The organism is Mucilaginibacter sp. (assembly GCF_036568825.1).
Lineage (GTDB): Bacteria > Bacteroidota > Bacteroidia > Sphingobacteriales > Sphingobacteriaceae > Mucilaginibacter.
In genome coordinates, this window is the sequence record NZ_DATCRU010000005.1 from 1 (window position 1) to 57,671 (window position 57,671).

At 41.8% G+C, this 57,671-nt stretch carries 45 protein-coding genes (1 of these 45 running past the window's edge); 26 read left to right on the top strand and 19 right to left on the bottom strand.

Annotated elements, in window-relative coordinates; translation table 11 throughout:
• Positions 1-153: 153 nt before the first annotated feature.
• Complete coding sequence (locus VIM89_RS00975) at positions 154-915, bottom strand: NUDIX hydrolase (protein ID WP_488154247.1); 762 nt, start codon at positions 913-915, stop codon at positions 154-156.
• A 214-nt stretch (positions 916-1,129) separates the two neighbouring features.
• Here VIM89_RS00975 and bglX point away from each other — a divergent pair, with 214 nt between their 5' ends.
• The 8 genes from bglX to VIM89_RS01015 all read left to right on the top strand — a co-directional run bounded on the left by bglX (position 1,130) and on the right by VIM89_RS01015 (position 19,297).
• Entirely contained in the window at positions 1,130-3,439 is a 2,310-nt protein-coding gene (gene bglX, locus VIM89_RS00980) for a beta-glucosidase BglX (RefSeq protein ID WP_488154248.1), read from the top strand.
• Between the two features lie 865 nt (positions 3,440-4,304).
• Positions 4,305-7,616, top strand: a complete 3,312-nt coding sequence (locus VIM89_RS00985; RefSeq protein ID WP_488154249.1) for a SusC/RagA family TonB-linked outer membrane protein — start codon at positions 4,305-4,307, stop codon at positions 7,614-7,616.
• Positions 7,617-7,643: 27 nt separating this feature from the next.
• Positions 7,644-9,530, top strand: a complete 1,887-nt coding sequence (locus VIM89_RS00990; RefSeq protein ID WP_488154250.1) for a RagB/SusD family nutrient uptake outer membrane protein — start codon at positions 7,644-7,646, stop codon at positions 9,528-9,530.
• A 149-nt stretch (positions 9,531-9,679) separates the two neighbouring features.
• Positions 9,680-13,186 (top strand): VCBS repeat-containing protein, encoded by a 3,507-nt coding sequence (locus VIM89_RS00995; protein ID WP_488154251.1) that lies wholly within the window; start codon positions 9,680-9,682, stop codon positions 13,184-13,186.
• A gap of 8 nt (positions 13,187-13,194) precedes the next feature.
• The gene (locus VIM89_RS01000; RefSeq protein WP_488154252.1) at positions 13,195-14,514 is read left to right on the top strand and encodes a vanadium-dependent haloperoxidase; all 1,320 of its coding nucleotides are present in this window, start codon (positions 13,195-13,197) and stop codon (positions 14,512-14,514) included.
• Positions 14,515-14,530: 16 nt separating this feature from the next.
• Complete coding sequence (locus tag VIM89_RS01005; protein WP_488154253.1) at positions 14,531-16,093, top strand: FG-GAP repeat domain-containing protein; 1,563 nt, start codon at positions 14,531-14,533, stop codon at positions 16,091-16,093.
• A gap of 213 nt (positions 16,094-16,306) precedes the next feature.
• On the top strand, positions 16,307-17,854 hold the full coding sequence (locus VIM89_RS01010; protein WP_488154254.1) for an FG-GAP repeat domain-containing protein: 1,548 nt from the start codon (positions 16,307-16,309) through the stop codon (positions 17,852-17,854).
• 156 nt (positions 17,855-18,010) lie between these two features.
• The gene (locus VIM89_RS01015; RefSeq protein ID WP_488154255.1) at positions 18,011-19,297 is read left to right on the top strand and encodes a flavin monoamine oxidase family protein; all 1,287 of its coding nucleotides are present in this window, start codon (positions 18,011-18,013) and stop codon (positions 19,295-19,297) included.
• 76 nt (positions 19,298-19,373) lie between these two features.
• On the opposite strand, the gene VIM89_RS01020 is transcribed toward VIM89_RS01015, so the two are convergent.
• Together VIM89_RS01020 and VIM89_RS01025 are read right to left on the bottom strand one after the other, a co-directional pair.
• On the bottom strand, positions 19,374-20,588 hold the full coding sequence (locus VIM89_RS01020; RefSeq protein ID WP_488154256.1) for a family 8 glycosyl hydrolase: 1,215 nt from the start codon (positions 20,586-20,588) through the stop codon (positions 19,374-19,376).
• Positions 20,588-21,589, bottom strand: coding sequence for a LysR family transcriptional regulator (locus tag VIM89_RS01025; protein WP_488154257.1), 1,002 nt, complete (start codon positions 21,587-21,589; stop codon positions 20,588-20,590). Before VIM89_RS01025 ends, VIM89_RS01020 begins: the two co-directional genes overlap by 1 nt.
• A gap of 91 nt (positions 21,590-21,680) precedes the next feature.
• On the opposite strand from VIM89_RS01025, the gene VIM89_RS01030 reads away from it, so the two are divergent.
• Genes VIM89_RS01030 through VIM89_RS01040 form a run of 3 tightly spaced genes read left to right on the top strand, consistent with a single transcriptional unit; the run spans position 21,681 to position 27,573 of the window.
• Positions 21,681-23,084, top strand: coding sequence for a TolC family protein (locus VIM89_RS01030; protein ID WP_488154258.1), 1,404 nt, complete (start codon positions 21,681-21,683; stop codon positions 23,082-23,084).
• A gap of 21 nt (positions 23,085-23,105) precedes the next feature.
• Entirely contained in the window at positions 23,106-26,369 is a 3,264-nt protein-coding gene (locus tag VIM89_RS01035) for an efflux RND transporter permease subunit (RefSeq protein WP_488154259.1), read from the top strand.
• Positions 26,350-27,573: an efflux RND transporter periplasmic adaptor subunit gene (locus VIM89_RS01040; RefSeq protein ID WP_488154260.1), complete on the top strand. Its 1,224-nt coding sequence runs from the start codon at positions 26,350-26,352 to the stop codon at positions 27,571-27,573. Before VIM89_RS01035 ends, VIM89_RS01040 begins: the two co-directional genes overlap by 20 nt.
• 165 nt (positions 27,574-27,738) lie before the next feature.
• On the opposite strand, the gene VIM89_RS01045 is transcribed toward VIM89_RS01040, so the two are convergent.
• The 5 genes from VIM89_RS01045 to pyrR all read right to left on the bottom strand — a co-directional run bounded on the left by VIM89_RS01045 (position 27,739) and on the right by pyrR (position 31,656).
• Positions 27,739-29,163 carry a serine hydrolase domain-containing protein gene (locus VIM89_RS01045; protein ID WP_488154261.1) on the bottom strand — a complete coding sequence of 475 codons (1,425 nt, stop codon included), beginning with the start codon at positions 29,161-29,163 and terminating at the stop codon, positions 27,739-27,741.
• Entirely contained in the window at positions 29,160-29,711 is a 552-nt protein-coding gene (locus tag VIM89_RS01050) for a hypothetical protein (protein WP_488154262.1), read from the bottom strand. Before VIM89_RS01050 ends, VIM89_RS01045 begins: the two co-directional genes overlap by 4 nt.
• A gap of 10 nt (positions 29,712-29,721) precedes the next feature.
• On the bottom strand, positions 29,722-30,648 hold the full coding sequence (locus VIM89_RS01055) for an aspartate carbamoyltransferase catalytic subunit (RefSeq protein WP_488154263.1): 927 nt from the start codon (positions 30,646-30,648) through the stop codon (positions 29,722-29,724).
• A 180-nt stretch (positions 30,649-30,828) separates the two neighbouring features.
• A complete protein-coding gene (locus tag VIM89_RS01060; protein ID WP_488154264.1) occupies positions 30,829-31,068 on the bottom strand; it encodes a four helix bundle protein in 240 nt (79 codons plus the stop codon).
• 42 nt (positions 31,069-31,110) lie between these two features.
• Entirely contained in the window at positions 31,111-31,656 is a 546-nt protein-coding gene (gene pyrR, locus VIM89_RS01065) for a bifunctional pyr operon transcriptional regulator/uracil phosphoribosyltransferase PyrR (RefSeq protein ID WP_488154265.1), read from the bottom strand.
• A 173-nt stretch (positions 31,657-31,829) separates the two neighbouring features.
• Between pyrR and VIM89_RS01070 the strand changes: the two genes are divergently transcribed.
• On the top strand, positions 31,830-33,431 hold the full coding sequence (locus VIM89_RS01070; RefSeq protein ID WP_488154266.1) for an aminopeptidase P N-terminal domain-containing protein: 1,602 nt from the start codon (positions 31,830-31,832) through the stop codon (positions 33,429-33,431).
• A 75-nt stretch (positions 33,432-33,506) separates the two neighbouring features.
• Here VIM89_RS01070 and VIM89_RS01075 read toward each other — a convergent pair whose 3' ends face one another.
• The 3 genes from VIM89_RS01075 to VIM89_RS01085 all read right to left on the bottom strand — a co-directional run bounded on the left by VIM89_RS01075 (position 33,507) and on the right by VIM89_RS01085 (position 36,739).
• On the bottom strand, positions 33,507-33,815 hold the full coding sequence (locus tag VIM89_RS01075; protein ID WP_488154267.1) for a hypothetical protein: 309 nt from the start codon (positions 33,813-33,815) through the stop codon (positions 33,507-33,509).
• A 155-nt stretch (positions 33,816-33,970) separates the two neighbouring features.
• Positions 33,971-35,926 carry a 30S ribosomal protein S1 gene (gene rpsA, locus VIM89_RS01080; protein WP_488154268.1) on the bottom strand — a complete coding sequence of 652 codons (1,956 nt, stop codon included), beginning with the start codon at positions 35,924-35,926 and terminating at the stop codon, positions 33,971-33,973.
• A 141-nt stretch (positions 35,927-36,067) separates the two neighbouring features.
• Positions 36,068-36,739, bottom strand: coding sequence for an ACP phosphodiesterase (locus tag VIM89_RS01085; RefSeq protein WP_488154269.1), 672 nt, complete (start codon positions 36,737-36,739; stop codon positions 36,068-36,070).
• A 125-nt stretch (positions 36,740-36,864) separates the two neighbouring features.
• On the opposite strand from VIM89_RS01085, the gene tyrS reads away from it, so the two are divergent.
• The 5 genes from tyrS to VIM89_RS01110 all read left to right on the top strand — a co-directional run bounded on the left by tyrS (position 36,865) and on the right by VIM89_RS01110 (position 41,768).
• Positions 36,865-38,148, top strand: coding sequence for a tyrosine--tRNA ligase (gene tyrS, locus VIM89_RS01090; RefSeq protein WP_488154270.1), 1,284 nt, complete (start codon positions 36,865-36,867; stop codon positions 38,146-38,148).
• A 38-nt stretch (positions 38,149-38,186) separates the two neighbouring features.
• Positions 38,187-38,684 (top strand): type II RES/Xre toxin-antitoxin system antitoxin, encoded by a 498-nt coding sequence (gene parS / locus VIM89_RS01095; RefSeq protein WP_488154271.1) that lies wholly within the window; start codon positions 38,187-38,189, stop codon positions 38,682-38,684.
• Entirely contained in the window at positions 38,684-39,139 is a 456-nt protein-coding gene (locus VIM89_RS01100) for an RES family NAD+ phosphorylase (protein WP_488154272.1), read from the top strand. Before parS ends, VIM89_RS01100 begins: the two co-directional genes overlap by 1 nt.
• Positions 39,140-39,300: 161 nt before the next feature.
• On the top strand, positions 39,301-40,137 hold the full coding sequence (bla, locus tag VIM89_RS01105; RefSeq protein ID WP_488154273.1) for a subclass B3 metallo-beta-lactamase: 837 nt from the start codon (positions 39,301-39,303) through the stop codon (positions 40,135-40,137).
• A gap of 167 nt (positions 40,138-40,304) precedes the next feature.
• Complete coding sequence (locus VIM89_RS01110; protein WP_488154274.1) at positions 40,305-41,768, top strand: tetratricopeptide repeat protein; 1,464 nt, start codon at positions 40,305-40,307, stop codon at positions 41,766-41,768.
• Positions 41,769-41,771: 3 nt separating this feature from the next.
• On the opposite strand, the gene VIM89_RS01115 is transcribed toward VIM89_RS01110, so the two are convergent.
• Positions 41,772-42,443: a PH domain-containing protein gene (locus tag VIM89_RS01115; RefSeq protein WP_488154275.1), complete on the bottom strand. Its 672-nt coding sequence runs from the start codon at positions 42,441-42,443 to the stop codon at positions 41,772-41,774.
• A 136-nt stretch (positions 42,444-42,579) separates the two neighbouring features.
• Entirely contained in the window at positions 42,580-43,566 is a 987-nt protein-coding gene (locus tag VIM89_RS01120; RefSeq protein ID WP_488154276.1) for a LuxE/PaaK family acyltransferase, read from the bottom strand.
• A gap of 203 nt (positions 43,567-43,769) precedes the next feature.
• Here VIM89_RS01120 and VIM89_RS01125 point away from each other — a divergent pair, with 203 nt between their 5' ends.
• Together VIM89_RS01125 and VIM89_RS01130 are read left to right on the top strand one after the other, a co-directional pair.
• Positions 43,770-44,249 (top strand): DUF1203 domain-containing protein, encoded by a 480-nt coding sequence (locus VIM89_RS01125; RefSeq protein WP_488154277.1) that lies wholly within the window; start codon positions 43,770-43,772, stop codon positions 44,247-44,249.
• A gap of 80 nt (positions 44,250-44,329) precedes the next feature.
• Entirely contained in the window at positions 44,330-45,007 is a 678-nt protein-coding gene (locus tag VIM89_RS01130; protein WP_488154278.1) for a lipid-binding SYLF domain-containing protein, read from the top strand.
• Between the two features lie 47 nt (positions 45,008-45,054).
• On the opposite strand, the gene VIM89_RS01135 is transcribed toward VIM89_RS01130, so the two are convergent.
• The 3 genes from VIM89_RS01135 to VIM89_RS01145 are packed head-to-tail and all read right to left on the bottom strand — an operon-like array spanning position 45,055 to position 48,712.
• On the bottom strand, positions 45,055-45,927 hold the full coding sequence (locus VIM89_RS01135) for a DUF7003 family protein (protein ID WP_488154279.1): 873 nt from the start codon (positions 45,925-45,927) through the stop codon (positions 45,055-45,057).
• 9 nt (positions 45,928-45,936) lie between these two features.
• Positions 45,937-46,275, bottom strand: coding sequence for a hypothetical protein (locus VIM89_RS01140; RefSeq protein WP_488154280.1), 339 nt, complete (start codon positions 46,273-46,275; stop codon positions 45,937-45,939).
• A gap of 1 nt (position 46,276) precedes the next feature.
• Positions 46,277-48,712, bottom strand: coding sequence for a penicillin acylase family protein (locus VIM89_RS01145; protein WP_488154281.1), 2,436 nt, complete (start codon positions 48,710-48,712; stop codon positions 46,277-46,279).
• A 120-nt stretch (positions 48,713-48,832) separates the two neighbouring features.
• On the opposite strand from VIM89_RS01145, the gene VIM89_RS01150 reads away from it, so the two are divergent.
• Positions 48,833-49,540 (top strand): DNA alkylation repair protein, encoded by a 708-nt coding sequence (locus tag VIM89_RS01150; protein WP_488154282.1) that lies wholly within the window; start codon positions 48,833-48,835, stop codon positions 49,538-49,540.
• 95 nt (positions 49,541-49,635) lie between these two features.
• On the opposite strand, the gene VIM89_RS01155 is transcribed toward VIM89_RS01150, so the two are convergent.
• Positions 49,636-50,259, bottom strand: a complete 624-nt coding sequence (locus VIM89_RS01155) for a hypothetical protein (RefSeq protein WP_488154283.1) — start codon at positions 50,257-50,259, stop codon at positions 49,636-49,638.
• Between the two features lie 225 nt (positions 50,260-50,484).
• Entirely contained in the window at positions 50,485-51,339 is an 855-nt protein-coding gene (locus tag VIM89_RS01160; protein WP_488154284.1) for a helix-turn-helix domain-containing protein, read from the bottom strand.
• Between the two features lie 132 nt (positions 51,340-51,471).
• On the opposite strand from VIM89_RS01160, the gene VIM89_RS01165 reads away from it, so the two are divergent.
• Complete coding sequence (locus tag VIM89_RS01165; RefSeq protein WP_488154285.1) at positions 51,472-52,452, top strand: phytanoyl-CoA dioxygenase family protein; 981 nt, start codon at positions 51,472-51,474, stop codon at positions 52,450-52,452.
• An 88-nt stretch (positions 52,453-52,540) separates the two neighbouring features.
• On the opposite strand, the gene VIM89_RS01170 is transcribed toward VIM89_RS01165, so the two are convergent.
• Positions 52,541-52,894 carry a VOC family protein gene (locus tag VIM89_RS01170; RefSeq protein ID WP_488154286.1) on the bottom strand — a complete coding sequence of 118 codons (354 nt, stop codon included), beginning with the start codon at positions 52,892-52,894 and terminating at the stop codon, positions 52,541-52,543.
• Positions 52,895-52,967: 73 nt separating this feature from the next.
• Here VIM89_RS01170 and VIM89_RS01175 point away from each other — a divergent pair, with 73 nt between their 5' ends.
• The 5 genes from VIM89_RS01175 to VIM89_RS01195 form a co-directional block, all read left to right on the top strand.
• Positions 52,968-53,540: a Crp/Fnr family transcriptional regulator gene (locus tag VIM89_RS01175; protein ID WP_488154287.1), complete on the top strand. Its 573-nt coding sequence runs from the start codon at positions 52,968-52,970 to the stop codon at positions 53,538-53,540.
• A gap of 74 nt (positions 53,541-53,614) precedes the next feature.
• Entirely contained in the window at positions 53,615-54,361 is a 747-nt protein-coding gene (locus VIM89_RS01180) for an SDR family oxidoreductase (protein ID WP_488154288.1), read from the top strand.
• A gap of 281 nt (positions 54,362-54,642) precedes the next feature.
• Entirely contained in the window at positions 54,643-56,505 is a 1,863-nt protein-coding gene (locus VIM89_RS01185; RefSeq protein WP_488154289.1) for a glycoside hydrolase family 13 protein, read from the top strand.
• Positions 56,506-56,550: 45 nt separating this feature from the next.
• On the top strand, positions 56,551-57,201 hold the full coding sequence (gene pgmB, locus VIM89_RS01190; RefSeq protein WP_488154290.1) for a beta-phosphoglucomutase: 651 nt from the start codon (positions 56,551-56,553) through the stop codon (positions 57,199-57,201).
• A gap of 190 nt (positions 57,202-57,391) precedes the next feature.
• Positions 57,392-57,671 carry the 5' portion of a glycoside hydrolase family 65 protein gene (locus tag VIM89_RS01195; protein ID WP_488154291.1) on the top strand. It continues 2,057 nt past the right edge of the window, so the window shows 280 of its 2,337 coding nt (coding positions 1-280); it begins with the start codon at positions 57,392-57,394; its stop codon lies off the right edge, out of view.

Here is a 57,671-nt window from a genome sequence, read left to right on the forward strand (position 1 = left end):
CGATGAGATAGGATATATGGCGTTCTTTATTGATACTGAAGAGAATGTGGTGGGGATACATTCAAATGGATAATATTTCGGATTTCGAATTTTCGATTTCGGATTTAATCAAAAAAATTCCGAAATCACAATTCCGCATTCCGAAATCAAACGTCACCATCCTCCCTTTAATCCTTCTTTTAACGCGTTCTGGTAATTCTTCAAATCAAATGAATACAGGTAGGGTGCTTTATGCGCCCCGCCTTTTCGTGGTTGTTCGGAGCGGTTCAATATTCCGAACCCAAGTATACGGCGCTGGAAGTTGCGTCGGTCGAGTTTTTTATCAAGGATGGTTTCGTAGAGTTTCTGTAGTTCAGGCATGGTAAATTCCTTTGGCATCAGGTTATAACCGATAGGCTGATAGTTGAGCTGAAGACGCAAAGTATCCAATGCCGACTTGATAATCTGTGCATGATCGAGCTTGAAATCGGGCAGATCGGTCAGGTCGTACCATGTGCAGCTTTCAGAATGGCCATCCGGAGTGGGGTTCACGTTTACAAAGTCAACCAGGGCGTAATAGCCGATGGTTAAAAAGCGCATGGAGAACCAATTTTCTTCTGGTGGTAGCATATCCTTATACATATCGTGGTGCGGCCTTGCACGATCGGGATCACCAAATACGCGGAATTGCTGCAAGAATATCTCGTCGAGCCCGGTACGCTCTTTCAGGATACGGTTAGCGGCCATTTCAATAGGTTCGTCCTTCATTACAAATCCGCCGGGCAAATACCAGGAGGCTTCATTTTTTATTTTGAGGCCCAGCACTTTTAATTGTCCTTCATGAAAGCCAAATACCACACAGTCGATCGATATATGATCGAGATAACTGCTGCGCGCCGTTTCGCAAAAATCTATAAGCTCCTGTTTATTAAACATTTTATGATTTATTCAAAAATACTTTGATTATCTGAATTATAATAAATACTATTGTGTTCAAAATACACCAAGCTTTTCACAGCGAAAGTGCAATAACCAATTTTTGAACTTGAATTTATTAAAACGTCAGAACCAGTTTATTATGGTTTAATTTTGTAAAGATATTATTTATCAAGTTCCAACACCAGTTTAAACCAGTTTTCATTCAATTAAGATGAAAAAATATTTCTTATCCCGGGTATCCCGGAAGATCGCAGTAATATCTGCATTGATATTACCGCCAGCAATGGCCGTGGCCCAAACCGGCAGCAGCGATGCCAGGATGGATGCTTTTGTAAAACAACTGATGGCAAAGATGACCCTTGATGAAAAGATCGGTCAGCTTAACCTGGTAACCAGTGGCCGTGCGCTTACCGGTTCCATAGTAAATAAAGGTGTCGAGGAAGGCATTAAAAAGGGAGATATCGGTGGAATATTTGGTGTTTACGGTACCGATTATATCAGCAAGGCACAAGAACTGGCGGTTAAGAACTCACGCCTGCATATACCTTTAATATTCGGATTGGATGTGATCCATGGACATCGTACTATTTTCCCGATTCCGCTGGGTATGTCGGCGACATGGGATATGCCCCTGATCGAACGCTCTGCCAGAATCGCTGCAGCCGAAGCAACAGGAGAGGGGATTAACTGGGTTTTCTCGCCAATGGTGGATATTGCCCGCGATCCGCGTTGGGGACGCATTTCTGAAGGATCGGGTGAAGATCCTTATTTAGGTTCGATGATTGCGAAAGCAATGGTAAGAGGTTACCAGGGTACCAGTATGAAAAACAGTGATGCGGTGATGGCCTGCGTAAAACATTTTGCATTATATGGTGGCGCTGAGGCTGGCCGTGAATATAATACAGTTGATATGAGCCCTATAAAAATGTACCAGGATTACCTGCCGCCATACAAAGCGGCTGTTGATGCCGGCGCAGGTAGTTTCATGAGTTCATTCAATACTATTAACGGTGTACCTGCAACTGCTAACCAATGGTTGCTGACCGACTTGCTGCGCAAGCAATGGGGCTTTAAAGGTTTTGTGGTGTCAGATTATACCGCAGTGAGCGAATTATCTGCTCATGGTTTAGGCGATCTGGAGCAAGTATCAGCATTAGCCTTAAAAGCAGGTCTGGATATGGATATGGTGAGCGAGGGCTTTTTAAAGACCTTGAAAAAATCGCTTAAAGAAGGAAAAGTAACCCAACAGGAAATAGATCAGGCTTGCCGTCGTGTGCTGGAAGCAAAATATAAACTGGGCTTGTTTGATAATCCTTATAAATCGATCAATGCCGGTGTAGAGGCAAAAGTTGAACTGACGGAGGCTAATCGCCTGGCCGCCCGTGAAGTTGCTGAACACTCTTTTGTATTGTTAAAGAATAAAGGCCAAATATTGCCATTAAAGAAATCGGGTACGATAGCTTTGATTGGGCCGCTGGCTGATAACCATTCAGAAATGTTGGGTACCTGGGTAATAGCGGGTGATCCTAAAAAATCTGTAAGTGTTATTGACGGTATAAAGAAAGTGGCAGGCTCAGGCGTTAACATATTATATGCACGCGGATCGAACTTTACGGATGACTCTTTATTAAATCAACGTGCCTGGTTCTTTGGTATGAAACAGGAAAGAGATAATCGCCCGGCTCAGCAAATGATCGATGAAGCTGTTGAAACCGCAAACAAAGCAGACATCATTGTTGCAGCAGTAGGAGAGTCGGCTAATATGACCGGCGAATCAGCAAGCCGTTCTGACATTAATATACCTGAAACTCAAAGAGAGCTATTAAAGGCGCTTTTTAAAACGGGTAAATCAATTGTATTGGTACTGTTTAATGGTCGTCCGCTTACTTTAACCTGGGAAGATCAGCATGCTAATGCCATATTGGATGTGTGGGCACCAGGTACCGAGGCAGGCAATGCTATTGCCGATGTGTTATTTGGCAATTACAACCCATCAGGTAAGATCACAGCAACATTCCCTAAGAATGTCGGACAAGTACCTATATATTATGCACACAAAAATACCGGCCGCCCGTTTGATGATAAAGGCCCGGCTAAATTTAAATCAGATTATATCGACGTATCCAATACACCATTGTATCCGTTTGGTTACGGTTTAAGCTATACTACCTTTAAATATGGTGATGTAAAGCTGAGTAAAACCAATTTGAAAGGCAACGAAACGCTTAAGGCTACCGTAACTGTAAGTAACACAGGTAGTATGGATGGCGAGGAAGTGGTGCAATTATATATCAGCGATCCTGTTGCAAGCATCAGTCGTTCGGTTAAAGAATTGAAACATTTTAAGAAGATTACGCTTAAGGCCGGTGAGCAAAAAGAAGTGTCTTTTGATATCACAACAAATGACCTGAAATTTTATAATACCCAACTGAAATATGACTGGGAACCAGGCGAGTTTATTGTGCAAATCGGCACCAATTCAAGCGATGTACATAGTGCTTCTGTACAGTGGAATAAGTAAGAAATTTAATGGTATTATTTTGCCTGTTTTGAATAAAAATTTAAGAGAAATATAAAGGGAGAATAATGGATGTTCCGGCCGCAGTTGTTTAAACAATTGCGGCCATTTTTTTTGTTTAAACAATCTGGGGGCAGTTTTTTTTTATATTTTCCGATTTTAATAACTGTAAAATTAACGTTTATTAAAGCTGTAAAACAACTGATACTTCGATATATAATTATGATGTTTTTTTAACATATTTTATCACTTAAAAAGAGCCTGAATAATGCCTGTTTCTGTAAAAATTTTGAGTTGGCGATCGCCGATTCTGTTCCTAAAAGGCAGAATTATCAGGTTTTACAATTTTGCATTACAGTATCATAGCTTTTTTACATTGTTATTTTTTTAACTTTATGCCAATTTTGTTGAATTATTTTCAAATAAAACTTATTTTTTTATTGATTATATGTAATTAAATCGTAAAAAAATAATTAATTTATAAATCTTCAAATCGTCCTTGTGTATACAGTACACTCTATTTAAATTAGATGCAGTACCAATTAGGTTCTTCCGGAATACGGTTTAACCTGTATAACCTGATATAATTATAACATAATGATTTTTTAATGTTCCGGCCCGAAAATGGTGCCCGGATGCATTGAAGCAAGGAACAGTGATTGTTTTTTACAATTTATTATCAACTATTAAATGATAAAACTTTTACTTATTTCTATTATGTGCGTTGCCTCTTGTCTCTCAAACCACTACAGAGGGCACCGCATAGCTCTTTTTGACCCCAGTCAATAAAACCGGCAATTGCTGGCATTTAGCTAGAATTTCAATTATCAACTAAATCAATAAATTAATCAACTAAATCTCAAATCTCATGTTTAAAAGTTTACTTCTAAAAGGAAGGACACTATGCGTAATGATATTATGCATCCTCTCCTCACTGGTAGTTACAGCGCAAACAAGGATTAGCGGTAAAGTCATCGGGAGTGATGACAAGCAACCGGTAATTGGAGCTACCGTAAAAATTCAGGGCACAAACACAGGTGTTGTGACTGATGTAAACGGAGCTTTCGTTGTCAGTGCAAATACCGGCGATGTGCTTGTGATATCCTATATAGGTTATCAGACCAAATCGGTTAAAGTAACCGGCGCATCATTAGGTACCATTACACTGGAAGCTGCCAACAGCACCCTTAACGAGGTGGTAGTAACAGGTTACCAGACACAGGTTAAAAAGGACATCACCGGTGCGGTAGCAACTGTGGCTGTAAATGATGCCAAGAAAGTGCCTGTAACTTCATCAGAACAATTACTGCAAGGCCAGGCAGCTGGTGTGAACGTAATTAACGAAGGTGCTCCTGGCGCTCCAAGTACGGTTACTATCCGCGGTATTTCCAACTTTGGTAATACTTCTCCGTTGTACATCGTTGACGGTGTTCAACAGAGCAGTATGCAAACTGTAAACCCTAATGATATCGAAAGTATCAGCGTCTTGAAGGATGCCGGTGCTGCCGCTATCTATGGTGTATCTGGTGGTAACGGTGTAATCGTGATCACAACCAAAAAAGGTAAAGCTGGCAAAACCCAGTTTAATTATGATGCTTACTATGGCGATCAGGTGCCGTTACAGGGAAATGTTTGGCATTTGATGACACCAACACAACTGATGCAATTGACCAAGCAGGAAGGTGATAGTGCAGGCCCGTCTTTGTACGATCCTAATGGTACCGGAACATGGTCTTTACCTGTTTATGGCTATCACGGTGTTGCCGCGCCAAATACTCCTTTTACCGATGCCAATGGTGCAGGTGCAGGCGTGACCAATGATCCTGCTGTTACTAAGCTATACAATTTTGATGAAGCAAATCCGGGTAATGACTTCCTGGTTCAAAAATTCAACCAGCAGGGTACCGATTGGTTCCATGAAATATTTAAACACGCACCAATGCAGAGCCATACGATTAGTGCAAGCGGCGGTGGCGATAAAAATACCTTCTTATATTCATTACAATATTTGAACCAACAAGGTACTTTGATCGAAACATGGGAAAAACGATACCAGTTGCGTGTTAACAACACTTACAGCTTACTGGACAATCATTTCCGTTTTGGTGAAGCCGGTTACGTTTACTATCGTGAAAATAACGGTGGCAGCCCTTACAACCAACAGCAGGAAGGCGGCAGTATTTCTTATACCTATCGCGAATTGACGCTTATCCCTGTTTACGACATTGCCGGTAATTTTGGCGGTGGTTATGATGGCCCGGGTGGTGAGCCGCTGGGTAACGGTAGCAACCCTGTTGCTATGCAAATGCAGTCAGCAAATAACCAAAGTAAATTCTGGGGCATGCAGGGTACTGTATTCGCTGAAGCAGATTTCCTGAAACACTTTACAGTTCGTACTGCATTCAGTGGTAACACGGTGAATAACTTCTTCTATTATGCAGGTTATAACCCATACCAGGATTATGAGTCTCATGGTAATCCTAACAACTATACTGAAGCTTCTAATTATTTCTGGAATTATAACTATACCAATACACTTAGTTATAAGCAAACTTTTGGTAAGCATAGTATCAGCGCATTTGGTGGCTGGGAGCTTAAAAACAGTGGTGGTGCGCAGTTAGGTGTTTATGCAACAAATTTCGTGTCGCTTGATCCTAACTTTGTTAACGTTGGAAAAACAACCAACCCATCGTCAATCAACTTAAACGGTAGTCAAACTACCTATACAGCTCAGCCACTGACCACCGAGTCTGTTTTCGGCCGTGTCGATTATGCTTATGCTGATAAGTATCTGTTAGGTGCTACAATTCGCCGTGATGGTTTCTCTGCTTTTGCTCAAGGCAGACAATGGGGTACTTTCCCATCTGTATCATTGGGTTGGAGAATCGCCCAGGAGGATTTCCTGAAAAGTGTTAATTGGTTACAGGAACTTAAATTGCGTGGTAGCTACGGTGTAGCCGGTAGCAATGCCAACATTCCGAGCGCTAACTATCTGAATACTTATGGTTATGGTTTCGGAAGCACCGGTTATCCAATTGATGGTTCAAACGGCAGTGTAACCACCGGTTATACTTTAACAGGTATAGGTAACCCTAAAACAACCTGGGAGTCAGACAAGATCTTTAACCTGGGTGTGGATGCTTCGTTGTTCAATCACTTAGATCTTACTGTTGAATGGTATAAAAAATCGGTTAGCGGTTTGTTGTTCCAGTTACAGTTGCCGGCAATTGTGGGTAGTGCTACTGCACCATTTATCAACGTAGGTGACGTGCAGAACACAGGTTGGGATATCAGCGCAACTTATCATGACAACATTGGTCAGGATTTCAAGTTTAGCGTAGGCGCGAATATTTCTGCTTATAAGAACAAAATCACAGGTCTGAACACAGGTCAGCAATTCTTTGACGTTCTGGGCGGTTCCCGTATCGGATCGTTTGTTAGAGAGCAGATCGGTCAGCCTATTGGTGAGTTCTATGGATATAAAGTAGTTGGTATTTATCAAAATGCATCACAGTTATCTAGTCTGCCAAGTTATTCAGGTGCAGCAGTAGGTTCATATATCTATGCTGATACAAACCATGATGGTAAGGTAGATGAAAACGATAAAACATTTATCGGTAATCCTAACCCGAATTTTGTTTACGGTGTGAATATTAATGCCAGCTATAAAGGTTTTGACCTTTCAATGGTATTATATGGTTCACAAGGCAACAAAGATTTTAATTATGTTAAATACTGGACAGATACTTATCACAGTTTCACCGGTGGTAAGAATATCGACCTGTTAACCAAATCAGCTATAGTTGATCCAACAACTAATACAGTAACCAATCCATCGGCAACTCTTCCTTCTACAACGTTTGCTAACTCAGTTGGTGGTACTGCACCAAGCAGCTTCTATGTTGAGAACGGATCATTCCTGAAATGCCGCGTAGCGCAAATTGGTTATAATTTCGCTCCTGAAGCTTTAAAGAGAGTTGGTGTAACTAAATTGCACGTGTACGTTCAGGTGACTAACTTGTTTACCATCACCAAATACACCGGTTTAGATCCTGAGTTAGTTCCGTCGATCTCAAATGCTTCTGGTTCACAACAGAGCGTATCTTCAGGTGTTGATTGGGGAGCTTATCCTAACAATCAAAAGACATATATGGTGGGTGTTAACTTATCATTTCAATAATGATTCACGAAGTTAAATAACATAGTTATGAAAAAATTAAATTATAAAATTATTATTGTTGGCTCATTTGCCCTCTTTGGCTCGCTTTATTCGTGCAAAAAGGCATTAGATAAAGCCACAGTCGGCGCATTGCCAGCGCAGCTTATACCCACCAAGTCGGGGGTAGATGGTTTATTAATCGGCGCATACTCCCTGCTTGACGGATATTACCAGGGGCAGCCTCACAGCCAGTATGGCGGGGGTATCAGTAACTGGTCTATTGGTGGAATGGGCGCGGATGATGCATACAAAGGATCAACTACAGATGACCAGTCTCCGGATGCACCGGAAGTTGAAAGACACGCTGGTATCAGCTTGCTGAACGATTATGTTGCATCTAAATGGCAGGTTAATTATGTTGGTATTTCAAGGGCTAACAGTGTTATCCAGGAATTGCCGTTAGTAACTGACGGATCAATGACCCAGGATGACAAAGATCAGGCAACTGCCGAGGCAAAGTTTTTACGTGGGGTATATCACTTTGAATTGGCAAAAACATTTCAGAATGTGCCTTACGTTGATGAAACAGTAACTTATGTGGCAGGCAACTACAATGTGCCAAATACATCAGGGCCGATCTGGGATAAAATTGAAAAAGATTTCACAGACGCAATGGCCAAATTGCCAAAAACCCAGCCTCAGGCCGGACGCGCTAATTATTATGCTGCCGAAGCATTTTTGGCAAAAGCATATATGTATGATAACTTAACCGGCGGTAAACACTCATATGCAAAGGCATTACCTTTGTTAAATGATTTGATCAACAATGGTACAACCTCTCAAGGTGCTAAATATGCACTAGGCCCTTTTACCAATAACTTTAATGCACAGACTGAGAATGGCCCTGAATGCGTCTTCGCCGCTCAGATGGCAGTAAATGATGGTTCAGGCGGTCAGAATGACGATGAAGGTGATATCCTGAATTTCCCTGGTGGCGGTACTTTTACCGGATGCTGCGGTTTTGACGTACCTTCTTATAACCTGGCTAATGCTTATCAGGTTGATGCTAATGGTTTGCCAATGTTTCAGACCGACCCGACAACAGGTTTTCCTTTATATAATGTTACCAATGGCGGTACAGCTACCGTTCCCGGCGGCCTGAAAAATGACCATGGCATAGGTTCCAGCACAGCGTTTACACCTTCAACAGCTCCTTTGGATCCACGTTTAGACTGGACAATGGGCCGTCGCGGTATACCATACCTGGATTGGGGTATTTGCGGTGGTGAACCATGGACCCGTGGTGACTTGGTTCCATACACTCCTAAAAAGAACGTGTTCTACCATTCGGCACAGTCATCTACAACAGATAATGGCGCAGGCTGGGCATCAAGCCAGGGCTCTGCAATGAACTATAATATTATCCGTTTTGCTGATGTTATTTTGTGGAGAGCTGAAGCATTAGCAGTAACAGGTGATCTTGCAGGTGCTGAAGCTGATGTTAACACTATTCGTGCAAGGGCAGCATTGCCAACAAACTGGGTGTATCAATATGTAAATGCAAGCGATCCATCTAAAGGTGCTAGTACTACACCAGCAGCAAATTATGTATGTAGCCAATATAGCGGTCAGTTTGCCGCTAACGGATTATCTTATGCACTTATGGCTATCCTTACTGAACGCCAACTGGAGTTTGGTATGGAAGGTCAACGTTTCTTCGATCTTCAGCGCTTCGACGGCCGTTTTGGCGGTCCTGAGCCAACAGGTTTTATGGCGGGTATCTTAAATGCTTATTATAAAGCCGATAATCGCATAGATAACCCTGTTCTGAAGGCTGCACACTTCACTGCAGGCAGAGACGAAGTTTATCCTATTCCACAGGGTGAAATTAATATCGAAGGTGCTGATAAGTTAAAGCAAAATCCGCTCTATTAATTTTATTAGAAAACTCTTAAAAGAGGGGGAGATATTTTATCTCCGCCTCTTTTTTTTATACATTCGTCTATAATAGTCAAATGAGAATCCTGCGCCCTTTTTTACTTCTTATGGTGCTTTTTTCGATGTTTTCGTGTAAAAAAGCAAAATTGTTTGAACAAATATCATCCTCGAACTCAGGTGTACATTTTAATAACCTTGTAATAGAAAATGACACTATAAACCCTTTGGACAAATTGAATATTTACAATGGCGGAGGCGTTGGTGTGGGCGATTTTAATGGCGATGGTCTGCAGGATATTTATTTTGTAGGAAATGCGGTGTCGAACAAATTATATCTTAATAAAGGCGATTTTAAATTTGAAGACGTTACTGACGAAGCTGGCGTAGGCGGCAGTAAAGGTTGGGGGCGTGGTGTTGCCGTGGTGGATATTAATAACGACGGTTGGCCAGATATTTACGTCTGTTACACCTTGTTAACCGATTCATCGAAAAGACGTAACCTGTTATACATCAATCAGGGGCCTGATAAAAATGGCGTTCCTCATTTTAAAGAAATGGCTAAAGGATACGGTTTGGATGTAACTGTCCATTCTACAATGGCTTCTTTTTTCGATTATGATAACGATGGCGACCTGGATATGTACCTCACCGTTAATGAAGTTGATCCAAAAGATAATACAAGTTTATTCAGGCCGATTATTAAAGATGGAACAGCAAAAAGTACCGGGCGTCTATACCGGAATGACTGGGATGCCAGGTTGAAACACCCTGTTTTTCATGACGTATCTATGCAAGCCGGCATAAAAATAGAAGGATATGGCCATGCTACGACAACCGTTGACATTAACCGGGACGGATGGAAGGATATTTATGTAACGAATGATTTTTTACCGGATAATATCCTTTATATTAATAATCACGACGGCACATTTACTGACAGGTCAAAGGAGTATTTTAAACACACTTCTATGAGTGCCATGGGACAGGATATTGAAGACATCAATAACGATGGCCTGGCAGATGTAATTGAATTGGATATGAACCCGCCTGACAATTACAGGAAGAAGATGTTTATGAATCCGGATAGCTATCAGATATTCCAAAACTACGATCACTATGAGCATCAATATCAATATCCCCGCAACACCTTGCAACTAAATCAGGGACCGAGGGTAGGGCAAAATGATTCTATTGGTGCTCCGGCTTTTAGTGATGTATCCTTTATGGCCAATATTTCTCAAACCGACTGGAGTTGGGGGCCATTACTTACAGACTTTGATAATGACGGGTACCGCGATTTAATCATAACTAATGGATACCCGAGGGATGTAACGGACCATGATTTTATGAATTTCAGGGCGCAATCGTATTTTGTTGCTTCTAAAAAGCAAATATTAGATCAGATACCGATAGTTAAGATACCAAACTTCGCTTTTAGAAATAATGGTAAGTTGCAATTTGAAGATGTGACAGATGAGTGGGGTTTTAAAACGCCTACATTCTCAAATGGAGCAGTATATGCCGACCTGGATAATGATGGAGATATGGACGTAATCATCAATAATTTGAATGATGAGGCCATGATCTATAAAAATACTTCGAGGGAAAAGCACCCGGAGGACAGCCATTACCTGAATATTACATTTAAAGGTGGCGCCAATAATATAAATGGAATAGGTACGTGGGCTGATATTTATTATGATCACGGCAAACACCAGGTATATGAGAACACCCCATATAGGGGGTACTTATCTACTATTCAAAATATGGCACATTTTGGTTTGGGTAAGGTTACTGCACTTGATTCTGTAGTGATACGCTGGCAAAATGGTAAAAAACAAACTTTTCAAAATGTAAAAGCCGACCAGGTATTGAAGGTTAACATTGCAAATGCACAAGATTCTTATACATTTAAACAACCTGAAATTGATAAACAGTCGTTGTTCCGTGAAGTAACAAAGATGCTGGGTGTAAATTACAAGAACCAGGATGAGGATTTTGTTGATTTTAGCGTACAGAAACTATTGCCACACAAGCTCTCAGAGTATTCTCCCGGATTGGCTGTGGGAGATGTTGACGGCAATGGATTGGATGATATTATAGTAGGGGGAACTTCAAAATATCCATCGCAATTATTCCTTCAACAGCCCGATGGTAAATTTATCCAACGAAATTTGTTATCGACTCCGGCTAAACCCGGCGAAAAATTTAAAGACGAGGGACTGTTACTTTTCGATGCCAATGGTGATGGTAAGCTCGACCTATATGTAGCCAGCGGTGGTTATGCCAATCAACCTGGGTCTCCTTATTACCAGGATAGGTTATACTTAAACGATGGCAAAGGAAACTTTACCGAAGTAACCGATGCGCTGCCTCGTAATACCACCAGCAAGCTTTGTGTACGTGCTGTTGACTATAATAAAGATGGCAAACTGGATCTGTTTGTGTCAGGCAGGGTTGACCCATGGAATTACCCTAAACCTGTTTCAAGTTTTATTTTCAGGAATGACAGTAAAGACGGCCATGCTAAGTTTACGGACGTTACCTCATCTGTAGCGAAAAATCTGAAAGATGCAGGCCTTATTTGCGATGCAGTTTTTACCGATTTTGATAATGATGGCTGGCCCGACCTGGTAGCTGTTGGTGAATGGATGCCTGTCATGTTCCTGAAGAATGATCATGGTGTATTTAAAAATGAGACAGCAAATACCGGCATAAGTGATAAGCTGGGTTGGTGGAACACTATAGCTGCCGGTGATTTTGAACATAATGGCCGGATTGATTACATAGTAGGTAACACGGGTTTAAATACGTTCTTTAAAGCTAGTGATCAGTATCCTGTTTATATTACCGCTAAAGATTTTGACAATAATGGCAGTTATGATGCATTCCCTTCCGTCTTCCTTAAGGATCAGGATGGAAAAATGAAAGAATTCCCTATGCATACACGTGATGATATTATTAAGCAGATGATAAGCATGCGCGTGAAATTCCAGAATTATAAGTCATTTGCGACTGCCACGATGGACGAAGTACTGCCCCCTGAAATGCGAAAGGGCGCACTGAGGCTTAAGGCAAACACTTTACAATCTGTGTATCTCCGAAATGATGGAAAAGGCAAGTTTACCATGATAAATCTGCCTATGCAGGCACAGCTATCGGAGCTTTGCGGTATGTGTGTGGACGACTTTGACGGTGATGGCAATCTTGATGTAGTAATGAACGGTAATGATTACGGAACCGAACTTACAACAGGCCGCTACGATGCATTTAATGGCCTGATGCTGAAGGGAGATGGTAAAGGCGACTTTAAACCTTTAAGTATTTTACAATCAGGCATTTATATTCCGGGAAATGGCAAGGCCCTGGCTAAAGTGGCCGGTGCACACGGAAATTACCTGCTGGCGGCCAGTCAAAATAGGGATGTGATGAAGATATTCGAATTGAAACGGAATGTACACCTGGTTAAACTGCAGCCAACGGATATGTTTGCTATGATTAAGTATAAAAACGGAAAGATCAGCAAACAGGAATTCTACTATGGTGATTCATTCCTGTCGCAATCCGGCAGATTTATAAATATTGATGATACAATGGCTTCGGTTACTATTACAGACAGCTTCGGTCATACCAGGAATATCCCCGTGAAATAGGATTGATTATGAAAATCTTAAAAATATTATTTGCTTGTGCCGCTTTGATATTAGCCGCATCCTGTAAACAAAAATCATCCGGTGGTCCAATCGACGATGCAGCAGTGCTGCATGAAAACGAGGACCAGCTGACTAATGTGATCATCTATGATGTATTCACTCCACCGGTAGCGGCCCGTATTTATGGCTACACTTCGTTGGCAGCTTATGAAGCTATCCGCTATGCTGATCCGAAGTATAATTCGATCACCGATCAGCTTAAGGGCTTTGATAAGGCGCCGGAACCGGAACAAGGGAAAAAGTATGATTATACTTTGGCAGCCACCAAGGCATTCTTTACTGTGGCTCATAAAGTGACCTTTTCGGTAGATACTTTAAAAAAATACGAGGACAAAGTTTATGCCCGTTTTAAGGATAACCTGGATGAAGAAACCTATAACCGCTCGGTAGATTTTGGCGAAAAAGTAGGAAATATGATCTTGAAAAGAGCCAATGTAGATCATTACCCACAAACACGCGGTAAGCCTAAATACCTGGGCAGCGATGACCCGGGTAAATGGCGTCCAACACCGCCGGATTATATGGATGGGGTAGAATACTGCTGGGGGGATATGCATACCCTGCTAGTCGATTCGTCAGGCATATTCCCGCCACCGGCACCACCGGTCTACAGCGATGATAAGAACAGTGTTTTCTTTAAACAGGCAGTAGAAGCCTATGAACAAAGCAAAGCCCTGACCAAAGACCAAAAAACGATAGCCAGCTATTGGGATGACAATCCTTTTGTGGTGCAACACAATGGACATATGATGTTCGCTGATAAGAAGATCACTCCCGGAGGCCACTGGATGGGAATCGCCTCAATCGCCTGCAAACAAAGCCATGCTGATGCAGTAAAAACGGCTCAGGCTTATGCACTAACATCGGTAGCCTTGTTTGAATCATTTATTACCTGCTGGCAGGTGAAATACAAATTCAGTACAGAACGGCCGGTAACGATTATCAACGAAAAGATCGACCATAATTGGCTGCCGCTTTTACAAACCCCACCGTTCCCTGAATACACAGCAGGACACAGCACCATCAGTGCGGCATCAGCAGTAGTACTGACCCATGTGTTTGGAGATAACTTTGCCTTCCGGGATACCAGTGATAAGAAATACATTGGACTGGAGAGACACTTTGACTCGTTCAATAAAGCAGCCGAGGAAACAGCGATGAGCCGTTTCTATGGCGGGATACACTTTAAGAACAGCTCGCTGATGGGAGCGGAGCAGGGCAAGAAGGTGGGCGAATACATCTGGCAAAAACTAAAACTGACTAAATAATACCGATAAACCAATTATGAGACTAACCAAAACCGGGCTTTACACTATCTATTTATTGTCATTTGTCTTTTTGATATCCGGAACAATATTATTTGACAGTTGTAATAATAAACCCAAATCACCGGGTGATGACTTTAAGGCTATAGGCAATACTATTGAAGACGGAAAAAGATTGGTGCAAATCTACTGCACAAAATGCCATGCTGAAGTTCCTGCGAACGCATTGACAAAAGAAGTATGGACCATTCACACACTGCCGGCCATGGCGCATTACCTGAAAGTTTCAACATATGGGACAGCGTTTTATAAAAATCCAACAGATACAGGGGGAATATCTTTAGAAAATTTACAAATACTTAAAGATTATTTTCAAAAAGTTGCTCCGGATTCATTACCGGTTGCAGCTCCTCCAACTCCGTTGTTGAATGATTGGGCCGGTTTTTCACTGCTAAAACCTAATCCATTAGATAAGGTCAGCTACAGTACAATGATCGCTGTTGATCAATCTACCCAAAAAATATACAGCAGCGACCTGACGAACAGCAAATTGTATGAATGGGACCGTAATTTAAAAATGCGAACTGTTGCCCAGCTTCCGTCTCCGGGAGTGGACGCTATCTTTACAAAAAATGAAAAGGGTGCGGATACTGCATTGGTTACTTGTGTAGGAGAGTTTTTAAAGATGGATTTTCCTAATGGAAAACTAGTTACGGTGAATCTTGGCGATAAAAATGAAATTACCGTGCCTGGAGTTGTAGCAAGTGAAGTATTTCGTCCTGTACAAACAGTGCAGGGTGATTTTAACAAAGACGGCAGAACAGACCTGGTTGTTTGCGCACAAGGTAATAAATCGGGCAGGGTTCTATTGCTGACGCAAAAAGCGGATCATACTTATGATCAAAATACAATTATTAAAAAAACCGGTGCTGTGGAAGCGAGGGTTGGTGATTTTAACAATGATGGCTGGCCGGATGTTATGGTACTGTTTGGATCAGGTGATGAAGGATTATGGCTATTTTTGAATGACCAAAAGGGTGGGTTTACAAAGAAAGATTTGCTTCATTTTCCGCCTGTGTATGGATCAACAAGTTTTCAATTGGTTGATATGAACCATGATGGAAAATTGGATCTGATTTATACCTGTGGTTATAATTTTAATGATTCAAGGATATTTAAGCCTTATCATGGCTTGTATATTTTCTTAAACGAGGGTGACTGGAAGTTTAAACAAAGTTACTTTTATCCTATAAACGGATGCACTAAAGCAATAGCAACCGATTTTGATGGCGACGGTGACATTGACATTGCAACTACAGCCTTCTTTGCTGATTTGAGAAGAAAGCCGAATGAGGGATTTATTTATTTTGAACAAGATAAGGCAATGAATTTTAAACCTCATGCTATACCAGTGAATAAATATGGAAGATGGATGGGGATCGATACCATAAGTAAAGCCAACGGAAGACCGGATATTGTATTAGGAAATTATGCCAAGGGTTTTATGATTGATTCTAAAATAAAACCTTTCTGGGATATAAACCTGCCATTAATAGTATTAGAGAACCACAATAAAAAATAATTTATTTTAATTCTTGAAAACGTGCATGTGAGAAATCATATGCACGTTTTTGTTCAAGTCATTTCCTGTAAGCAACTGCAACGTGGTTTATTGTCGTATGTACTTTAATTAAAAGTATCATAATTATTACAGGAAATAAGAAAAAAGAAGCAGCAATTAAAAGGTATAATTGTGGTCTATGGGTTGTGGGTAACTTATAAATAGCTTAATTAAATGTTCGCAAAATTCAGACTATCTTCTAATAAACTTTGCTTTCTGATTGTATCAGCTTTTACTACAATCATTTTTATTACCTACAGTTGCAATGATAATTCCCCTGAGAGCCGGCTTAAACGTGACATAGCTGACGGCAAAGAGCTTGCAAAAAAATATTGTGTCAGCTGTCACCAATTGCCTGATCCTTCATTGATAGATAGTGCCAGTTGGGTAAACGGTGTTTTGCCTGCAATGGCAAAAAAACTGTATATCAACAATTTTCACGGCCAGTATTTCGCTGATCAAAAATCAGCCTTGAATATTGTAGAATGGCAAAAAATAGTTGCCTATTTTCAGCATACTGCACCTGTTAACCTGACTATCCCTAAACCCGTAACTGCGGCGTCAAAAGACTGGTCGGTATTTAGTTTGGTTAAGCCCGTTGAAAATACTAAGGCTCCAATTGCCATGACTACCCTTTTGGCTTATAACAGTAATGATCACCAGTTTTATAGCGGCGATGCGGCAGGCAATTTTTACCGGTGGGATAAGAACCTGAGATCAAATCTCATCCAAAAAATGTCTTCTTCTGTTACAGGAGCTATTTTCCCGGAAAAAACAAATGATGCCATATTAACCTGCATAGGCATGCTGCCTCCGTTGGATATTGAAAAAGGACAAGTGGTGCAGATTAGTCTGAACGCAAAAAATAAAGAACAGAAAGTATTTGCTGACAGTCTTCCCAGGGCAGTCCAAACTGTTGCTGCTGATTTTAATAAAGATGGTTTAACTGATTATGTAGTATGCGGGTTTGGTCACGACCGTGGCGGACTATATCTTCTGCAGCAAAAGTCTGATCGTTCGTTTAAGAAAACCGTGATCAGGGATATACCGGGCGGTGAACAATTAATAACCGGTGATTTTGACAATGATGGCTGGCCCGATGTGATGTGTTTGTTTGCCCAGGCTGACGAGGGCATTTGGATGTTCCTCAATGATCATAAAGGTGGCTTTATCACGAAAAATCTGCTGCATTTTCCTGCGGTATATGGTTCGAGCAGTTTCCAGTTCATTGATTTTAATCATGATGGCAGGCCAGACATATTATATACTTGCGGTGACAACAGCGACTATTCAAAAGTACTTAAGCCATATCATGGCGTTTATATTTTCACCAACCAGGGGGATTGGAAATTTAAGCAGACCTATTTTTATCATATCGATGGCTGCACCAAAGCCATCGCTGCTGACTTTGACCATGATGGCGACCTGGATATAGCAACTATCGCATTCTTTGCCGATTTTAAATCTCACCCGGCTGCGGGTTTTACCTACCTGGAGCAAACCAAGCCTAACCAGTTTACCGCTCATGAATTACCGATCGATCAATATGGACGCTGGCTAACGATGGAAGTAGGTGATATTGACCAGGATGGAAACCAAGACATTATTCTCGGAAATTTCTCAACCCACGGACGGGGACTGCTGAATCAAAAAGGATTTGCGCCTCAATGGGATCAGCATTTGCCGGTGATCGTGTTGAGGAATAACGCTGCTAAAAAATAGCGTATCATTTTGCTGTCTGAACCTTGATCCACATGACTAATGGATTGGCTTGATTCCTGAATATTTATTATTCATAGTTTTCATTCAATCATTAAAATCATAGTTCAGACAAATTTTGCGTCAAATGCAAATCTGCTTTACTTTGCATTATCAACTATGAAAAACGCAGACATAATTATTATAGGCGCGGGTGCGGCAGGCTTAATGGCTGCTTATGAACTATCAAAAGCCGGAAAACAGGTGATTATATTGGAAGCGCGTAGTCGTGCAGGCGGGCGAATGTATACTTTAAATGATGATCTGCACACTGAGTTGGGTGCAGAGTTTGTTCATGGCGATTTGCCTGTAACGCTGCAACTGCTAAAAGAAGCGAATATTGAATTACAACCAGCATCTGGTGAGATGTGGCATAGTAATGATGGCAAGTTTTCCAGGAATACAGAACAGTTTGAGCATTGGGATCTGCTATTGGAAAAGCTTAACCAATTGAAAACGGACATTAATATTGGAAGTTTTTTACTGCAGGAATTTGCTGATGAAAAATATATAAGCTTAAGGGCGTGGGTCACCCGTTTTGTTTCGGGATACGATACAGCAGATCCGTTCAAAGCCAGCGCGTTTGCCCTGAGAAGAGAATGGCAAAGCGAAGACGATGACGAACAGCATCGGGTAAAAGGTGGTTATGGCGCAATGATTAATTACCTTGTGAATGCAAGTGAGCAAAACGGAGCTCAGTTTTATCTGAATACCATCGCGAAGCATATTCATTGGACACATGGGCAGGTAGAAGTAGTGACATCAGTCAACGAGAGCTTTAAAGCAAAGCAGTTGATCATTGCCTTGCCATTAGGTGTTTTGAAAGCTGATCAATCGGAACAGGCGGCTATTACCATTAGCCCGTCAGTTGCGATGTGCAGGGAAGCAATCAATCAGATTGGCTTTGGAGCGATCGTAAAACTATTATTTCAATTTAAAACCGCATTTTGGTTAGATCAGTCGGTAGCAGGTGCGGATCTAAGCAAAATGAGTTTTATACTTTCAAACGAAGCGATCCCAACCTGGTGGACGCAACATCCTTCTTCTTCAACTCTGCTAACGGGTTGGCTGGGCGGCCCGCCTGCAGAGCGAAAGAAGGATATGAGTAATGATGAATTATTAGAGGAAGGTTTACAATCGCTATCAGAAATATTTAACATTGGTCTGGACAAACTAAAAAACGATCTCGTCGCCTCGCACGTAGTGAATTGGACAACCGATCCATTCACATTAGGCTCTTATGCTTATGACACTGTAGAATCTGCAGAAGCCCGGAAAGTATTAAATACCCCGATCAATTACACCATCTACTTTGCCGGAGAATATTTATATGATGGCCCCGCTATGGGTACGGTAGAAGCTGCGCTTACCAGTGGGTTAGAAACGGCAAGGGAGATAATGGATTAAGTTAAGTGGTTGATTATGTTGAATGGTTGATTGAGTTAATGGCCCTTCACCTTTGACCTTTCGCCTTTTACCTCTCTCACTGCCAGTAATTTCCGGACAGAATAATCATATTCAATAGCTTGATGCTATTATCATAATAATCATAATCCTTCAATTTAAAGTTCACCAGGTAATCCCATTCATCATTCAGCCATTGCTGGTTCTTCTTGTCGGTCATAGCTGAGACTGTAAATGGACCTATAAAGCTCAATGCTTCAAAATAACGGTGTTTGATGTCGTTGCCTGCAAGAGTGTATCCAGCTGATAAATTATCCGGTTTATTTTGAGTAGTTTCTCGTACCCATTTATTAATTCGATCATTAAATGTTTTAGCACGCTTATTACCGCTAAGCAAATAGTCCGTTGCAATTCGCCAGGGTACACGGCACGCATTATAATTATAATAACCATCGTATGGCGACTCAAGGTAATTTGGTTGAGCAGGCACAGGTTTTTTATCAATGTGACGGATAAAGTCAGGTACTAATCCAGCATCGGGACTGTATGTCTCCTGCATATAATTGAATAGCCGGTAATTATTATCTATTACCTTTTTCCATCTTTCATCATGTGTCGCATTTTCAAAAGCTTTAAAATTTGACGGCATGAAATCGGATGTGCGGGTATCATAGTAATCCTTGCTGTCATACTCAATGGCGTCGCTTATCAAGATAGAGTAGGTGTGCGGATTGATCTCATAATGCATAATCGATGAGATCATTTTCCTGGCTTCCTGCAGGTAATTGATTTTACCACTGCTTCCCCATTGCTTATCCGCCAAAAGGAGGGAATAGGCAATATCCATGTCTCCATCTGTAGCCGTACTTTTATCCAGATCGCGGCAGTTTGGGGTTTGTGCCCACGCCATGAGGTAGGGGTGACTTGCCGGGTGGTTTTTATAATATTGATATAGACCATCATATGTGATTTTTGCGGCTTGGTCGGCACCAGCCATTAAAGCCGTAATGATCATTCCATAACCCTGACCTTCAGATACACATTGTTTATCACCCTTCTGCTCAAACCAAACAAAATATTCACCCGGATGGCAGCCTGATTTAATATAACGCTTCTTCCATTGCTCATAAAAACTCAGGGTCAGCTTATCCAATTGATCCTGTGAAATATGGTTAGGCTTGATGCTGCCTTTGGTATAAATTACATGTTGTGGGAAAGGCCTTTTTGGGACCTGACCATACAGTTTTACACCAAGACAAAGAAAGATAACTACCCCAAGCCAATTAAATCGCATCAGTACTGATAGTTCTTGATATTCTGCACGACATTATACCGTGTAAGAGGTGCAATTGCCTGCATGGTACCGGTGTATTCCTGCAAAACGGTTTCGTCGGCATTCAGATCAACACCCGCGAAATACATTTTTAAGCATTCCAGGAAATTTTGAATGGCCGGAGTTTGTTTGCATGTTGCAGCAAACCAGGCGCGTTTGGCTACCCCATGATGCAACGGTTTTACTACGATATTTCGGTCTTTCAAATAAGGTTCAACAATCCAGTCAGCCATTACACTTATTCCCAAACCGGCGTTTACCATTTCGATGGTTGCATCGGTATAATGTATACGGTGCAGTGTTTTAGGTTTTACGTGTTGCGCTTCGATCAATGCTTCGATCACGGGAGTATCCTGATAGGATGGGTCATATAAAGGAAGGATCAATTCCTCGTCCTGGAAATCACATATCTCTATGATGTCTTTCTGAGCTAACGGATGGTCTTTTGAAAGAACGGCCATCAACTGATCCTCAAAAATAGGTTCATAACGTATACGGGTATTTACCATTTGGGTACGGATGATACCAATGTCCAGATCGCCATTCATTAAATATTCTAATGGACGACGGGTAGCTTCAGACAGTATTTGAATATTTATATCGGGCCAGCGCTTTTTGTAATATTTAATAATGCCGGGTAACCAGTGGTAGGCTGTATAACATTGCATGCTGATCGTCAGCTTGCCTGTACGGCCCATTTTATAGTTGGTAATATCTTCTTCGAGCGCTTTAATTTCGGCTAATATTTTTTCGGAAGTCCGCAGGAAACGGTAGCCCTGGTCAGATAAATGTAACCTTTTCCCCTGTCTGTCGAATATCTGGACGTCTAATTCGCGTTCTAATTCTCTAAGCTGGTGACTTAGTGCAGATTGTGTAAGATGCAGTGTCTTAGCGGCTTTGGTTAGTGTTCCCTCCTTCGAAATCGTATCAACTAACCGGAAATGATGCAATGCTATATTCATTATTAGTATTTTTAATGATTGTAACAAAATTAATTCATTTTTTTCATATAGCACATAATGTCTAGTTTTGTCGTGTCAAATTTACACGTCTATGGTCAACCCCTATTTTAAGCATTTCATATATGCTTTTCTGGGCTTTTTCAGTATCATTCAGGTGCACGGTCAGGAAAAAGTGCTAACGATGAAGGATGCCGAGCAATTAGCGCTCAGCAATTATGCATCTATCAAAGCTAAGGCCAGCCAACTGAATGCTTCAAAAGCTTATCTGAAAGAAACCAAGTCCGAATACCTGCCCGATGTGAACTTATCGGCACAACAGGATTACGGAACAATCAATGGCCAAAATGGCCCCTTGTATGGTTACCGCGGTTTAAGCGTAGCTTCATCAGGCCCGGCACTACCCAATCAAAACTGGAACGCCGCTTTCGGTGCCCTTTATCTTGCTAACGTAAACTGGGACTTTTTCGCATTCGGACGATCACGCGAAAAAGTTAAAGTGCAAAAATCTATTGTCGGATTGAATGAGAACGATTTGGCACAGGAACAATTCCAGCACCAGGTGCGCGTAGCTACAGCTTACCTTAATTTATTAGCAGCACAGCAACTGGCTAAAGCGCAGCAGGATAATCTTGACCGCAGCCTTGACTTGCAAAAGGTAGTGGTAGCAAGAGTAAAAAATGGTTTGAACCCCGGAGTGGATTCAGCTTTAGCAAATGCCGAAGTTTCCAACGCACGAATTGCTTTAACCAACGCACAGCAAACCGTGCAGGACCAGAGCAATCAGCTATCGAACTATCTTGGCATTGCACCTCAGAATTTTGTATTGGATAGCGTGTTTGTCACCAAGACACCAAATAACGTCGATCAGCAATCAACGGTTAATTTAGATAACCACCCAATTCTAAAATATTATCGCGACCGCATTGGTGTGAGCGATGAACAAGCCAAGTATCTAAAAACGTTTGCCTATCCTACCTTTAGTTTTTTTGGCGTATACCAGGGCAGGGGATCAGGTTTTAATTCGGCCTATGCTACCGATCAGGCCGCATATACCAGCAGTTATGGAAGCGGTGTCGATCCAACAAGATATAACTACCTGTTCGGGATAGGGTTTGTGTGGAATATTACCAATCCGTTCAGGGTGCATTATAATGTTCAGTCACAAAAGTTTACTTCTGAGCAATATCAGAATGAATACAACCTGGTGAGCCAGCAATTGCGCGATCAGCAAATACTTGCCGATACAAGAATATCCAATGCATTGAAGAATTACCGTGAGGTACCTGTAGAAGTAAAAGCTGCCAGCGATGCTTACGTACAGAAATTCACTTTATATAAGAATGGTCTCGCTAATATTGTCGATTTCACCCAGGCACTTTATACGTTGAATCGTGCTGAGGTTGATAAAGACATTGCTTACAACAATGTATGGCAGGCGCTTTTATATAAGGCGGCGGCTACAGGCGATTTCGGGCTATTCATCAACAATTTTTAATCTAAAATAAAACACAAATAAATGGGACTGATTAAAGGCGCACTGCAAAAACCGATCACAATCCTGGTAATCGTTGCAGGCCTATTCTTTTTCGGGATCAATGCTGTCCGAACCATCAAGATCGATATCTTCCCCGATCTAAACTTGCCGGTTATTTATGTGTCTCACCCTTATGGCGGTTTTACTCCCGACCAGATGGAGGCGTATTTCGGTAAACAATACGTGAATCTGTTGCTGTTCGTATCGGGTGTTAAGACCATCGAAACAAAAAATATACAGGGGCTAACCCTGATCAAGGTTACATTTTATGAGGGCACTAATATGGCCCAGGCGGCAGCGGAGGTGACGTCCTACACCAACAGGGCCCAGGCCGGCTTCCCGCAAGGGTCGCAGCCGCCATTCATACTCCGATTTGATGCTTCGACGCTTCCTGTGGGACAATTGGTATTAAGTAGCCCCACCAGAAGTAATAACGAATTGCTCGACTACGCACTGGTATACGTCCGATCATCATTTACTTCGATCCCCGGACTTGTTGCCCCGGCGCCATTTGGCGGTAACCAGCGTACCGTAGTTATCAAGGTTGATCCTGCTTTACTACGAGCACATAATTTAACGCCCGACCAGATTGTACAGGCATTACGCGATAATAACCAAAATACACCGGCCGGTAACGTACGTGTGGGTGATTATAACTACCTGACACCGGCTAATACCACTATTAAAAAGATACCTCAGTTCGGAGATATCCCGTTGATCAAAAACGGCGTGCAGACGCTGTTTATGCGCGATGTGGCCACTGTAGAAGATGCCGCGGATATCACCAATGGTTACGCTTTGATCAATGGCAAGCGCTCGGTTTATCTGCCTATTACCAAATCGGCCGATGCATCTACATGGGAGGTAGTACAGAATTTGAAGAAAGCCATTCCAAGATTCCAGGCATTGCTTCCACCGGATGTAAAACTTTCGTTCGTATTCGACCAATCTGTTTATGTAATCAATGCAGTAAAGAGTTTGGCCGAAGAGGGTGCTATTGGTGCGATATTGACAGGCTTAATGGTATTGCTGTTCCTGGGTGACAGGCGCGGTGCTTTGATCGTGATCCTGACGATACCAACCTGCGTGATCTCGGGTATCTTCTTCCTGTCGCTGTTTCATCAAACCATCAATATCATGACGCTGAGCGGTCTGTCGCTGGCGATCGGTATTTTGGTCGATGAATCAACGGTAACCATAGAAAATATTCACCAGCATTTTGATATGGGTAAACCTAAGGCGCTTGCCATATGGGATGCCTGTAAGGAAATTGCTTTCCCTAAATTGTTAATCCTGTTCTGTATCCTGGCGGTATTTGCTCCGGCTATTACCATGAAGGGTATACCGGGAGCGCTGTTCCTGCCGCTTTCCATGGCGATTGCTTTTTCAATGATCACTTCATACGTTTTGGCTCAAACCTTCGTGCCGATCATGGCCAACTGGCTAATGAAGAACGAACATGAGGACAAAAACTATGCTGCCAAACACGACGAACAGGACGAACTGGATCAGTGGAAATTAAAAGAAGAAGCCGTTAAACATACCCTGGAGCATCATGACGGAGGTAAAGTAAGCCGGTTTGAGCGTTTCCGGGAATGGTATATGGAGAGGATTGACAAATTCCTGATGCCTAACCGTAAACTGGTTGTAATATTCTATGTTATTACCTCACTTGGCTTTGCTGCTGTGTTGTTCAATTGGATAGGCCGCGACGTATTGCCCAAGGTAAATTCCGGTGCTTTCCAGATGCGTTTACGCGGGCCGGATGGTACGAGAATGGAACGCACAGAAGCTACTACGATTAAGACCCTGCACATACTGGAAAAACTGGTGGGCAAAAATAATATAGCCATTACCTCAAGCATGGTAGGGCAACACCCTTCATCATTCTCAACAAACCCGATCTACCTGTTTATGGCTGGTCCGCAAGAAGCTGTAATGCAGGTGAGCTTGAATGAGAACTACAAGGTAAACCTGGATGATTTGAAAGAACGCATCAGGGATACGATGAAAAAAGCTTTGCCGGATGTAAAAATATCTTTTGAGCCGATAGAACTGACGGATAAAATCCTAAGCCAGGGATCAACCACACCTATTGAGGTTGCATTGACCGGGAAGAATAAAAAGCAAAACCAGGAATATGCTCAAAAGGTGATCAAACAGTTAAAGTCTGTTCCTTATCTGCGCGATGTGCAGGTAGCGCAATCCTATAAATATCCGGCTATTAGTGTTAATATTGATCGCGTGCGTGCAGCAGAACTGGGTGTGAGTATCAATGATATATCCCGTACGCTGACGGCTTCTACTTCATCATCCCGCTTTACAGAAAAGAATAACTGGATAGATGAAAGAGTAGGGTTAAGCTATTTGGTGCAGGTAGAGATACCCGAATATAAAATGTCGAGCCTGAACGATATCCGCGAAATTCCGATTGTCGCCAACCAACCAAGGCCTGTATTAGGTGATGTAGCTGAAATAAAAACGGACACGACAAACGGTGAGGATGATGATATCGGCGCAGTACCAACGCTTTCGGTGACGGCCAATATCAATAAAATGGACTTGGGAACTGCGACAAACGACGTAAATAAAGCCCTGGCGGATTTAGGAAAGCCGCCGCGTGGCCTGACAGTTGAATTGCGCGGCATGGCCCAAACATTGACCGAAACTCTTGATAGTTTGCAATCAGGTTTGATAGTGGCCATCCTGGTGATATTCCTGATGCTGGCTGCCAACTTCCAATCGTTCAAGGTATCGCTGGTGGTATTGTGTACGGTCCCGGCGGTAATAGGTGGCGCATTATTCCTTGTTAAGATAACGGGCGCTACGCTGAACCTGCAATCCTACATGGGTATGATCATGTCGGTGGGTGTATCCATTTCTAACGCAGTGCTATTGGTAACCAATGCAGAAGAGTTGCGCAAGCACAATGGCGACGCATTGAAATCGGCGCGCGAAGCGGTAGCTTTACGTATCAGGCCGATATTGATGACCAGTTTGGCTATGATAGTAGGTATGCTTCCAATGGCATCTGGCCTGGGTGAGGGTGGCGATCAAACCTCTCCGCTTGGCCGTGCGGTAATTGGCGGCCTGCTTGCCTCAACATTTGCCGCATTAATTGTACTGCCGCTGGTTTTTGCCTGGGTACAAGGCAATACCACTACCGATTCTGTATCACTTGACCCCGAAGATAAAGAAAGTAAATTCTATGTTCCTTTGCATCATCATGAAAACCCTAAAAAATAAATCACTTATTATTCTTGCTTGCTTTGTGGCTGGCATGGGCTTGTTAACTTCCTGCGGTCCAAACAAAAAAGAAAAGGAAGAGCAGCAACAAACAGTTGAAGCAGAGAATGCGTTGGACACCCCGACTGTGGCGCTTGTTCCGGCAGCGAAAGGAAAATTAAGCTCAAGCATTACCGTGCCGGGCGAGTTGCAGCCTTTTTTGCAGGTTGACCTTTATGCCAAGATCAACAGCTATGTAAAGACACTTTTGGTCGATATAGGCTCACAGGTACACAAAGGGCAATTACTGGCTACTTTGGAGGCCCCTGAGATCAACTCACAACTGGAACAGGCCAAATCGGTAATACAACAAAATAAAGCCGTATTGTTTGCCAGCAAGGCAACTTATGACAGGTTATATAGCACAAGCAAAACCCCTGGTACAGTATCCCTAAACGATCTTGAACAGGCTCAGGCTAAAATGCGTTCAGATTCTGCTAATGTAGAAGCGGCTAAATCTGCTTATAAAGTCATAACCGCTAACCTGGATTACTTACAGATACGCGCACCATTTGATGGTGTGATCACTGTTCGTAATATTAACCTGGGGACTTATGTTGGTCCTGCTGGCGGTAGCGGAAATCTGCCTTTGTTTGTTATCGAGGATCATAAACGACTTCGTTTAGTGATTTCAGTTCCCGAAAATTATACCGGTGGATTGCATGATGGTAGTGAGGTTACTTTTAATGTAAAAGCATTACAAGGCGAAAAATTTACTGCACCTGTAAAACGTTTGGCTGGCGCACTGGATCAGAAGTTAAGATCGGAACGTTTGGAAGTTGACGTATATAACAAGGATGGCAGGCTATTGCCGAATATGTATGCCGATGTAAATGTTCCGCTTCCGGCAAGGGACAGTGCTTTCATCGTACCAAAAACCGCGGTGGTTACTTCAACTGAGAAAGTATTTGTGATCAAGGTTGTAGACAATCGTGCGCAATGGGTTGATGTGCAGAAAGGTATGGAAGCAGGAGATAACGTAGAAATTCATGGCGATATCAAAACCGGCGACCAGATCATAAAAGCAGCTTCTGAAGAGATCAGGAACGGCTCACCTGTGAAAGTAAATGCGAATGCCGCTAAATCCAGCAACAGCGAAGGCAAAGAAGTTAGTGGTCCGGATAAAGCTAATGGTAAATCGGATTCATCTGCCAAGAAGAAATAATATCTATCTATAAACTCTCCTGTCATTTCGACGAACGATGGCCTGCGGGAGAGCGAGGAGAAATCTTCTACGATCTGCATATTCGATTGCAGGGTGTAGAAGATTTCTCATCCGCGTCATTGCTCAATCCATTCTGCGGATTCGAAATGACATTTTTTGGATTGATTATTGCAATTTTTTGATCAGACTAACCCCCAGATCATTTGTGCTAATGGCCGAATTGGATAACACAACTACTCCCAATTTCTTTTGAATATTAAATGCCATGAAACTACTGCAGCCATAAGTTGCACCGTCATGAAAGTAATATTCCACGCCATTAACTACGATGACGTGCCAGCCTAAGCCTAATTTGATGTCTTTATTATAAGTTATCTGATGGGTAAGCTCAATCGCTTTGGAAAGCTCAGTTTGAGTAGACGCCATGTTAGCTTTCATGTACAGTAGCATGTCCTCTACTGTCGATCTTAGTGCGCCGCAGGCAGCAAGCACCTGAAATGTCCACGGTGAAGTAGCTTTTCCATCCTCGTTATAAACGGTAACAAATCTTGGTCGTTGCGCTATAGTTAAGTGTTGTTCTGTGTTTTGCATGCCCAGCGGGGTACAGATCACTTCCTTTATCATTTCCTCGAATGTTTTCCCGCTTATCTGTTCCAAAATGCTGCCTAATAAACCAACCCCGAAATTGGAATAGGCATAAGTCTCGCCAGGTTTACTGCTGAGTTTGCAGGTTTTCAGGTATTCGTAAAGATGCTTTTTGGTATAATCTTTATAAGGGTCATAAGGATCACTTGAATGAAACTCGAAATTATCTGGCAAGCGTGATAAGCCGGAGGTGTGATTGCTCAGCATTTCAAGCGTAATACCTTCTAGCTCTTTGTTAGAGGAAACAGAATCAGGCAAATATTTGGTGATCGGATCCGTTAGTTTTAGCTTACCTTCATTAGCATAGTATGCCAATAGGGTAGCGGTAAATGTTTTGGTGATTGAACCAATCTCGTAAATAGAATTTGTTTCCGGTAGCTGATTATTCCCGGCAGCGGTCTCGCCATAATTATAAGTATGAACCACGCCGTTATGGATGATCCCAATGCTTAAACCAACTGTATTTCCTTTTTGAATATAATTCCTTGCCGCCGAGTCGACCCTTTTATCGGTCAGCGTTCGCATCAGGTTAGAGGTGTGGGCGGGTTTGAGTTTATCCGCAGCCACTTCCTTATAAGGTTTAAACAGGAGCAGATCGAGTTTATCGTCCTTATCCAACGCAAGTAATAGTTGTAAACTTCCGGAGTCAAAATCCAGCTTATAGGTGCTCAATTTATTGTCCTGGAAACTGATAAGTGAGGATTGCCGGATAGGGCCGAGCGGGAAAAGCTCCTGGTCTGCAACATATTTAAATGTTTCGGCGCTTAATTGTTTTTTGAAACCTTCTCCCGCCAATTCATAGATCGATTCAGCCTGGCGCTCATTAAAGTATTTGTAAACCAGTGTAAATACCGAATCATTTTTGCGCTGTTGTAAGCTTTGGGCGGATGCAGTAATACTCAAAAATAGCACTAGAATCGAACCGATAAATTGAATTTTTCTCATAGAGATTCGTCGCCGGAAGCATCTCCGTTCTTAAGTATATTATTGAGCGGATCCGTTAGTCTGGCGAATCGTTTTTCTTTATATAACCATAATATCCTGAACATAATAACGCCGATAATAGCTCCGGAAATATAAGCGTATCCGATAAAGCTGAACATAGAGCCGGGTTCGGCTAAAATATTCTTGAATGAATGCGAAAATAAGATGGCATATACCAGGCTTAACGCTAAAGCCAGTCCTGCTCCGGTAATAATTCCACCATCTCTCACGCAGTACTTCCACAAACCACCTTTACGGGTTTCTTCCCACTTCTGCACGAATGTGATATTTCGGATATCCTCTTCAGTTAGGCCCTTGGCTTTTAGTTTTTTCCTTCTTTCGAGATTTTCCTCAAAATGATATATATCGCGACTTACACCAAGTATAAAATATATTACAATCCACCAAACTTCGTGAATATACCAGCAAATAAGAGCTGCAAAAATTACAGATAAGATGAGCCGCTTATAAGATGACTTTAAATATTGCTTAAAAACATCGGCTGTCATCACAAACTTTTTATTGCGTTTGCCCGGCCAGCAAATAAAGTACCGCCATGCGGATAGCCACCCCGTTCTCCACCTGGTCGAGAATGATCGATTGTTTGCTGTCGGCTACATCGCTGGTGATTTCAACACCACGGTTGATTGGTCCCGGGTGCATAATCGTGATCTCTTTGTCCAATGAATCCAGTATTTGCTTATTCAAGCCGTACAGCATGCTGTATTCGCGCAATGAAGGGAAGTACTTGATATCCTGGCGCTCCAACTGTATGCGCAGCATATTGGCTACATCGCACCAGTTTAACGCTTTCAGCAGATCGTGCTCAACTTTTACGCCTAAGGCACCGATATATTTTGGGATCAGGGTAGTCGGGCCGCAAACCATTACTTCTGCGCCTAGTTGTTTGAGGCAAAGGATGTTGGAGAGCGCCACGCGAGAGTGCAGGATGTCACCAACGATGGCTATCTTTTTACCTTCAACACTACCATATCTTTCGCGGATGGAGAAGGCATCCAGCAGAGCTTGTGTAGGGTGCTCGTGAGCACCGTCGCCTGCGTTTACTATTTGTGCCTTAACATGTTTTGACAGGAAGATACCGGCACCGGCATAGGGGTGACGCATCACCACCATATCTACCTTCATCGCCAGGATGTTATTGACGGTGTCGATCAGTGTTTCGCCTTTGCTTACTGATGACGAGGAAGCCGCGAAGTTTACTACATCAGCTGATAATCTCTTTTCAGCCAGCTCAAATGAAAGGCGTGTACGGGTAGAATTTTCAAAGAAGATATTGGCAATGGTTACATCGCGCAGCGATGGAACCCTTTTGATCGGACGATTTAGAACCGATTTGAAACCGTCGGCAGTTTCAAATATCAGCTCGATGTCTGTACGATTCAAGTCTTTTATGCCTAATAAGTGCCTTGTGCTCAGTCCTGCCATTTTATATTTCGGATTTCGGAATTTCGATTTCGGATTTTCCTGTTGATTATTTTTTTGATTTATTATTTTTTTGATTTGTCTTTGCAGTTTTGCCGATAGCTGTGAATATAGCCGTCAACTCATCTGCTTCTTTTTTGAGAGCAATCAAGTCTTCTGATTTAACCAGGTTCGATTCCTCCATTAATTCCAGCCATAAAGAGATTCATCCGCTTCCTCTTCAACAATCACTATTTTATTTATAAAGTCAGCAGTCGACTTACCTCTGCATGCAGATCGATAATTGGCGCCAACTGACGACGAGCTTCTTATTAATTGGTTAGATAAAGCGTTAAGCGCACGACTGTTCGGCAATTTTTCGATAAACCTGATAACGTCGATAGCAAATCTCTTAGTTCTACGTTTTAATTCAATTTTATCCATTTCTAAAATCTAAATCCGAAATCGAAATTCCGAAATCCGAAATCATTTCGCATCCGATAGTAACACCACCTTGTCTTCGCCATCAGTCTCTTTCCAACTCACTACCACCTTTTGTGATGCGATGGAATCCACTTCGATACCTACATAGTCAGCTGCTACCGGCAAGTGACGTGAGTAGCGGCGATCAACAAGTACCAACAACTCCACTTTCTCCGGTCTGCCAAAATAGAGCATGCCGTCCATTGCAGCACGAATGGTGCGGCCGGTCCAAAGCACATCGTCCATCATGATCACTTTTTTACCTTCAATGATGAAGTCGATCTTAGTTTGATTAGGCACAAGTTGCGATTCACGGCGGCGGAAGTCGTCGCGGTAGAAGGTAATATCCAGGTCGCCCTGTAAAATGGTTTTTCCCGGTAATATTTTTCGCAGTTCTTCGGCAACCCGCTTGGCAAGGTAAATACCCCTTGGTTGTATGCCTATTAATACTGAATTAGAGAAATCGTCATGATTTTCAATTAACTGACGACATAGACGTTGTATGGTAATCTGAAATTTCTGACCGTCGAGCAGAGTAGGGTTTTGCATCTTTGGTTGGATTTGGGCAAAGGTATAAAATTTAGTGATTAGTTGGTGATAGAGTTATCAGTTAACCGGTGATCAGTTATCAGGAATGATGTATATGGCAAATTCACCTTTTATTAATAGCAGAAGAATGTGATTTATTTAATCACTAAATTGGCTATACTTATCCGCATATCATGAAAATCTATAAAACCTTATTAGTGGCTGCGCTGGCTTGCGCGGCTTCATTACAAAGCTTTTCACAAACTGTATCTGAGAGCTTACCAACGGATTATCTAACCAAAGAATTTCATGCAGGCAGACGCGATGCATTGCGCAAACTGATGCCCGACAACTCTGTGGCGGTGATATTTGCATATCCTGAGCGTGTGTTTTCTGAGGATGTGAATTACGCCTATCATGCTAATCCTGATTTATACTACTTCTCCGGATATAAAGAGACTAGCGCCGTTTTATTCATATTCAAAGAAATGCAGCATGGGCAGAATGGCGATTATAATGAAATGTTCTTTGTTCAGAGCCGGGACCCGCAGCAGGAGCAGTGGACAGGTAAGCGTCTTGGTGTTGAAGGTGTGAAAGCAAAACTTGGTTTCAGTAAGGTTTATAATAGCGAAGAGTTTACAAAATCGTCAATCGACCTGAAAAAGTTCAGTACTGTTTTATATGATGGGATTCCGGAAGATGAAGGGAATATGAAAGGTCTGTATAATGCCTTTAAAGAAAAAGCTGCGGTGCCAGAGATAAACAATGAAGTGTTGAGCACTTTGACGACCATCATACAATATGGCACACCTAAAAATCTGCCACGTATCATGGATTATTTTAAGGCGAAATTTGAACTTCCTGAGTATAAGAGTAATCAATTGCTGCAAGGGTTTATCAGCAAACCAGATTCTGCGAGTTTAGCTGATTTGAAAGTTAAATTCAATACGCAATTTGGTGGATTGGTGATGTATAGTGACGACATGAAACAGTTGCGTGGCGTAAAACAGCCCGAAGAAGTGGAGTTGGTAAAGAAGGCTGTAGAGATATCCAGCATCGCACACGCGGAAGTGATGCGTGCCATAAAACCAAATATGTCTGAACGTGAATTGCAGGGCATCTTTGAATATGTGCATAAGAAATATGGAGCAGAGGATGAAGGCTACCCGCCAATTGTAGGTGCAGGGGCAAATGGCTGTATCCTGCATTATGAGGAGAATAATGTGACTGAAGTGAAAAATCAGCTGGTGTTGATGGACGTGGGTGCTGAATATCATGGTTATTCAGCTGACGTCACCCGTACCGTTCCAGCTAATGGTAAGTTTACTGAAGAACAAAAAGCTATTTATCAATTGGTTTATGATGCCCAGGAGGAAGTATTTAAACTTTGTAAAGATGGCGTACCGTACAGACAGTTGGAGGAAAAGACACAGGAAGTTTTGGCAAATGGCCTGATAAAGCTTGGTATTATCAGCAAAGCCGAAGATGTAAGAACTTACTATCCACATGGCGTTTCTCATCATATGGGCCTGGACGTGCATGATAAAGGAGAGTATAATGGTAACCTGAAAGAAAACATGATCATCACTGTTGAGCCCGGTATCTATATCCCGGCTAATAGCAAATGCGATAAAAAGTGGTGGGATATCGGTGTGCGTATCGAAGATGATGTTGTTATCGGAAAAGATAAATGTACCTTATTATCAATAGACGCGCCACGTAAATGGCAGGATGTAGAAAAAATGGTAGCCGATAAAAGTATTTTCGATTTGGCGAAGTTTCCGCCGCTGAAATAAAGCATGTCGGTGAGGACACCGACATGGGGAATAATATTAAGCCGGTTTATTGCCGGCTTTTTATTGATTATTAGTTTACAAATTAGATAAAACGCTAACACAAAACGTTACCGTAAAATAAACCATCACACCTAAAACAATGATGATCAGCATGTCTATAAACATTTTGGTGCCAGTAGGTTTAAACATTTTGCAATAGATAAATCCTACATAACTGATAATACTTACCAGTCCTGTGATAGCTGCGATGGCAACGTATAAAATATGTGGTACATCAAAACGGGTATTTACACCGCGCATCAATATGGTGATGATCAGGGCGATAACAACCATAAAGGCGAAGGTTTTGGGATTCCGTTCTTCGGGAGTGACAGGGTTTTTCATATAGTAAATGTAATATCAATATCGTAAAGTTTCATTTCATAGTCTTTTTTTATAGAATTTATAGAACCCTCTCCCCTGGAGAGGGCAGGGTGAGGCTACAAAAAAGCCCTGTCCGCCATAGCGAACAGGGCTTAAAGGATTTAATTTATTTAAGCTTACTTTGCTTCTTCTTCAGATTTTTTGGCCTTTTTAGCTTTGCTTTCAGCGCCTTCCATCTGTTCTTTTAATTGAGCCAATACGCTCAGGTCGCCTAAAGTTGATTTTTCAACCGAATCTTTCACTTTCTTCACTGCATTAGTAGCTGCTTTAGCTTCTTTTTTGCGGCTTTCGAACTCTTGTACACGGGCTTCAGCGCGTTGCTCTTCCCAGATACGTGAGTGTGAAATAACGATACGTTTGTTTTCTTTGTTAAATTCAATGATCTTGAATTCAGCAACGTCATCAGCTTTTAAGCTCTTGCCATCTTCCTTAACCGTGTGTTTGATAGGAGCGAAGCCTTCAACACCGTAAGGTAAAGCAACGATAGCACCTTTGTCGGTTACTTTCAATACGGTACCTTCATGCACTGAGTCGATAGTGAAGATAGTTTCGAAAGTATCCCAAGGGTTTTCTTCCAGCTGTTTGTGACCTAAGCTCAGCTTGCGGTTCTCAACATCCAGTTCAAGCACAACCACATTCAGTTTTTCACCAACTTTAGTGAATTCGTTAGGGTGGTTAACTTTCTTAGACCATGAAAGGTCAGAGATGTGGATCAAACCGTCGATGCCGTCTTCCAGTTCAACAAACACGCCGAAGTTGGTCATGTTTTTAACGGTTGCAACGTGCTGAGTGCCGATAGCATATTTCTCAGCAGCATGTTGCCATGGATCAGGCGTTAATTGTTTAATGCCTAATGACATCTTGCGCTCGTCGCGATCTAAAGTCAATACCTGTGCTTCAACCTCGTCACCTACTTTCAGGAATTCCTGAGGGTTGCGCAGGTTTTGTGACCACGACATTTCTGATACGTGGATCAAACCTTCAACACCAGGGATGATCTCTAGGAATGCGCCGTAATCAGCAACGGTAACAATTTTGCCTTTAACTTTTGAACCTACAACGATGTTTTCGTCAAGCGACTGCCAAGGGTGCGGGGTCAATTGTTTCAAGCCAAGGGCGATACGTTTTTTCTCATCATCAAAATCAAGCACCACCACGTTGATCTTCTGATCAAGTGACAATACTTCTCTCGGATGCTCGATACGGCCCCATGAAATATCGGTAATGTGCAGTAAGCCGTCAACACCACCAAGGTCGATGAATACACCAAAGTCGGTAATGTTTTTAACTGTACCTTCCAGTACCTGGCCTTTTTCAAGTTTGGCCACAATTTCAGTTTTTTGGTTTTCCAAATCGTCTTCGATCAGCACTTTGTGCGATACCACTACGTTCTTAAACTCGTGGTTGATCTTAACAACTTTGAATTCCATTGTTTTACCCACATATACGTCATAATCCCTGATTGGTTTAATGTCGATCTGTGAGCCTGGTAAGAAGGCTTCAACGCCCATTATATCTACGATCAAGCCACCTTTAGTTCTGCTCTTAACAAAGCCGGTGATGATCTCGTCATTATCCAATGCGGAATTAATTCTTTCCCATGATTTCTGAGTTTTTGCACGTTTGCGTGACAATACTAACTGACCGTTAGCATCTTCCTGCGACTCAACAAAAACTTCAACGTCGTCACCGATCTTCAGATCAGGTGTATCACGGAATTCAGACAGGGAAACTAAACCATCAGATTTAAAACCGATGTTTAATACCACGTCTTTGCTGTTGATGCTTACAACTGTACCGCTGATAATTTCGCCTTTGTTGATAGAGCTGAAAGTTCCATCATACAATTTCTCTAATTTTTCACGCTCGGCAGCGTTGTAATTACCGAATTTTTTGTCATCAGCATCCCAATCGAAATCTTCGTTTGATGATGTGATCTTTGATTTGATCTCTTCGATCGATAATGAATCAGCTTCTGATTCAATAGTTTCTTTTTCTGCGGTTGCTGTAACTGCGTCGAGCTCAGCTTCCTTCGCTTTTAATTCTTTTTCTGCTTCTTGTTTTTTTGCCAAAATAAATTTTCTCCTTTTCCCAATACAATTGGGACTGCAAAGGTACGGATATATTTTTGACTAATAAAAAATATTTCACTCTTAAATGCTGGTTTTAAGGCGCTTTTGTTGGCTTTTTATAAGGTTTTTACAGACTGGGCATCAATTGTGAGACAGCAGCTCAGATATATAATCGAAAATCGACATAAAATCCACCAGCATAGCGTTACGATAAGCAGTTACCCGGGCGGTCATCTTTTCTTCCTGCTCTGGCGTAAACGGATCTTTCCAAACACGCATACAGATACGTTTTAGCGCGTAGGTTATTTTATCGTTTTGAGCATAGGTTTCCAGGTAGCGGCTTTGTTTAAAATCTTCGAAGAATTTAAAGAAGCGGTTGGTTTCTTTTAAACCTGAAAAATTCAGGAACTCCTTTATCACATCTGTATTACAGGAATCCAGATGGTTATAAAAATCATCGGTTGAAATTTTACCGGTGGTGATCAACAGGTTATCCAATATGATCTCCAAAGCAATATGTCCCAGGAAGAACGGTTTTACCGGAGAACCTTCTATGGCAGGCGCCAGCAGATTCTTTAAAGCATGAGAGCGTGCAGTAAAAAATCCGGAGGAATGGAAAAATTTGTCCACCTCCAGGTGCTTTCGCCAGCCTAAAATGATATCGTTGATGTTTTTATCGGAATGCTGAAGTTTTTCGGGATGAATAATGATGTTCTTATCCGCATTCTTCACCAGGTCGGGTAGTACCGTACCCAGTGTATGGTAACAGTTGGTTGTGTCCCTGTCGAAGTAGTAGTGCGATAGAAAATTCATAAATATTCACTCTCGGCAAATTTTAAGTCTGCTTAAAGTAAGCAAATTTTTTGACTATTGTTTAAGATAAACGTAAAAAAGAGATTTTCGGGTATTCTGTTATCTTTGCAGCTTTATTAAATACGATGAATTTTGTTGAAGAACTACGCTGGCGCGGCATGCTGCATGATATAATGCCCGGAACTGAGGAATTACTGAATAAGGGTATGGTGGCAGGCTATATTGGGTTTGACCCTACAGCCGATTCGCTGCATGTGGGTAGCCTGGCCCAGATCATGACGCTGATCCATTTTCAGCGGGCTGGTCATAAGCCTTTTGCCCTGGTGGGCGGTGCTACCGGTATGGTGGGCGACCCGTCGGGTAAATCTGCAGAGCGTAATTTATTATCTGAAGATGTATTGCAGCGCAACCTTGCAGGCATACAAAAGCAACTGGAGAAATTTCTTGATTTTGAGTGCGGTGCCAACAGCGCCCAAATGGTGAATAACTACGATTGGTTTAAGGAGTACACCTTTCTGAATTTCATTCGTGATGTAGGTAAACACATTACTGTGAATTATATGATGGCCAAAGATTCGGTAAAAAACCGTATCAGTGGTGACACGGGCATGTCGTTTACCGAGTTTACTTACCAATTGGTGCAAGGATACGACTTTTACTATTTGTGGAAGCATAATAACTGTGCGTTGCAAATGGGGGGCTCTGATCAATGGGGTAATATTGTTACCGGCACTGAGCTGATCCGTCGTAAAGATGGCGGAGAGGCTTATGCGTTAACTACACAATTGATCAAAAAATCAGATGGAACTAAATTCGGAAAAACCGAAGGTGGTAATATCTGGCTTGACCCAGCTAAAACATCGCCTTATAAATTCTACCAGTTCTGGTTGAATACAACTGATGAGGATGCAAAGGCGTATATCCGGATATTTACTTTGTTTGATAAAGCAACTATTGAAGCTATAGAAGCTGAACATAATGCCGCTCCACATCAAAGAGCATTACAAAAAGCATTGGCTAAGGATATTACTATCCGTACCCATGGTGAGAAGGAATACGATAAGGCTATTCAATCATCGGAATTCTTATTTGGTAATACCGGTATCGAGTTTTTGAATGAACTGACCGAAGATGAAGTATTGGGACTATTTGAAGGTGTCCCCAATTTCAATATAGGCTTGAATGAACTTTCATCAGGCATCAATATTGTCGATCTTCTTGGAGCTAAAACAACCGTTTTTCCATCAAAAGGTGAGGCTAAGAAGATGATACAGGGCGGTGGGGTGGCTATCAACAAAGCTAAAGTAGGCTCACCGGACGATATTTATAACAGGGAACATTTGATAGGCGGTAAGTTTATCGTAGCGCAAAAAGGAAAGAAGAATTATTTTTTAATTGTTGCAGAATAATTTTGCAAATACGACAAAAGTTATTTATTTTTGGATAAATGTCGTTCAAGATAAAAGATCACACCGATAATTACGTAAATGAGCCTATGGCTGTTTACATTACTCAAAGCAAGGGCAGTTTGTTTAATGCTCTTTTTGCGGGTAATGCCAAACAGTTCCAGTCTGCTACTGATTTTGACATTTTACAACTTACCCGAAACGGCCTTAAAAAAAGTTTGCTTTTATCTTTAGCAAAAAAAATATCCCTTACGCTTCAGGAACTGGCCGATATTATGCACATTTCAGAACGTACTTTGCAACGTTATGATGATAACGCCATTATCAAAACCGAATACGCCGAAAAGGCTGTAGAGCTAGCCCGTTTATATACCCGCGGCGAGGATGTATTTGGCTCTCTTGATAAGTTTAAAACATGGATGAAAACTCCGCTTCATGTTTTCAAAGGCGAAACGCCTGTCTCTCTTTTAGATACTTCTGTGGGTTTCGATATTGTATTTAGGGAGTTGGGCCGTATCGAACACGGTATTTTTGCCTGATGATATTGTATCGCATTTCCAACAGCCGTTATGCCGACGACTTAAGCGGGAACGGCGCACGTTTATACGGCGGGCGATGGAACAGCGAAGGCAGGGCTATGGTTTACCTGGCGTCCTCACGATCATTGGCGATATTGGAATCACTCGCTCACTTGTCGCCTACAAATATTCCGGTTGATTATATTATGCTAACAATTGACGCTCCGGATGATTTTTTTGCCATAGATATTAAACTGCTGCCAAATAACTGGAATGAATACCCTGAGCCAAATATTCTAAAACAGATTGGCAATTCATTTCTGCAAAAAAATAAATATCTTTTATTGAAAGTGCCTTCTGCTATTGTGCCACAAGAGTTTAATTATCTGATGAATCCTATGCATCAAAAAGCCGGAAAGGTAAAGATAGTTAACATAGCGCCCTTCAGTTTTGATGAAAGACTTATTGGACATTAAATATGAAGCTATCCCTGCCATATGTAAATGGTAAATGATTAGTGCTAAAAAATTGCTTTCTGAAATAGCAAAAATAAAGCTCATATTAGATAAATGTAATTACGATTATGCGCTTTGCCTTTTCCTGTTTGTTGTTATTCTTGTTCTTTACTTGCCCAGCTATGGCGCAGGTAGATACATCATGGACTACGCCGATTGCTCCATTTCAGATTGCTGACAACCTTTATTACGTGGGCAGCCAGGATCTTGCCAGCTACCTTGTTGTAACGCCGAAAGGGAACATACTTATTAATGCAAACCTTACTACATCACCACCACAGATAAAAGCAAGTGTAGAAAAACTGGGTTTTCACTGGAAAGATGTCAAGATTCTGCTAAATAGCCAGGCGCATGACGATCACATGGGAGGGGCTGCACAAATAATCCGTGAAACACGAGCAAAGAACATGGTAATGGACGGCGATGTAAGTGTCGTGGAATCAGGTGCAAAAACTGATTTTTTGGCACCTTCTCCGAATGTCCCGGGTTATCCTGCCTCACATGTGGATCGGGTTCTCTATGACGGGGATATGGTAAGCCTCAGTGGCATAACGTTGATTGCCCATAAAACAGCCGGCCATACACGCGGGTGCACAACCTGGACGATGCAAGCCCATCTTCCGGGCGAACCGAAAGGGACGACGCGAAATATTGTTATTGTTGGAGGCACGGGATTTTGGTCGGAATATCATTTCGTTGCTACGCCTGGTAATCATGTAAGTTACCCAGGTATTGTGCAGGATTTTCAACACACGTTTGCTGAGTTGCGTGGACTGCATTGTGACGTTTTTTTGGGTGCCCATGGCCAATATTTTGATCTGCTTGGAAAACTTCAGCATTATCCAAAGGATGGCCCACGCGTTTTCATTGATCCGGATGGATACAAGAAATTTGTAGCCAGGTCTCAGGAGAACTTTATGAAAGAATTAAGCAAACAACGAGCCGCTGCTACCCATTGAAAAAATACTTCTGATAATCACGGCCTGGAGAAGATTTTTAAATATAAGTTAAAAGGCAGAGGGTGATAAATTCTCTGCCTTTATTATTTTTGCAAACAATTTTTTACTGATTATGAAGTTTTTAAACTAATTTTCTCCGGCTTATTTAAAAAGTATTTACTCTACCTATGATTAAAGTGGGATTGGTTTGCGTTTTTATTTTCTTGTTGTTCGGAAGTGTATTTGCAGCTCAAGCTGGGGTTAAAGATGATAGTCTTGCTTCTATATTAAAGAATAAAGATGCAGCTGTAAAAAAGCGGGAATTGATACTTTATCTTCGTTTTGCTTTTGGGGATATGCCCCTGAAAGACCTGGAACAGGCAAAAAAACAAACTGTACAAACATTAAAATCGGCTCAGGAGCCGGACAGCGAGGGTTTGATCCTTTTTATTGAAGGGATATGTCAATACAGGTGGAATAAATATACCGATGCTCAAAGTACTTTTCTTAAGGCAATACAAAAGGCCGATCAGAATGAAGACCATTATTTATTGTATGCCTGTTTTACCCACATGGCTTTTATTCAAAATGAAAATGGCAACGAAATAGAAGCTATATCTGATTACAGGGCGGCTAAAAAAGAAGCTACCATTGTTGATGATGCTTACCTTCAAATCGTGATAGATGTTAATCTTTCAGATATCTATTACAGGAACAAGATGTTTAACAATGCGCTGTTTTATTTGAACGAGGCGCAATCGCTGATTTCTACCAACCAGGTTAAAATTCAGCGAATGGAAAATAGTGTTAATGATAACAAGGCCGAAGTTTATTACCAGCTTAAAGATATTGATTCGCTCAAAAAATATAACAGGCTTTTACATGAGGCAAAAGGAGGGAGCACAGGGTTATATACTTTTCAAAAAAGGACTGACTATTACCTGGATATGCTACAAAAAAAGTATCCTGAAGTGATAGCGACGATTACTGCTTTGCATAATGATACTGCTTATCATTTTGATTTAATTGATGAGAATTGCCTTGCTGATGCATATTACAAATCGGGGCAATTGGATTCTGCAAAATCTGTTGTTCAGAGGTTAATTGATAACAGTAAAGATAAAAACCATGCAGAGCTAAATCTTTACCTTTATAAATTATTGGGCGATATTGAAGACCAAAAGAATAATCCCGATGGAGCAGCCATCGCTTATAAGATGGCCTTGTTAGAGTCGATTACGCAATTAAAACAGTTGATTAATGTCGGCTCAGTTTCATCACAGATCAGCATAGATGAGGTCCAAAACTCCTATGCGCTGCGAACGGAAACTTTTAAGCGTGAACGGTTGTGGCTTATTTTTATTATAAGTGTAGCGGGCTTACTGATCATAGTCGGTGGACTGCTTTATTACAATGTACACCGCAAAAAATATTATGAAAAGCTGCTATTTGAATCAAAGAAGAATGAGATTGCATTTATCAATTCGCATGAAGTCCGCAGGCATGCATCAAATCTGATGGGCATTATGCAAATGATCAACCAGGGGGACAATAAATACGAGAATTTTGTCGAGTCAGAACAATACCTTCAAAGTGAGTTAACCAACCTGGATAACGCGATAAAAAATATCTCGCATAAGTTGAATAGTTAACGATTACAGATCGCTCAGCAGTTCCAGCTTCTTCGCATTATATTCTTCCTGCGAGATCAGGCCATTTTCGAACAATGTTCTTAATTTTTTTAGCTTTTCGGTCAACTCATCCTGTTTTGGAGCTTCCTGAACCGGGGGAGCAGTTACAACAGGAGCAGGCGTAGGCTCTGGTATTGGGGCAGGGGCTGGTGTCGGAGCAGCAGGTTGTGATTGTGCGTTTGCTTGTTCTCCAAAGTTAATTGAACCTGACTCAGCACGTTTTTCTTCCAGGTCGCGCAGGCGGCGTGCTTCACGTTCGTCTTCTTTACGCTGCTGGGAGTATTGGTATAGTTTACGTGCCTGAACCTTAGGCAGGTAATCGACACCCATCTCACCGCCGTTAGTGGTTCTGATAGTGAAAATAGCACCGATGATCTCTTCCTTTATCACCACATCAATGATGTCTTTCCAAACAAAATCGATGAACTTTATAGAAAGACCCAAATTTGCCGGAGTGAAAAACAATACGCGTTTGTTGGTAATAGCTACGCAATCGGGTAGTATATTTACTAACGGTTTCTTTTGGGTAGCTATATAAATAATTTCTTCACCTGTGGTAAGCAGGTCAACCAGCCGGGTATAAACTTTCTCCACTGCTTTCGGGTCTTGCTGGTCGATTAAAAATTTGTCGATCATCTTTATGCTTTTTGTTGATGCAGGCCAAAAATAATAAATATCTATGTAAGCACGAATTTCACGAATTAACAAACGTGGATTACACAAACCAAATTTGGCAATTCGTGCTATTCGAAACAATTAGTGAAATTCGTGTTTATGCTATGAGCAGGTTGCAACCCCTGATATCGGAATTATCAAATCGGCCTAAAACCTCAAACGATCCATCCCGATAAATTTTTCCTAAATCTTGTGTAGCGATGAAGGAGCAGGAGTTCATATTAGCAAGGTCGATCACATTAACGCCGCCAGTCTTATCATTTTCCAGTAAAGTCATCGGATCATTGGTATCGCGGGTAATGATCTTCATCCAGGGCGGACAATTGAATATACCATTCCCATTAGAATAGGCTTGGGATAGTAATTCAGTCATACCGTACTCAGAATGAATGGCATTAACACCAAAACCCTTGCAAAGCGTTTGATGCAATTCCTCGCGAATCATTTCCTTACGACGCCCTTTCATGCCGCCTGTTTCCATTACAATCAGTTCTGGGAAATTAATTGAATGCTGTTCAACAAAATCAAGCAAGGCAAAAGTAACGCCGATCAATAGGGTTGGCTTTTTTGCATCTTGTTGTTTTTTTAACTGGTTAAAAAGATCATCATGATTGTACAGGTAGAAACCGCTATCCGGATTTTCTGATCGTTTTACTAAATCTTCGGCCATGTAGATGAGCGATGAGCCTTCACGCTCGAGGTAAGAAGGTAACAGCGACAGAACACAATAGTTCCGTATATCGCCATAAAATAGATTAAAAGCATGCCGAAAACTTTTCTCATACCAGCTTACATCAGTAACCAGGTGCCGGCTGTTGATCATGCCTGTAGTTCCTGAACTGGTGAAAGCTACCTGTACATTATCAGCGCTGCTTAGTACTTCATGTGATTTAAAAAAGCTGATAGGCAGGAATGGCATTTTCTCAACACTGTCAACGGCATCAATATCCACTTTCAGATTGGTGATAAACTCCCGGTAAACTTCACAATTTCGGGCCTGGAAGCGGAATACCTGCAAAGCAATTTCCGAAAATTGCAGTTCGTTGCTGATAGAAAATACTTGCTGCTTGTCCGGGACGATCATCGTGCAAAGATAAGTGAATGTGCAGATGTGCGGATGTGCAAATTTACGGATGTGCAAATGTGCAGATGAGTAGATATGCAAATGGATTTTTCTTCAATCTGCACATCCGCAAATTTGCACATCTGCACATCCGCAACTTCGCAAGTTCCGGGTTTTAAATGGGTGGGGATAGCAGGAACTTTGGGTATCAAAACATAAATACTATGAGCAATTTTAAAATTGTACCGCTGTCAAAAAATTATGTACAGCATATCCGCGAAACGAGAAAAGATGACTTTGGTCATGAAGTGATAGAGCAGGTGGCAACTGGTTCTGGGCCATGCCGTATCTCTCTAAAACCATTTGAGAAAGGAGTGGATAAACGTTTGTTATTTACACATACACCATTTGAGGTAGATAATGCTTATAATCAACCCGGACCGGTGTTTATTAATGCAGACGATGTAGAAGAGTACTCGGATATCTATCGCTTTCCGCCTGAAATCAAAGCGAATAAGAAAAGCTTCCCCCTTACATTGATTGGCTATAATGATCAGCAGATGATGACACTGAGCAAAATGGTTGGTGACAATGATGTGGATGAGATGATCACAGAGATATTTGATACGAACCCGAATGTTGCCTGCCTGCATGCACGCAACTCGCAGGCCTGCTGTTTTATATGTAAGATTGAGCGTATCTGATTGATTTATGAGGGCTTAGTGAAACAAGATCGGGTTTATGGTGGTTTGTTAATATTATAATAATATTAATAATCACACCTATGAAAAAGTTAAGTTTTTTAATTGCTCCGATCTTGCTGAGTTTTATTATTGTAATGACTTCGGCCGCACCAGTAAATGGTGATAAGGAGACAGAACGATTACACAGTGCATCCAATGTTCTGAAGGATTTTGGTGCCATGAAAGAGGGCTTCGCCCATAAACTGATAGAAAAATATGAAGGCGTAGTTATTATTCCAAAAACCATTAACGCAGGATTGGTGGTCGGCGCCAAACGCGGCAAAGGCGTAGCCATCGTAAAATTGCCCGATGGCAGATGGAGCGATCCGGTATTTGTTACCATTACAGGCGGCAGCATCGGTGCGCAGATCGGTGTTCAATCAGTCGACCTGATCCTGGTTTTCAAACACAAAGGCGCATTAACCAAAGTGAAGAATGGCGATGTGACCATCGGCGGTGACCTGGCTGCGACAGCAGGCCCTGTTGGTCGTGCAGCTTCGGCTAATACCGATTACAAATTGGAAGCTGAAGTATATTCTTATTCACGCAGCAGGGGCTTGTTTGCCGGTATTACGGTTAATGGCTCAAGCTTGTCTATCGACAAAGATTCTAACCACAACTACTACGGCGAAGGCATGAGCGCCCATGATATCTTTGAAACCGGTAAAAGCAATACTGTTGCCGTAAAGCATTTGAAGGAAACACTCGCTAGTTTATAAACCAATTTGACAAGAAGAAGCGCCCGGTTATTTCGGGCGCTTTGTTGTTATAAACTGCCTGATTCTGGCCAATTACTCCAATGAGTATTAGCAGGTTGTGTTGGTTTGTAAAACGACAAATCACGAGTTGCAATTACCTTTGCTAACTGCTGCCATGTTTCATAAGAACTTGGCCTGTTATTTATCCATGCAGATTTATTAGATTCCTGGTTATTAGATTCCTGAGTACGAATCATATTAGAGAATGCTTCGATATCTATATCATTAAGCCCGGTTAAATTTCTATTGAAATCATAGATATAATTTAAATGTTCGTCAGATATGTTGGGGGAATCTATTTCAATAAAATCCTTATGATACCACTCATCTAAAACCAATATTTTTTTAAGATCTTCGGGAATTGATTTATACAGTTCTTTGTCGCTTGCACGAAAAAGATCAGTATGGTTAATTACAATTAATCTTGCCGCGTCCTCGATTCCAATTTTACCAACCTGATAATTATTCAATTCAATCCCGTTATTAAGGTAATCTTCTATGTTTTGACTTAGATATACTTTCGTATCCTTGATTACCCAATACTTCGAATCGGAATTTAAAACAAATCCATCTGTTGTTTCTTCCAGTATATTTTGTTTTAAAGGATATGTATAGTAATAGTTTGATAATTGGCCATTGTAGCTATCGAGATTTATTAAGCAATTACCAAAATAGCTTATCTCAAGTTCAATAGTTCCTGCACGTGGATTATATCCCAAGCGTTCTGTTACAATAGCCCATCTTTCTTTATCTCCAACAAAAATGTTCAAACGGCAATCGATAAGGTATGAATAGGGCTGACCTAAAGAAATAAAATGAGTGTAATCACTGATTTTATTTGAGTTGTCAAGTGTTGAAAGTATTTGACTTTCTAAGAGCATAGTAATCCGTTATTTTTTGAAGGCTTTCTTTGTTAATATACCTGATAAAGCTGCCATGCCACCTACCAATCCACCAATTAGTGCGGTGGTCAGCAGTAATAATACCCATTGATGTGGCAAAGGAAATAGCTGGATTACCCGGCTCGCCAGTATATCATCATTTGGTATGCTTTTCACTAGTGCCAATACAATCCACAAAACAAATATCGCCCCAAAACCTGACCAGAAAGATTTGCCGGATGTTTTGCCAACAAATAGTGCCGCTAAAAATGCTATGGCAGCCGCTGCCCACCAAGGTAGGAAATAGCTGCAGATAAAGGATAGAATGAGTATGAGGAGGAATAACATATTATTTACTGCTTAAAGTTAAGGTTGATTTGATACGATTGGATTTTTCATCCGGCGATTGCAAAAACAACAATTCATTCAATTTTCCATCCCGCCAGGTGGTAAACATATCTTCATAATAATAACTGCCTGGGTTTCCTGATTCTCCGCCAGGGAAAACGCCATAACCTTTTACCTGCGGCCCCATTTGTACTACCATTCGCCATGATGGGCCATTGCCACCCCGCAAAGCATTAATGACCGCGCCTGTGCCGCCTGCATAAAACTGACCTGTCCCGAATCCGGGTAAATTAGCGAGGTGATTAATATGGGTATCTTTTACGTTCCCCCATTCCCATTTTTTACCGGGTTGGCCCATGCTTTTCAGTAGCTCGTCCGCTGCCGTAACAAAGGCTTGCAATACTATGTCGTTACAAGTTTCCTTTGCTGGGGTACCTTTCAGATCAAACCATTTGGAGTTTGGCTCTGTCAGTAATAGTTTTTCAGCCCGGTCAAATGAAGGAACATTAAGCAAGACTTTATCATCCTTAAACTCATCCCAAACCATATCGTAGAATTTCAGCCACCATGCGTTAAAAATAGAAGCGCCAACCGAATTGGCCGCAAAATGCTTATCCCATTTTTTGACGATCTGAAAAACCTTAAGCTGATCAGGATTCAATTTTGAGGTGTCTACATATCGAAGCATAGAAGGCAATACATCCTGCGCACGCATACTGTAATTATCCATCTGCATCAGACGCATGCTGTCAATCGTTGCATTTTGCATTACTTTTAACTTGTCGTTGATGCGTTTACCCCGATCGTAAAGCTCAAAACGCCAATTGATGTAATAAGGATAAGTTTGGTCTGTAGAAGATTGATTTGCTGAACTCACAAATCCCCTCGGCGGATTTTTTACGGTTGGGTTCTGGTCATAAGGTATCCAGCCCTGCCAGTCGTTGGCCGGATCGCTGCCATCCATAATAAACTTACCCTGGTCTTTAAACTTTAGCGGTATTTTGCCGTTGGGGGTGATGGCAATGTCTTTATCATTACTTGCAAAAATGAAGTTTTGAGCTGGGGCAGTATAATAAGTTAACGCTTTGCGATAATCATCATAATTCTTTCCGCGGTTGAGCAGGTAAAAGGTCATAAACTCATCCGATTCATCATGGGCGATCCATCTTAAAGCATCCCCGACGGGAATATTTTCATGCCCTTCTTTCGGTTTCTGTGAAATATTGTCATATACTACCGGGCCATGATGAGTGTATATCACAGTATCATAAACCGGTTTTCGTCCAAGTACATTTATCACTTCAACACGTTTGGTGGTTTTATTCCATTTATTATTGTACCAGTATTCGTTTTTGCGGTTGTCCTTAAACTTTACCTGGTACCAGTCCAGCACATCGGCATCCACGTTAGTAACCCCCCAACTTATTTTTTGATTGTATCCAATTACAATGCAAGGCGCACCAGGCAACGAAACGCCATAAACATTTACTGTAGGCGAGGACATTTGTAACTGATACCATATAGATGGAAAAGTCAAGTTCAAATGCGGGTCATTTGCCAGTATCGGATAACCAGATGCTGATTTGCTCCCGGCAACTGCCCAATTGTTGCTGCCGATACCGGGAACACGCTCTCTCGGTCTGATTGTATCCGTCATCAACGCGATAAAATCCTTGGATGGTTTTGGAATAGGCAAGGGCTTAAAATTCCATTTGGTGCCGACTGGTATGATGGGATCTTCGTGAAATGGATAATCAGGGAAAAGATCGTTTACATCCTTTGCACCAAAGCGCTTTAAATCGTTGGTCATGGCAAACTGGTCGGATCCTCCTGCCAGCGTTTCCGACATCAGTTTAAGCAAATATGCACAATTGATCGGCTTCCATTCTTCGGGCGCATAACCAAGCAATTTAAACTCGATGGGATAATCGCGTTTGCTGAGATGATGGATATAGCTGTTTACCCCTTCGGTATAAGCCTCGATCACCATTTTCATCGTTGGATCTTTCATAATGCCTTTTAATGTGTTTTCAGCACCGTAGGTCATGCCCATGCGGCGATGGTAGCGGTCAACCTCTAAAGCTTTCGGTCCGACAATCTCTGAAAGCCGTCCGGCTGCACTACGGGTTTGTATATCCATTTGCCATAGGCGGTCGCGTGCGGTGAGGTAGCCTTGCACATAATAAAGGTCATGGTCGTTTTCCGCAAAAATGTGCGGTATGCGGTGTTCGTCAAAGCGTACCGTTACTTTGCCCTGTAAACCTTCAAGGTGCAGGTTTTCATCGGGTTGGAAGTTTTTGCTTTCAGCATTTTGCCAGAAACCGGAAACGGAGTTCAAAAATTCACCAATGGGAGGGATGTCGCCAAATTTGGTTTGCAATGCCCAAATCAATACTAAAGTAAGAGCGATGGAAAATAAGGCTTTAATGAGTTTCATCAGGTTGGATTAGCCTTGACCAAGATAGAATAAATCACACGATTTTAAGATTTAAGAGATGAGATTTTTTTGATCATGTTTCTTAAATTTACCTAAACACTACTCATCACAAAAACGCATATGACAGTACAGGAAATAATGGATGACCTGCAAGCTCATGGCAGCGACAGCATCAAAAAAATATTATTGAAACATGGGGTAAAAGAGCCTTTTTTCGGTGTCAAGATAGAGTACATGAAGCCGATACAGAAAAAGGTCAAAATGGATTACCAGTTGGCCAAAGATCTCTATGCAACCGGCAATGCCGATGCCATGTACCTGGCAGGATTAATTGCTGATGATGAGAAAATGACCAAATCTGACTTGCAAACCTGGGCCGTGCAGGCTGTTTCAAATAATATCAGCGAATACACGGTACCATGGGTGGCGACAGGAAGCAAAAATGGGTTCGAGCTTGCTTTGGAGTGGATTGATTCGCCTGAAGAATACATTGCTGCCTGTGGGTGGTCGACATTAAATAATCTCGTATCACTTAAGCCTGATTACGAATTAGATATACCTGAACTAAAACACCTTTTGGAGAGAGTGGCTAAAACTATTCATACTTCTCCTAACCGGGTGCGCTCAACTATGAATGCATTTCTGATCGCTTTGGGGACTTATGTTATGCCGTTGTCAGAAGATGTGATCGCGACAGCAAAAAGTATTGGCGCTGTAATGGTAGAAAAAGAGGGGACAAACTGTAAAGTGCCTGACGCAGTTGAATATATTATGAAAGCAAAAAATAAAGGAGCGCTTGGTAAAAAGAAAAAGACCGTGAAATGCTAGGACACGATTTTGGGATTTAAAGGATTAACAAGATAGTAAAAAAATTGCCATGATTTTTTAATCATGGCAACCTCTAAAATCTTTAAATCGTGTGCTCATTGCGGGCGAAGTTTCACTGCGAATCTATTTTTGCCATAAGTAGTGGTGTCAGCAGCAACAATATCAAAGTTATATGTGCAATGTACCGACAAATCAAGTGAATCTTTCTTCAGCTGATCTATCAGCCACACATGATATCTAGCCGGGATAGTATCTTGCGGCATGGTCGAATCCATTGGCAGCAAGCTTAATTTATAAACGCCATCAGTTTTACCATAAACATCTAATTTAACGTAGTCGCCATGTTGTTTTAATGGTAACTCGTTAACTGATAGTTGAATGCCATCGCTTGATACACTTGTTATGGCTAAGTCGCCAAAGCCGTGGAAGACGGGTGCATCTTCGCCCGGTACATATTTTGCACTTGCTTTTGGGGTAAAATATAGGACGATATTATCCTTGTCAACGGTATCTTTCTTTAGCTCAAGTTTTATAAAGCCTGTGATATTTACAATTGTATCGGTGTTTGCTGTATTGCCCGGGGCTAATGAGCCGCCTGTTGGGGTAACCGCAGTTGTGCTGGCTGGGGTTTTTGATTCGGGTGCTACTGACACATCTTTTTGACATGATGATAAATAAGCTACCGAAACTACAGAAAGTAAGTAAATTAATTTTTTCATTTTCGCTGACTAACTAATGCCGGCTCGTATTTTGGGTTCCGACATGGTGTTATACGCAGCTGATTACAAAAGGGTTATATGTTAGTTGATTATGTTGAATGGTTAAGTGTTTGATTGGGTTGTAGTAGTTATAAATGTTGTAAACGTTGACGTAGTTATGGAATAATTAAGTTATTTAACCTAATCAACCGCTTAACTACTTAACCATTCAACATAATCAACCAATCAACTATCACGCACAATCCAGCTTTTTTTGAAGTCTGAGGGATTTTGGCCCACAATCCTGTTAAACAGCTTGTTAAAGTACGAAAGGCTCTCAAAGCCCACTGCATAGCATGTTTCGGTGATGTTTCGGTCCTGCATCAGGTGGTTTTTGGCCAGATCGATGCGGTATTGATTGACAAAATCAGTAAAGGTCATGTTGGTTTGCCGTTTAAAATACCGGCAAAATGCAGGTGTGGTTAAGTGTACCTTTTCGGCAACCACATTTACGTCGGGCTTGCGGTTATAATTGGCATCAATATATTCATATATCGCCCCCATCCTGATCTTGTCCTTTAAGAAGAATTGGATGCTCATATCGTCATCGTTCAAAAGCTCAAAATCCTTAGCGTTGGCCAGGATTTGAAATATGCTGATCAACTCCATTAATTGTTGAAACGAACTAAGCTGTTGCAACTGCCTCAGCTTATCTGCCACTAAAGCTTTTGTATCTGCACCAAAAGCAACACCTGACGATGCCTTTTTAAATAATTGCTGAATGGTTGAGAATTCGGGTGTAAGATTAATGGCTGATCCTAAAAAATCTTCGCGAAGCTGTATAACTACCTGGTGATAGTCGCTGCGCAACCGATAATCAAAATTAAGATGGGGAATATTGCTGCCGATAAAAACAAGGTCGCTTTGTGTATAGCCTGATATATGCGAGCCCACGTGCCTGATGCCTGCATCGGCCTCAACATAAACCAGTTCGATCTCAGGATGATAATGCCACAGAAAAGTATTGCGTAAACGGGGCGAAAACAGTTTGAACGACTTTCCCGGCTCAAATTCAACTTTCTCTAACTGGATCTCATTCATTTTGTATTGCCCGTTAATTCAATATAAAAATAATATTTATGTCAATACAGAGCAAATATTGGTTATTGTAAAGAACAAATGCCTTCGATAATCAGTCTACTTTTGATTTATAAACCAAGAGATAAACAGAATATGGAAAATAAAACAATGGCCGCTACCATGACGCCAACTATGACCCCCGAAAACGCCCATAAAGAAATTCCCGGTAATCCGTCGACCGCAAAATCGAGTCAGCTTAAATTGAATGACCGCAGCAATGGTAAATCACTGCGCGTACTGAGTGAAGACGACTGGAAATTCTGGATTGAGAATGGTTATGTAGTAATCAAGAATGCCGTGCCAAGAGACCAAGCTGAGCGACTGGCTGATTACTTATGGAAGTACGAGGACAAGGATGCCAACGACATTGAAACCTGGTACAAACGCCCTAACGCTCAAATGCAAATGTCAGAGTTGAACAATACCGGTATGGTTGAGATCTATAATCACCAATATATGTGGGATAACCGCCAGTATCCAAAAGTTCACGATGCTTTTGCCGATGTGTGGGGAACGGACAAACTTTGGGTGACTATTGACCGCGCTAATCTGAACTTTCCGTTAAGACCAGGTTTTGAATACAAAGGCTTTATTCATTGGGATTATGATCCTGAAACGAAACCGCAAAATGTGCAGGGAGTACTGGCTTTGGCCGATCAGACCGACGAAAATATGGGCGGCTTCCAATGTATTCCCGAACTATACCGCACTTACGATACCTGGAAATTGACCCAACCCGAAGACCGCGATCATTATAAACCTGACACAACCGGCTTTAATATCGAAAAAGTAAAACTGGAAGCAGGCGACCTGCTGATATTCAATAGCCTTGAACCGCATGGAATCCGAGCCAATACCAGCGGCAATAAAGTGCGCATTGCACAATATATCGCCATGATGCCTGCCCAGGAAGAAAATGAAGAACTCCGTCAATGGCGCATCAACAGCTGGCAAAGCCGCGAAGCTATGCAAGGCTATGCATTCCCCGGTGACCCGCTGGAACGCGAAAAGAAAAATCCTGTGGCTGAATTGAGTCCGTTGGGAAGGAAATTGTTAGGACTTGATAGCTGGTGAACACAATTGACACGATTACTCAATTAAAAGGATTATCATGATTGATAGTGTAGGTAATCATGGTAATCCTTTTAATCTCTCAATCGTGTCATTCCTCATGCAAACTCCACGAATTTCCATCCGGATCTTTCACAGAAGCAAATTTACCCCACGGCGTTTGGTCAACGTTACCGACTTCGATTCTTTTGGCGTTCAATGCTTTTATTTCTTCATCCATATTATCTATGTGGATCACAAAACCTGTTATACTTCCCGGTTTCAATTGGGGGAACCAGGTAACTAAAGTAATCGAAACAGCTTCCTGTCCCGGTAATGCCATTTGAACCCATTTTTGTGTTTCGAAGGGCGCTTCGACCAGTAAATTAAAGCCCAGTTTCAGGTAAAATTGTTTCGCGGCTTCCTGGTCAGTAACCGGAATAGAGATGATGGATATAGCTTTCATGATGATTTGCTGATTGGTGTACGAAGATAAAAATGAAAAACTGATTTATCAGGATTATCGATAGCTTTATCACATGATAGACTCCTTTATCAATTTCCTGCGTTTATTTAAAAATATACCTGACGAAGATGCCGAACTTATCAGAAGCGAGGTGAGTTTTCGCAAAGTTAACGAAGGTGAGGTGCTGTTTGAAGAAGGCCACATTTGCCGTGAAATGTTCTTTATATGCAAAGGCGTGTTACGTATTGTTGCCCAAAATGATAAGGGAAGTAAGATGACATATTTCTTCCTGAAAGAAAATCAATTTTGTAGTATCCTGAACAGTTTTAATAATAATATTCCAGCACCCGAGGGAATAGAAGCTGCTTGTGATGCAGAATTGGTGGTGTTGAAAAAGCAGAAGTTGTTCGATCTGTATGAAAAGTTACCATATCTGAAAGAATTGATCACAGGTATCACTACACAATCCCTGCTAGAAAAAATAAATGTGCGCAATTCCTATTTGGGCGAAGACGCTGCTACCCGTTACCGCAATTTCCTGATGCGTCAGCCTGATATCGCGCTTCGGGTATCGTTAAGTGATATTGCGTCTTACCTGGGGATTACCCAGCAATCACTGAGCCGCATCAGAAAAAATATGCGCTAAATCCTTTTTTACCATTTGTTAAATGCGCCCTCGTTATAGTTGGGGAACTTTGTCTGTCAATAAAATAACAGATCATGAAAGACAAAGAAACATTTGCAAAAAGCAGTTTAAATGGTAAACGAATAGTTTTAATAGGCGGAACTTCAGGCTTTGGACTAGCCACCGCAAAAGCCGCAGCAGCGGAAAACGCTGATTTGGTAGTGGTATCCAGCAGACAAAGCAGTGTAGATAAAGCATTGAGCATATTGCCTGAGGGAACTCAAGGCTATGCTATTGACGTGTCTGATGAACGGCAAGTAGAAGAATTATTCAAAAAAGTCGGAGAGTTTGATCACCTGATCTTTTCGGCAGGGGAGACCTTGCAGATAGGTAACCCCAGCGATGTGAACATCGAAGATTCGCGTAAGTTTTTTAATGTGCGCTATTGGGGCGCTTTGATGGCTGCCAAACATGGCAATCCTTACATTCGCAAAGGTGGTTCTATTATTTTGACGAATGGTATAGTTAGCATTCGTCCGTGGAAAGGTTGGTCAGTAGCAGCAAGCATAGGCGGCGCGATTGAGTCACTTACCAAAGGTTTGGCAATCGACCTGGCGCCAATCCGGGTAAATGCAGTTTGTGCAGGAATGGTGAAGACCGATCTATGGAATAATATTCCGGAAGCTGAGCGGGAAGCAATGTATAATGAAGTAGGGAGCAAGCTACTGACCGGCAGGGTTGGCGAGGCAAAAGATATTGCCGAAGCTTATCTTTTCCTGATGAAGGGGAATTATACTACGGGGCAGATGATTGTTGTGGATGGTGGTAATGTGCTGGTGTAAGTAGACGCTAAACAAAACCAAGTCACGCCGAATTTATTTCGGTCATCCCATCATAACAGTGTGAGATATGTATGTCGTCGGCTACTTGCAAACCGCAATTAAGCATGCGTGAATATCCTGAGGGTGCCCAAATAAATTCGGCATGACCTTTTTATAGCCTAAACCAACTAGTTTTTACCCTTCCAATCATTTTCACTTTTTCAATCAGTAAAACTATTTTATATTAAATTTGAGACGCAGTAACCAGGTGTCTTGTACCTTGTTATTAAAAGAGCCTGATTATGAGAAAGTCATTGTTACTTACCATTTGCTGTTTCTCTATGATCTACCACATATCTGCACAAGTACCAGCTCTTGAACGTGTTGAACCAATGTTTTGGTGGACAGGGATGAGTAACCCTAATCTGCAGCTGATCGTACATGGTAAAGACATTGCTTACAGAAGCGTTGAGCTGCATTATCACGGTGTGAGCCTGGTTAAAGTACATAAGGTAGATAACCCCAATTATTTGTTTATCGACCTTCATATTTCTCCTGTTGCACATCCGGGAACTTTCCCGATAAATTTTACCAGGGCAAAAGCAAAGACTTTAACTTATCAATATGAACTGAAAAAACGCGATAATTCACACGGTCGTGCGCAAGGTGTAACAAATAAAGATCTGATCTATCTGATCATGCCCGACCGTTTCTCCAACGGTGATCCGAGTACTGATTCTTTTCCCAATATGCGCGAAAAAGGTATCCACCGCGATTCAATGTTCAGCCGCCATGGGGGAGATATACAAGGAATAATCAATCATCTCGATTATTTGAAAGACTTGGGTATTACAGCCATCTGGCTTACACCTGTGGTTGAGAATGATGAACCTAAAGCGTCGTATCATGGGTATGCTGTTACCGATCATTATAAGATCGATCCACGATATGGTACTAATGAATTATATAAGGAATTTGTAGAAAAATGCCATAAAATGGGCTTGAAGGTGATTATGGATTTAGTACACAATCACGCTGGAACGGAAGGCTATACCATCCGCGACATGCCTATGCGTGATTGGGTGCACCGCTGGCCCGAGTTTACCAAATCAAATTTCCGGGATCAGGCCGTGATGGATCCGCATGCTTCTGAAGCAGACCGTAAGCAAATGCTGGATGGCTGGTTTGATCGCCGTATGGCAGATATGAACGAGAGTAACCCGTTTGTGCAACGATTCCTGACTCAGAACCACATTTGGTGGGTGGAGTATTCAGGCGTAGATGGTTTCAGGCTGGACACCTATCCTTATAACGACCCTCAGTTTATGGCAGATTGGGCGAAGGAAGTAAGAAAGCAGTTTCCGAATCTGTCTATTTTTGGTGAGACGCTGGTATGGTCAGTACCGAACCAGGCATTTTTTACGGAAGGTAATACGGTAAACCGTGGACTGGATACTCACTTGCCGGGAGTAACAGATGGTGTATTGAAAGAAGCGATTTACGAAGCCCTAAATGGTAATGAAGGCTGGACGGATGGAGTAAACCGCTTGTATGCCGTACTGGCGCAGGATTTTTTATATAAAGACCCAACCAGGAATACCATCTTCCTTGACAATCATGATATGAGTCGTTTTTTCTCAGTAGTAGGTGAAGATATGACAAAATACAAATCGGGTATGGCTATGCTCATGACGCTTCGTGGTGTGCCGCAGATGTATTATGGTGACGAGATACTGATGAAAAATTTCTCCAATCCGGATGGGCTGGTACGTGAGGATTTCCCCGGTGGATGGGCGGATGATAAAGTGAATAAATTTACAGCCGAGGGCCGGAATGAAACCGAAAATGATGCTTTTAACTATGTGCGTACACTAGCCAATTACCGCAAAAATACCACCGCTTTACAAACCGGAAAATTAATGCAGTATGTACCCGAAGAGGGCGTTTATTTGTATTTCAGGTACGATGAGGTAAAAACGGTGATGGTAGTGTATAACAGTCACGATAAGGAGCAAACCATTTCAACTGCACGTTATGTTGAGCGCATAGACGGAGCGTTAAAGGCCAGGAACGTGATCACCGACCAGGTGATGGAGATATCCAAATTAACCATTCCCGCCAAAGCTGCATTGGTGCTGGAATTAATACCCAATAACACACACTAATTAAATTAACTATATCTGCAGTTTTCTGCGGATAATCTAAACAAAATGGCTATTATAAAAGCATGTATTTTTGACCTTGACGGCGTGATCGTCGATACGGCGGTTTACCATTACAAGGCTTGGAAACGACTCGCAAATGAACTCGGTTTTGACCTAACCGAAGAGCAAAATGAAAATCTGAAAGGCGTAAGCCGTATGCGCTCCCTCGACCTGATCCTGCAATGGGGAGGCGTTACTAAAACTGAAGCTGAAAAAGAAGAATTAGCCACCCGGAAAAATACCTGGTATGTCGAGATGATCAACAAAATGACACCGGATGAAATATTGCCCGGTGCAAAAGAATTTCTGCAAGCCTGCATCGATGCGGGATTGAAAACCGCTTTAGGCTCAGCCAGTAAAAACTCAGGGACTATACTTGAAAAAGTAGGTATCGCGCATTTTTTTAATGCCGTGATCGATGGCAATAAAGTAAACAAACCTAAACCAGACCCTGAAGTATTTTTAAAAGGGGCAGAGGAATTAGGCATTCCGCCAGAAAATTGCGTGGTATTTGAGGATGCAATAGCTGGTGTAGAAGCAGCACATAATGGTGGTATGAAAGCCGTAGGGATAGGATCGCCAGAGGTACTCACCGAAGCTGATCTGGTGGTGAGTGGGTTGGATAAAATGACGGTGGAGAAATTAACAACATTATAAAAACTAATAAAAGCTATGTCACGAACCTGCAGAAGTGGCCATGTTGGGGTGCAGGTGAGAAAACTTATACGCCCAGGCATTTTCGCTTTGCATGATGTATAAGATTTCTCCTCGCGCCACGCACCTTCCATCAGGCTCGTCGAAATGACATTGTTTAATAAGAAGCACGATAATATTTGACAACACACAAATGAAAAACTATATCAAAATTGATGAGTGGAAGATCATAGAAGAGGGATTTGATCCGAAATATAATTTAATATCCGAAAGCCTTTTTAGCCTGGGTAACGGGCGTATGGGGCAGCGGGCAAATTTTGAAGAAGCCTATAGTGGTGAAACACTGCAGGGCAATTACGTTGCCGGCGTATATTATCCCGATAAAACCCGCGTGGGCTGGTGGAAGAATGGCTACCCGGAGCATTTTGCAAAGGTATTGAATGCTGCTAACTGGATCGGTATTGACATAGTGA

What these genes read in the sequence shown, in the direction of transcription:
- tyrS (WP_488154270.1), top strand. Translation starts at nt 36,865, where the DNA reads ATGAATTTTGTTGAAGAACTACGCTGGCGCGGCATGCTGCATGATATA.
- VIM89_RS01015 (WP_488154255.1), top strand. Translation starts at nt 18,011, where the DNA reads ATGAAAAACGCAGACATAATTATTATAGGCGCGGGTGCGGCAGGCTTA.
- VIM89_RS01170 (WP_488154286.1), bottom strand. Translation starts at nt 52,894, where the DNA reads ATGAAAGCTATATCCATCATCTCTATTCCGGTTACTGACCAGGAAGCC.
- VIM89_RS01025 (WP_488154257.1), bottom strand. Translation starts at nt 21,589, where the DNA reads ATGAATATAGCATTGCATCATTTCCGGTTAGTTGATACGATTTCGAAG.
- VIM89_RS01120 (WP_488154276.1), bottom strand. Translation starts at nt 43,566, where the DNA reads ATGATCGTCCCGGACAAGCAGCAAGTATTTTCTATCAGCAACGAACTG.
- VIM89_RS01035 (WP_488154259.1), top strand. Translation starts at nt 23,106, where the DNA reads ATGGGACTGATTAAAGGCGCACTGCAAAAACCGATCACAATCCTGGTA.
- pyrR (WP_488154265.1), bottom strand. Translation starts at nt 31,656, where the DNA reads ATGCAAAACCCTACTCTGCTCGACGGTCAGAAATTTCAGATTACCATA.
- VIM89_RS00985 (WP_488154249.1), top strand. Translation starts at nt 4,305, where the DNA reads ATGTTTAAAAGTTTACTTCTAAAAGGAAGGACACTATGCGTAATGATA.
- VIM89_RS01115 (WP_488154275.1), bottom strand. Translation starts at nt 42,443, where the DNA reads ATGATCGACAAATTTTTAATCGACCAGCAAGACCCGAAAGCAGTGGAG.
- VIM89_RS01180 (WP_488154288.1), top strand. Translation starts at nt 53,615, where the DNA reads ATGAAAGACAAAGAAACATTTGCAAAAAGCAGTTTAAATGGTAAACGA.
- VIM89_RS01010 (WP_488154254.1), top strand. Translation starts at nt 16,307, where the DNA reads ATGTTCGCAAAATTCAGACTATCTTCTAATAAACTTTGCTTTCTGATT.
- VIM89_RS00975 (WP_488154247.1), bottom strand. Translation starts at nt 915, where the DNA reads ATGTTTAATAAACAGGAGCTTATAGATTTTTGCGAAACGGCGCGCAGC.
- VIM89_RS01160 (WP_488154284.1), bottom strand. Translation starts at nt 51,339, where the DNA reads ATGAATGAGATCCAGTTAGAGAAAGTTGAATTTGAGCCGGGAAAGTCG.
- VIM89_RS01185 (WP_488154289.1), top strand. Translation starts at nt 54,643, where the DNA reads ATGAGAAAGTCATTGTTACTTACCATTTGCTGTTTCTCTATGATCTAC.
- VIM89_RS01070 (WP_488154266.1), top strand. Translation starts at nt 31,830, where the DNA reads ATGAAAATCTATAAAACCTTATTAGTGGCTGCGCTGGCTTGCGCGGCT.
- VIM89_RS01050 (WP_488154262.1), bottom strand. Translation starts at nt 29,711, where the DNA reads ATGACAGCCGATGTTTTTAAGCAATATTTAAAGTCATCTTATAAGCGG.
- VIM89_RS01075 (WP_488154267.1), bottom strand. Translation starts at nt 33,815, where the DNA reads ATGAAAAACCCTGTCACTCCCGAAGAACGGAATCCCAAAACCTTCGCC.
- bla (WP_488154273.1), top strand. Translation starts at nt 39,301, where the DNA reads ATGGCGCAGGTAGATACATCATGGACTACGCCGATTGCTCCATTTCAG.
- VIM89_RS01165 (WP_488154285.1), top strand. Translation starts at nt 51,472, where the DNA reads ATGGAAAATAAAACAATGGCCGCTACCATGACGCCAACTATGACCCCC.
- VIM89_RS01140 (WP_488154280.1), bottom strand. Translation starts at nt 46,275, where the DNA reads ATGTTATTCCTCCTCATACTCATTCTATCCTTTATCTGCAGCTATTTC.
- VIM89_RS01005 (WP_488154253.1), top strand. Translation starts at nt 14,531, where the DNA reads ATGAGACTAACCAAAACCGGGCTTTACACTATCTATTTATTGTCATTT.
- VIM89_RS01150 (WP_488154282.1), top strand. Translation starts at nt 48,833, where the DNA reads ATGACAGTACAGGAAATAATGGATGACCTGCAAGCTCATGGCAGCGAC.
- VIM89_RS01155 (WP_488154283.1), bottom strand. Translation starts at nt 50,259, where the DNA reads ATGAAAAAATTAATTTACTTACTTTCTGTAGTTTCGGTAGCTTATTTA.
- parS (WP_488154271.1), top strand. Translation starts at nt 38,187, where the DNA reads ATGTCGTTCAAGATAAAAGATCACACCGATAATTACGTAAATGAGCCT.
- VIM89_RS01040 (WP_488154260.1), top strand. Translation starts at nt 26,350, where the DNA reads ATGAAAACCCTAAAAAATAAATCACTTATTATTCTTGCTTGCTTTGTG.
- pgmB (WP_488154290.1), top strand. Translation starts at nt 56,551, where the DNA reads ATGGCTATTATAAAAGCATGTATTTTTGACCTTGACGGCGTGATCGTC.
- VIM89_RS01145 (WP_488154281.1), bottom strand. Translation starts at nt 48,712, where the DNA reads ATGAAACTCATTAAAGCCTTATTTTCCATCGCTCTTACTTTAGTATTG.
- VIM89_RS01000 (WP_488154252.1), top strand. Translation starts at nt 13,195, where the DNA reads ATGAAAATCTTAAAAATATTATTTGCTTGTGCCGCTTTGATATTAGCC.
- VIM89_RS01055 (WP_488154263.1), bottom strand. Translation starts at nt 30,648, where the DNA reads ATGGCAGGACTGAGCACAAGGCACTTATTAGGCATAAAAGACTTGAAT.
- VIM89_RS01045 (WP_488154261.1), bottom strand. Translation starts at nt 29,163, where the DNA reads ATGAGAAAAATTCAATTTATCGGTTCGATTCTAGTGCTATTTTTGAGT.
- VIM89_RS01100 (WP_488154272.1), top strand. Translation starts at nt 38,684, where the DNA reads ATGATATTGTATCGCATTTCCAACAGCCGTTATGCCGACGACTTAAGC.
- VIM89_RS01125 (WP_488154277.1), top strand. Translation starts at nt 43,770, where the DNA reads ATGAGCAATTTTAAAATTGTACCGCTGTCAAAAAATTATGTACAGCAT.
- VIM89_RS01130 (WP_488154278.1), top strand. Translation starts at nt 44,330, where the DNA reads ATGAAAAAGTTAAGTTTTTTAATTGCTCCGATCTTGCTGAGTTTTATT.
- VIM89_RS01030 (WP_488154258.1), top strand. Translation starts at nt 21,681, where the DNA reads ATGGTCAACCCCTATTTTAAGCATTTCATATATGCTTTTCTGGGCTTT.
- VIM89_RS01060 (WP_488154264.1), bottom strand. Translation starts at nt 31,068, where the DNA reads ATGGATAAAATTGAATTAAAACGTAGAACTAAGAGATTTGCTATCGAC.
- bglX (WP_488154248.1), top strand. Translation starts at nt 1,130, where the DNA reads ATGAAAAAATATTTCTTATCCCGGGTATCCCGGAAGATCGCAGTAATA.
- VIM89_RS01110 (WP_488154274.1), top strand. Translation starts at nt 40,305, where the DNA reads ATGATTAAAGTGGGATTGGTTTGCGTTTTTATTTTCTTGTTGTTCGGA.
- VIM89_RS00990 (WP_488154250.1), top strand. Translation starts at nt 7,644, where the DNA reads ATGAAAAAATTAAATTATAAAATTATTATTGTTGGCTCATTTGCCCTC.
- VIM89_RS01175 (WP_488154287.1), top strand. Translation starts at nt 52,968, where the DNA reads ATGATAGACTCCTTTATCAATTTCCTGCGTTTATTTAAAAATATACCT.
- VIM89_RS01085 (WP_488154269.1), bottom strand. Translation starts at nt 36,739, where the DNA reads ATGAATTTTCTATCGCACTACTACTTCGACAGGGACACAACCAACTGT.
- VIM89_RS01135 (WP_488154279.1), bottom strand. Translation starts at nt 45,927, where the DNA reads ATGCTCTTAGAAAGTCAAATACTTTCAACACTTGACAACTCAAATAAA.
- VIM89_RS01020 (WP_488154256.1), bottom strand. Translation starts at nt 20,588, where the DNA reads ATGCGATTTAATTGGCTTGGGGTAGTTATCTTTCTTTGTCTTGGTGTA.